Source organism: Methanolobus vulcani, assembly GCF_900100715.1.
GTDB lineage: Archaea > Halobacteriota > Methanosarcinia > Methanosarcinales > Methanosarcinaceae > Methanolobus > Methanolobus vulcani.
Genome location: NZ_FNCA01000006.1, coordinates 133,618 through 191,288, shown reverse-complemented (window position 1 = coordinate 191,288; position 57,671 = coordinate 133,618). Strand labels below are relative to the sequence as shown.

Below are 57,671 nucleotides of genomic sequence, written 5' to 3'. Positions count from 1 at the left end.
TTTCTTGTAATGGCAACACAGAACCCAATAGAATCCGAAGGAACCTATAAACTGCCTGAAGCGCAGGTTGACAGGTTCATGTCAAAACTGCTTATTGATTATCCCACAAAGGACGAAGAGATAGAGATAATCGAAAGGTTCACCCAGGGAGTCAAGACCAGCGTATCAAAGATACTTTCATCAAATGAGATCATCGAGATACAGGACTTTATCCCTCAGGTCTACGCCGACAGGAAAATCATGGACTATGTAGCCCGGATAGTAGATGCAACACGCCATCCGCAGAGTTATTCTGTGGACGTGGAAGACCACATAGAATACGGAGCCTCGCCCCGTGCATCCCTGTGGCTCATACTCGCTGCAAAGTCACATGCAGTTCTGAATGGCAGAGGATATGTAATTCCCGAGGATGTAAAATCAGTAGCATACCACGTACTCCGCCACCGTGTACTTCTCAACTATGAAGCTGAGGTCGAAGAGATAAGCAGCGACCATGTGATAACTGAGATACTTGAAAAAGTAAAAGTCCCCTAAGCCTCCGGTTTCATCCGAAGACGATAATAACCGGAGATATGTGCCATGCACCATACAAAAGAGATCATCAGACAGGTCAGAAAGATCGAGATCAGTACTAAACAGCAGGTTGACGGACTGATAGCCGGAAACTACCATTCAGTATTCAAAGGCCAGGGAATCGATTTTTCTGAAATACGTGAATATCGGGCAGGAGACGATGTCCGTGCCATAGACTGGAAAGTAACTGCAAGGTTCAATCGTCCGTTCATTAAAGAGTTCGTAGAGGAAAGGGACCTGCGTGTCTATTTTGCCATCGACGTTTCAGCTTCAGGAAGCTTCGGAAGCAACATTAGCAAGATGCAGAAAGCAACAGAGATCGCTGCAAGCCTGATGTTCTCGGCCATGAAGAACAACGATAACGTCGGCCTGTTCCTCTTTACCGAAGACGTCGAGAAATACATTCCTGCCAGAAAAGGCAGGAAACATGTCCTGAAACTGCTCGGTACAATGGTCTCATACGAGCCTCTTGAAAAACGGACTGACATCATGGAAAGCATGGAGTCCATAGCAAAAATGCTCAAAAGAAGGAGCATTGTTTTTGTAATCTCAGACTTCATTTCCGACGACTTCTCCAAACCTCTGAACATTATGAAAAGCAGACATGACATCGTGGCATTAAGGGTCATGGATGCACGTGAACAGGAACTTCCCGATGTCGGTCTAATAGAACTTGAAGACGAAGAGACCGGTGAGCAACTACTTGTGGACACCTCTGACGAGGAAATAAGAATGCACTACGCAGAACTTGTCAGGGAACATAACGAAACACTTCAGAAACTTTTCAGGAAAATGAAGATAGACATGGTCGATCTAGTCACAGACGAGCCTTATGAAGTTGCACTAAATAAATTCTTTAAAATCAGAAAATAAAGGAGATACGATAATGGCAGGTTTTGATTCTCCTTATATTCTGCTATTCTTGCTGATAATTCCCCTTATTTATTATCTTCAGAAAAAAGCAAGGATACAGAAAAAGAATGAAGCTATAAAATTCAGCAATCTTGCATTTATCAAATCCGCAATGGGCGATAGTAAGAAATCAAAAAGGGATATGCATCTCTTTTATCTCTCACTGCTTACTATCGGTCTTATGGTAATAGGTTTTGCAAATCCACACATTCCCCTTGAGCAAACAAAAGAAGGAGTGAACGTGGTGCTTGTGATGGATAATTCAGGAAGTATGCAGGCACAGGACTACCAGCCATCAAGACTGGAGGCTGCAAAATCATCTGCTGAAATCCTGATCAAATCACTTAAAAGCCAGGACTATGCAGGAGTGGTCGTCTTTGAATCAGGAGCCACCACCGCTGCTTATCTTAGTCCTGATAAGGACAAAGTAATAGAGAAATTACAGAACATCGCAGCAAAAGACGGAGCTACCGCCATAGGAGACGGTCTCAGTCTTGGAATTGACATGGCATCATCCATCCCTAACAAGAAAAAAGTTGTAATTTTACTCAGTGATGGAGTTAACAATGCGGGATACATCAGCCCTGATGAAGCTATCCAGTTCGCAAAAGCCAACGATATTCAGGTCTATACAATAGGAATGGGATCTACAGGTAAGGTTTTGCTGGGCTATGACTGGTACGGGAACCCACAATATGCGGAACTCGATGAGGCTACACTTCAGAAGATAGCACAGGAAACCGGTGGAAAGTATTTCAAATCCGTAGACGACAGTACTCTGAATGAAATATACAAGAACATTGGTGAGAACATAAAAAGAGAAACTGAAGAAACAAACATCAAGGACTGGTTCTTCTTTGCAGCATTTATGACCTTACTTGTCCAGCTCTATTACAGATACGGAAAGGGGAGGATACTCCAATGAACAGGAAAAATATAGCATTATCTCTCTTCGTTATGGTATCTTTCCTTATGCTGGTACCGGTGGTATCTGCAAAAGATATCACATTCACGCTACCGCAGGATGAATACTATTTCCTTACAGGAGAGCAAGCATACGTTCCTCTCTATATGAACAATTCCTACGGAACAGACATAAATGGAATATTACAGGCCACTTTCACCCAGGAGATGAACACAGGTTCCGTACACGTTTCCAGTTCCAATTCAAAATCAACAAGTTTCCAAGTGCCTGCCGGAGACTCGGCAACAAATCTCGGTTTTGGGACCAGCAATGATCCTGAGACCTTGAAGGTGTCGCTGACTTTCAATTACGATGAAAATGGAACTAAAGCTGTGACTCTGAACATACTGATACATTTTGTAGATAATGAATCAGAGATCCAGAACAATTCAAACCCAATCCAGAGTTCATCTCAGGATGCGTCCTCATCGCAGTCAACTGACCCTTTTGCACAACAGGAACAGCAAATGCAACAGGCAATGCAGCAGTTAGCCAACCAGCAATCCTCCACGCAGTCTTCTACACAAACCTCTCAGCAGGCTGCACAGAATAACCAGATGGATCAGGACACTTCTGCCCTGAAATCACAAATGGAGCAGCAGATACAGCAACAACAACAAATGAAGCAGGAGTTCCAGCAGAATCTTGCCTCAAATGAGGATTTCCAGAAGGCAAACCAGGAATTGACAGATATGGGTTACAACTTGACTGATGTCAGTGTTAATCCATCGACAAATAACACCGGAACCTTCACGGCAAATTATGAAAAACAAAATGGTGACACTGCGACTCTCCAGGGAGAAATGGATAATGGAACAATAACAAATCTTCAGAAAGATACTGCTGAGGAACGGCAGAACTTAAGAGATATACTTGCTCAGAACAAGGATTATCAGAAGTACCTGAAGGAACTGCAGAATTACGGTTTCACAGAAACAGATTCAACCTTCTCACGAAGTGGCAACGCAACTGACCTTCAGATACAATATGAGAATTCAGCGAACGAAACAGCCCAGATCAATGCCAGATTCGTAAACAATAGTGTGGATAGCGTGGAACTTGTCAGGGACAGGGAACGAAATAATTATCCACTGTATGCTATCGGAGCTTTGCTTATTCTTGCTCTTGCTTATCTGGCCTACAACAAATACAAACCAAAGAAAGCAGAGGAAACTCCCGTTGCAGTTGATGTTGCACCTGTGAAAGAGATCTTCGATTTCAGGAAAGAAGCAAGGGAACTTGTAGATAAATCAGCTAGCCTCTATGAAGATGGACAAACAGAAGATGCATATGGAACTGCTGCCCGGGCTCTGAGGCTATACCTGAGTCATTTCTATGGACTCAGAAAAGAAGTGACAAATGCAGAATTGATCCACCACCTGAAAATGACAGGTAAGGACTGGAAAGAAGTTGAAGAATGTCTGGAACTTTGCAGTCTTATTGAATTTGCAAAGCATGTGCCGGATGAGGATGAATTTGAGAAGGTGATATCAACGGTGAAAAAGGCTGTTAACTACTGACAATTACGTCTAAGAGAATATAAAGAATAATAGATGCTCTTAAGCATCTATATTCCAGATTTTTAAATTTTTTAACAATTAATGATCAACCACAATATTTTTTGTAATATCAAAACAATCTCATATTGAAGTGGGATTTAATGACAGAACAAAGCAAAACTTACAACATAACTCCCATTCACATGGGAAAATCCAATGCTTATCTTGTATCAAATCCTGATTTAGTTTTTCTTATCGATACCGGTTCTTCCAAAAACATTCACAATTTAGAACAAGCTCTAAAACAAAACAATCTTCAAATTACTGATATAGATTACATTATCGTTACCCATGCCCATTACGATCATGTAGGACATCTTGCTGAGATAAAAGAAAAAAGCGGTGCAAAGGTTTTAAGTCACCGAGATGAAGTAGTTTACCTGAGAAAAGGATATACACTTTTTCCTGAAGGTACAATGCTGCCTTTTAAGATCCTCAGTAAAGCCGGAAATAAATTATTTTCCAGGAGCGGCAGATTTACTCCTGTTGAACCGGACATTATAATTGAAGAAGAATATGACCTTTCTAAACCTGAACTATCTGTCAGTATAATTCACACACCGGGCCATACTTCCGGTTCCATTTGCGTGATAATCAATAATGAGTCCGCAATTGTTGGTGATACGCTTTTTAATCTGATTCCTGGAACTGTTTATCCGCCTTTTGCTAATGATGAAGAGGATCTTATCAAAAGCTGGGAGAAACTTCTTTCAACTGGCTGCAGCATTTTTTATCCGGGACATGGAAAGCCTTTTTCACTTGAGAAGTTCAGGAAATGCTTTGAGAAACGGAAAAGTAACTAAAATTTTTTCTTCCTGACAATATTCAATGAAATTACTTCAACCTTTCCAGCATCTCTGCTGATACCTTCTCCGGTGAAGCACAATCATATGGCGGCTGAGGATCATACTCAATTCCAAGCTATATCATCTTAGCAGCCATTTCTCCTGCAATCTTACTCACAAGATACAATGCCATATCAATTCCTGCAGAAACACCGGCTGATGTAATGTACTTGCCATCTTTAATATATCTCTCATCAACAACATTAACATTGTACTGACGCAATTGTTCCTTGCGTCTCCAGTGTGTAGTGCATTTTTTTCCGTCCAGTAATACTGCCTGCGCCAGCAGCAGGGAACCAGAGCACACCGATGTGATCCATTTTGTGGTACTGTCAACCTTGCGTATCCAGTCAAGTATTTCGCTATTATCCAGTAGTTTGTCTATACCAAATCCTCCCGGAATTAATAATACATCGGCCTGCGTCAGTTCATCTATTGAATATCCGGCTGAAAGCTTAAGTCCATAGGAATCTGCATATTCTCTCTTTTCGTGTCCGACAAAAGAGATTTCAGCTCCCGGCATTTTGGCCAGAACTTCATATGGACCTATTATATCAAGTGCAGTGAAATTATCAAAAAGGAGAATGGCTATTTTCATGAATTTATTGTATGATTATTAAAGCCCTTGTAAGTTTTGATTTTTATTTGAGAGTCTGTCAATATGCTTAAATACTCAACCTATCATTATTGTTGTCATGACAACAGTTGTATTGGCAACTGTCAATTATGAGGAGAAAAATATGGACGATATCCCTCTCGGAGCATTTATCTCAATGACCTATCGCAGTCATTTTGTGAGAATAAACCGCAAAATGAAAGAACTAGGTCTCTCAGCAGGTCAGTTCTTCGTACTCATGGTGCTCGCTGATAAGCAGGGTATCACGCAGGATCATCTTGCCGGAATACTGCTCATTGACAAAGGAAGTATTGCACGGGCGGTCAATGTACTTGAAGAGAAGGGCATTGTCAAGCGTATCACGGATGAAAACAACCGCAGGGCTGTAAAGCTTTACCTGACGGAAACAGGTAATAAACTCATTCCTGATGTCGTGAAAATAGACAGAGAATGGGAAGAAGCTGCATTCTCAGGACTCTCTGATGAAGAGAGAAAACAGGCAAAATTATTACTTTACAGAATATCGGAAAACAGTTACAAAGCTGCATATGAAAACGGTGATAAAAAATGGAAAGGATTTCCCGGAAAGGATCAGCAATGAATGATCAGTCCGACATAAAACAAAAAAATGAGACTTTAAAGCTCATAGTCATCCTAAGTGTATCCATGCTTACCATCATGGGTTCAGCTGCTGTTGCACCGGCACTGCCGGAGATGCTGAATTTTTTTGCTGACGTGCCTGATGCAGGTCTTCTGGTTTCCATGGTAGTCACACTTCCTGCACTTGGAATTATCATCAGTTCACCTTTCGTAGGAATACTTGCTGACAAATACAGCAGGAAGAACATGCTCATGATAGCACTTGCTATCTTTGCGCTTGTAGGAGCCACAGGTGCTTTTATTACTTCACTCTACCTCATACTTGCCTTCAGGATATTACTTGGAATCGGTATCGCAGGAATGACAATATGTGCCACCGCCCTTTTAGCAGACAACTATTCCGGTGCCGAGCTTAAGAAAAAGATAGGACTGCAATCTGCATGTATGGGTTTTGGAGCCGTGGTTCTTGAAGTAGCAGGCGGTGCTCTTGCAGATATCAGCTGGCATGCACCTTTTTATATCTACCTTATCGCACTACTGATAATTCCGGGAGCTATGCTCTCCCTTAGCGGCAAGAAGAAAAATGAGCAACATGCTTCACATAATAGAAACGAAAATGTTCAAAAAGACTTTAAAGAAAAGGAACTGCCACTCAAAAGTATTGCTCTTATCTATGTTGCTACATTCACACTAATGGTGCTGTTCTTCTCAGTACCAACAAAACTTCCATTCGTACTGGACGAAAAAGGAATAACATCAGCACTTCTAATTGGTGCCTTGATATCAATTCCAGGACTTTTCGGAACTGTTGGAGCGCTTGGACAGGTAAAAGTATCAGGATTCCTCACAGAAATGAAGATGAATCTTTTCTTCTTCATAATAATGGGTGCAGGCGTATTCATTCTCTCGATAGCACCTGATATGCTTACGCTTATAGCCGGACTGATAATAACAGGAATTGCTTTTGGTATCATAAACACCACAAACCTTAGCTGGCTTGGAAGGATTGCACCCGAGGATTCACGCGGAAAGATATTTTCCGGATTTACCACTGTGCTTTTCCTCGGACAACTGGCAAGTCCACTAGTGATCCAGCCAATTCTGAAAACAGGAACACTCTATGATGCCTATGCTTTCCTTGGAATTACAGGAATATGTCTTGGAATTGTATTTGGAATTGTCAATGTGATGGGAATCATTGAGAAAACGCCTATGATTTCTGAACATCCCGTGGAAGTGGAAACTGATTAACTTCTTCCAGGTTTGATAGATTTTTCCTAACCATTAAAAGTTTGATTGGTTTGGATATTATCTATCTTCCACCCACTCATCGCCGACCATAACCCCATCCTTGAAGGTTATCACCCTGTCAACATACTTCACATGCCACGGCTCATGCGTCACCATCACAATGGTCTGGCCGTAATTATCGTTCAGGTCCTTGAACACATCCAGCACCTGTTCCGAGTTCCTGGTGTCCAGGTTTGCACAGGGCTCATCGGCAAACATTATGTCAGGTTTTTTGGCTATTGCCCTTGCAATGGCCACCCTTTGCTTTTCTCCGCCTGATAGCTCATCTGGAATCCTGTCATGTTTGTCCTTAAGACCAACCTTTTCCAGTGCTTCAAGGGCAACCTTATAGGATTCCTTCTTAGATTTACCTTCCATCATGGAAAGAATGTACACATTCTCGGCGGCGGTCATCTCATTGATAAGGGCGTAGTCCTGGAACACATAACCAACCTGTGTCAGCCGGTAATAGCTTCTTTCCGCTTCAGGTAGGCTGGAGACTTTCAGGCCCCGGATAGTATATTCACCACTTGTTGCATCATCAAGCAGCGCAAGGATTCTCAGTATGGTGGTTTTACCGCTTCCCGAAGCACCCATGATAGCAACAAATTCCCCTTTATTGATCTCGAAAGAAACGCCATTTAGAGCCTTTACAGTCGTGCTGCCTGAACCATAATACCTTTTGAGGTTCTTCACCTTGATCATTTTCAGCGTCCCCATATGGCTTTCAGTATGCTCTCCTTTGACACACTCCATGCAGGCAACGTTCCGGCTATCACTGACAGAGTAAGCATGGTAACAATACTCTGGATGACCAGCATTACATCTATCTGTGGTCTTATTTCCATAGTCTCGTAGAATACTACAGGATTTGCCTGGAAGTAAAACATCAGTGACAGGTACAGTATCAGCCCGGCAAAGATTCCCAGGGAAACATAGAACATACTGAGGAACGCATAGGACAGCACTATCGATCTTGGGGTTATACCCACAGCCTTCAGTATTCCTATCTCTTTTTTTCTGTTCAGTATATTGATGTAGATTATAATAAGTATCAATGCTGCACCCACTATAAGCCCTACGAACTTTGACATGACATCAATGGCACCCAGACTTTGCAGTGCTTGCCTGATAAGTGTCTCCGATTTATCAGCCCATGTGAATACCTGCTCGTTCACTCCCGCTTCCCTTATCTTGGCCTTCATTTCATCTTCAGTGCCCGGCTCATCGATCCTTACAACCACACTGGTAGCTTTGCCCTTATCCAGACCATATACATCTTCTATCTCCTTGTAATGAACCATAGCATTCAGGTCTACAAGTTCGAAATTACCTTCCATGATACCTTTGACCTTATAGGTCCTTTTCACACCATTGCTATATGTTACATCAACAAGTGATCCCACTCTGGTTTCACCAAGATCATCATAAATTTCACCAAATGTTGTACTTGTACCTGAGATAATAGAGCCGATGATGATCTCATCCCGGGAAAGTTCTCCCAGAAAATCCCCTTCTTTGATAATGTACGGATATTGTGAGATCTCATATTCTTCTGTGGGAATTACACCTGTTATAGTCACTCCCACAACATTCTGTTTGTGTTCGATAGATGCTCCCACATCCAGTCTTTTGGTTGCAGCCCTTACTCCTTCAACAGCCCGAACCTTCTGCAAGACATTATCGGCATTGTTGATGTAAGTGTTATCACCCGTCGGTTCGATCACAATATCCCCGTAAGGGTAGTCCTGCATGATGCCGGTAAAGAGGACAGTCATTCCTCCTATCATTGATGGGAGGAATACAAGGTTCATAAAAATGAGGGAAAGAACAAAGACAATGAATAAAAGTGTCTTTTTATTTCCTCGCTTTATGCTGCTGCTTGCAATGAGGACTCCAACTCTGATATCATCTATCATCCCGGATACCTCTATTCTTCTGTATCTTCAGCGGGGCTGCTGCCGCCTTTCATTAGCTGCTTGATAATCTCATCCTTTGACTTTTTCGTTCTGTAATTATTGTAAGCCAGTCCACCAATTACAGCCAGAAGTAGCAATACAATAATAATTGTTCCTGCACCATCATCCTGTTTCATGATTATGACATTGACCTTCGTCTTGACCTGTTCCTCGCCAAAATCATCGATATACGTGATGGTCACCGGAATCTCGAACTCTCCTGACTGATCTGCCACAAAAGTGAACACAGCAGGTCCGTCCTCGTCAGGATCAAGAGTTCCGATAAATGATTCTTTTAGTCCCTGGAATGGATGATCTGCATAGACCCGTATCGAGTTGATGGTCCTGTCACCAGAGTTCTCGATCCTCATGGTAAGTTCCACGGTATCATCCTTTTGGGGAAGGACCGGATTGACCTTTACAGACGCAAGGTTCAGGCTGCCTTTCCTGTCAAGCACGGTTATCTTAATATCATATTCATCTTTCTGAATGCCGTAATCATCTTCATATTCTATGATAACAGGGATATCAAAGGTTCCTGAGTTATTTGCCTTGAACTTGAAAAGTGCGGTTTGCTTGTCCTCAGGTGCAATGGCACCAATTGTAGAACTTGTGATGCCTTTAAAGCCATGGTTCAAGTTAACCACTACTGATTTTGCTATGGATTCACCAAAATTCTCGATCTCAAGATCCAGGTCAACCGTATCTCCCTCATAGATATATTCAGGATCTGTGCTGATGGATGATATCCGTGGCTCTGCATGCTCACCTGTTATCACTACTTCAACTTCATAATATTCTGTCCTTTTTACACTATCAGTTCCGTATGTCAGCTTCATTTTAATGATGTGAGGACCAGGTGTGGCATCAGGAGTTGTTCTCATGTGGTATCTCAACTGCCTTTCACTATTCTGGTATACGAATTGAGGAATATAGGCTACAAGGTCCTCAATTACTATGATATCCGATGGGACGCTGATGATTTCAAACGTAATATTCTCAGGAACCTGGGTACCACAGTTCTCAAGGCTTATTCCTACCGTGAATTCCTCATCCCTGCCTACCGAACTCGGACTTATATCTTCCACCACCGCCCTCAGACATTCATCACCTGAAGACTCTGCCTGAACGGTGGGAACTCCTGCAGAGATAATTAACAGCGTTAACAAAAAAGAACATATGGACCTGGAATTTAGTTTCATACTTTGTTCAACTCCCTTTGAACCTTCTCTGTAAATTCAATAAGATTTTCGAAGATATTATCCAATTCAAATATTTGCTGAGAATGTTGCTCGATGATTTAGAGCGTTTTTATGGATTTCTCATCCTTACTGTTTTTACATTTTTTAATTCGTGCAGGAAGACCTTTTAGTGCAAAAAGAAAGCTCCTATACAATAGCATCTGATTTCCTGATATACAGGATTATCAAATTCTTTCCTGACAATTTCAATATTGAAACGTTATAATTCACAGTTATTACTAAAAGTTCTATTAATTATTGTATGTATACTTATCGTCCTAATGGAACAGAAAAAAGAGACTAAAACGAACAATTCAAACAAACACAAAATCCTTTTAAATACCTATGTTATTATATGCACAGAATCTTCCATGAAGTGTACTTAGACATGTTGATCAGGTGCTAAAATGAATAAGGAAATAAACATTCTTGGTGGTGGAATAAGCGGTCTTACATGTGCCATCATCCTTAGCAAGAATGGTTATAATGTCAATATATATGAGAAAAAGCAAGTCACTGGTAAAAGGTTTAACAGTGACTGGCAGGGAATAGAGAACTGGTCCGAAGAAACTGATGTGCTTGATGAACTAAAATCGTTCGGAATTGACCTGTCATTTGATTATGTCCCCGTGTCTGAACTTGACCTTCATTATTCTGATAAGATACGCACTCTCACAGGCGATAATGCCTGTTATTTAGTAAAACGTGGCACGGCTGATGATTGCCTTGATACATGTCTGTTTGAGCAGGCAAAGGATCTCGGTGTAAATATTCACTATGGAATTAAACCTGACGAGAATACACCAATTCATGTGATTGCAACTGGCCCGGAAAAAGGGAACATGTTTGCAAAAGGAATCAAATTCCAAACTAACAGTCCTGATAATTACCACATGGCTTTTGGTAATGATATCGCAAAAGGTTTCTACTCATATCTGCTCATCAAGAATGGAGAAGCTACCATTGCAACGGTTTTTGACAATAAGAACCTGCGGGATTCTGAGAGTTTTCTAAGTAACACCATTGACTATTTTTCAGACTATTACGACCCTGATGAAGTAAACTCCGGCAGGAAGTTCGGAGGCTATGGATACTTTGAGATCAGAAAAACTCTCCACGATGACAACGGTGCAATGCTCATAGGCGAGGCAGGCGGCCTTCAGGATTACCTCTGGGGATTTGGAATGAGATATGCTTTCCAGAGTGCAAACTTCGCTGCAAGAAGTATCATGACCGGAGAGTCCTATGATAATCTGATAAGAGAGAATCTCCACCAGAAATTGAAGCACTCACAAAGAAACCGGAAACTCTTTGAGATACTGGGCCCTCTGGCATATCCACTGGCATATCATTTGTTCAACAGAAGCAAGGATCCGCTGAAGCTTTTGAATATGGTGTACCGGTGAGATTTTTTTGAAGAGTAAGATAGATGAAAATGCAATTTCTACATGATTATGCTGTTTCTCACAATGCCTTTGCAGATTATGAAATAAAATCAACGTAGCTCTTTGGTTCGAATTATACCTATAGCAAATTAATTTTGGGTAATAGGTAACGTCAAAAAACCGAACTTCTATTACAAATTTTAACTATTATGCAAATTTGAGAAGAAAAACGGAACTTTTACTAAAAACAATACTGTTCATTTATCATGAACAATAAAAAATAGAATTGATATTTTGAATGTTTCTATTTTACTAAAATCTCTAAATATAAGTTTATTAAGAATGAATCCATGTTTACAGTTAAAAGTAAATTAATGAACTAATTTATCTTTACTAAAGTTATTAAATACGAGGCAATTTTATGTACGAGTTCATATATGATTATTTATTTAACGATGGAGAATTACGATCTTTTCTTAATGACAGACTTAGTTATGCAATAAATAAAATTAAGAGTGAAGATAAGAATTACATTTTAAATGTAAACATGCAAGACTATACTGAACATTTAGTTGATAGTTACTCATTTGAGTTGCCTGTTATAGATAAAGAAAATATACATATTCAACACGAAGAAGTTGAGATAGATGTAAGTCAGGATTCAAAAAGAGTTTTCTTAGATGGGAGTAAATCATATTATCTGACTGGAACAAAGTTTACATTTTATATTCCTTTTACAGGAGATTCAAGTTTATTTAAATATCAGCCTTCTATTTTAAATTATAATCCTCCAAAAGGTGAAGTTCGAAATCAAGAATTATTAGTAACTTTAGAAGGAGTCGATTTAGAAATAGGTAATATTAGGGTAGAATTTGATAAAATATTGTCTGATATCGAAAAATGGTTAACTTGGGTGGAAACAGATATTAAAAATTTCAATCAAAGGTTAGATAGAGAAATAGAATCCCAAATAAATACTAGAAGAGAAAAGCTGCTTAAGGATAGTAATCTTGCTTATGAACTTGGTTTTCCTTTAAGAGAAATACCTGGAACACCTAAGACTTATAGCGTTCCTTCAAAAAGAAAAACAATTATCTCTAAACCTTCAGCTTCTACTCAACCGTTTAAGCCAGAACCAGTATTAAGCATGGAAAATTATGAATATATACTAAATGTGGTTCAAAATATGACAATGGTCATGGAACGAAGTCCAAGCGAATTTAAGAATTTAGGTGAAGAAGCTATAAGGCAACATTTTCTTGTTCAATTAAACGGACATTATGAAGGTGCTGCAACGGGTGAGACGTTTAATTATGAGGGAAAAACGGATATATTAATTAGAGAAGGGGGAAAAAATATATTCATTGCAGAATGTAAATTTTGGGGAGGTGCTGCAATATTAAAGGATACAATTGACCAGATTCTTAATTACTTAAGTTGGAGGGATACAAAAACAGCTATTTTTATATTCAACCGGAACAAAAATTTCACAAATGTTCTTACCCAGATACCTAATATAGTAAAGGAACATCCCAACTTTGAAAAAGAAATTGCTTATGACACTGAAACTGGATTTAGGTTCATATTTAATCATCCTAATGATAAAAATAGAAAACTGTATTTAACGTTACTAGCTTTTGATATTCCAAAATAACCTTCATAATTTGACTCTCAAGATAAAAATTAACACTCTTCCCACATCTCCAACCTTTCCCTTACATGAGCGTTCATTGTAAATGGCTTATCAGCTTCAGCATTCTTTTTCATGTAATGGAGTGTACCTTTTGAGAATCCCATCTTCTTCCAATCAGAGTAAGAAATATTCAGTATTTTCTGCCGAATATCATCTGAATCCTGCCTTTCAACATTATAAGCAGGCTTAATGAAATCAATAGTCTTCCTTTTACCAACAAGATACTGAGCAAGCTCCCTAGTTTTCAATAATAAGGCATAGCTCCACATAACAGATTGTTTTTTGTAGGGTACTTTCTTGTTCATCAAATTATTAAACTCCTCAGTAACCTTCTTAGCTCCTGAAGGTTTGAGCCTGAGTGAATAGCTCTCAGTCCTGATAAAGTCGTTATTATCCATCTTATTGGACTCAATAAGGTTGATTACAGCCATATCAACAAGGAATCTGAAAGGCTCTTGGAGATCATAAGCAAGACTGTTCTTGCTTGGATTCATCTCATGTAAAAAACCTACATGAGCATCAAGACCTGCTGTATTAATGGCTCTCAGGCATTCAGCTTCAAGAAGAGCATAACCATAGTTAAGCATGACATTAACTTTATCTCCTGCTCCTGTTGCTCTCCTGTATTGGTCTATCCTTGAACAAAAATCATATTCACCTGGAATAGCTTTGTTGAACTCGTTCCAGTATTTCCAAGCAACTCCGCCTTCAATACCCATAATTTCCTTGATAGAATTAGCAGATTTCAATTTTTCAATATCCTCTGAGAAATCAAAATCAATTTCAGGATACCGTTGTTTAAGATAGTCCATAACTACAATGGATTTATCAAACTTGGCTTCAATGAACTTCCTTGCTATCGTTATTCTGCTTTCATCATCCTCAAAAGCATGATACTGAGCAAACTTAGTCTTTACATTGGTAGTTTCAGGAGGTTGTAAGGTGCTTAGAATTTTACCGTTCCAATCAAGGAAAGTGATCTGAACATTATGTTTAATCAACCATCTAACAGCATCAAGAATAAGATTTCCATTTCTGCCATAAACAATGATGTGGTCTATGTCTGTTTTCTGGGGGGAAAATACATACCTTTTCGGTTCTATATCTGTGGTATGTCTACCCTCCCGAATATGCAATTCAGACCCATTTACACGTGTGCCTATTCCGTGTTCATTGAGAATGGAGGAGTTTCATTTTAAAAGTCTTTCCATATCTTCTTCCACGGTCGTGTTCGGTGTGATATTGAACTTTTCCACAAGTACCTTAAGGACATTTGGTGAGACGAAGGCTGGAAGTGTCGGGCCAAGTGTAATATTCTGTATTTCAAGTCTCAGAAGGGTAAGCAATACAAGGACCGCCTTTTGTTCGTACCACGCGATATTGTATGAAATCGGTGCCTCGTTAACATCTGTAAATCCAAGTCTTGCCATAAGACCCTGTGCAATAACGATAAGTGAGAATGAATCATTACACTGTCCTGCATCCAATACCCTTGGAATTCCATCAATGTCACCAAGATTGAGTTTGTTGTAGCGATATTTTGCACATCCGGCAGTAAGAATAACTGTATCTTCAGGCAATGCCTCAGCGAAATCCGTGTAGTACTGCCTGTCCTTGTGACGTCCGTCACAGCCTGCCATGACAATGAATTTCTTTATCTTTCCGGTTTTGACAGCATCAACAATTTTGTCTGCATTGGATAACACGGAGTTGTAAGCAAAACCGCCCATGATGGTACCTTCTTCCAGTTGTACCGGAGCTTCGCAGGTCTTCGCCTGCTTGATAAGTGCAGAGAAATCTTTCTGGCCGTCTTTAGCTATTATATGTTTGGCACCATCATAGCCTACAGAGCCTGTTGTGTATAACCTGTCAATGTAGCTCTCCCTTGGAGGAACTATGCAGTTGCTTGTAAGTAATATCGGTCCGTTAAAACTCTCGAATTCCTGCTTCTGGTGCCACCATGAGCCGCCATAGTTGCCTACCAGATGTTCATATTTCTTAAATTCAGGATATGAGTTTGCAGGCAACATTTCACCATGAGTATAGACATCCACGCCTGTTCCTTCGGTCTGGTCCAATAGTTGTTTCAGGTCCTTCAGGTCATGACCGCTTACAAGGATTCCCGGATTATCTCTTGTTCCGATATTGACCTGTGTGGGTTCAGGGTTTCCAAAGGCTACTGTATTTACCCTGTCCAGGTCTGCCATTACATCAAAACCTTTTTCTCCGCATTTCAAGACCAATGAGATGAGGTCCTTATCATTCAGGCTGTCATCCGTAGTTGCTACAAGTCCTTCTTCTACAAATGAATTAATCTTCTTATTGTAATTACCAAGCATCATGGCATGATGCCCATATGCTGCAATTCCTTTGATGCCAAAGATCAACAGTTCCCTCAATGACCGTATATCTTCATCCTCGGTTGCAAGTATACCTGTATTCCTGTCACTGAGGTTCTCAGGGGTCAAAGTTGCGATTTCGGGCAGATCGTTCTCATCAAGTGCATTGTTTTCCAGAAGTTTTTGCCTGATCTCATTCTGTATATGAAATCCTCTGTCGATACGCTCCTGAATTCCACTGGCTCTGAAATCGGTATTAGTTATGGTTGAGAACAATGCATCAAGCATAAAATTATCAGTGCTGTTCTCAGAAATGTTTGCCTTTCTTGCTTTCTGATTGTAGAATGCAATGCTCTTAAGTACATAGATTAGATTATCCTGAAGATCTGCAACATCACCTTTCTTACCGCACATGCCGTTCTTTGTACAGCCTTCCCCGTTCATTGTTTCTTCACACTGATAGCAGAACATTTTGTCACCCTTAGTATGTATGTTTTGCAGTATATCTATATACTTCGCTTGCAGAGATTTTTGGAATTAATGAGAATCTGAATGTCTTAGGTTTATCAATTCTGTTGGTCTACTCATACAAAAATACTAATGGCTCTTGCTGTAGTTGCACCTAAACAATATGAAAGGTGTGCTGTTATGCAAATGCAGAGTGTGCTCAAGAGCAGTGCAACCAAGGAAGAAATCATGGAAACCATGGATATCATATTCATTACATCTGGTGCTCCTGCCGTTGCAGCCTGCAGAGATGCACTAAAAATATTGAAATGATAATAGGTGAACTACACCAGAGTTTTTAGACCAATGTAGTTCTTCAAGTCAGTTAACAGAACTGTGAAAGAGCCGATTTTCCAGTCTCAACCATCGTTTCCAATGGCATCTACAGGACACTCAGCCAGAGCATTCTCACAAGCTTGCTTCTCCTTTTCATTTTCCGGTTGCTTGAATACGTAAGCTGTGGAATCATCATCCTTCATCTTGAAGTTTTGAGGTGAATTGCTCACGCAAAGGTTGCAACCTATACAATCAGCATCAACATAATAAGCACCGTCAATATTCTCATCGAACTTATTTTCTTTCATTGCCATGGTAATTCCCCACACTTTAAATTTATGTTTGGCATGATATTTCAAGCTACGTGATTCATGTTGTTAGAGTATCTCAATTTTACCAGTCACCCAAACAAGACTGGCACTCAGAAGCAGCCCTCTCCTCCAGCACCTGAATATTCTTCAACACCTGCTTTTCAGAGAAATCCCTGTCACTTACAAGATAATCGAACAATGAATCTGAATCAGGTTTTTTCCACTTGAAACTGTAATCCTTTGTAACGGGAGGATTCATGAAGAATTCCCTTATTTCTTCAAGCGGAGCACATGCACGGATATCCCTGTCCTCTCCTTTGATAAGTGTCTCGATATCACCGTGTTTTTTGATAAGTTTCAGAGCTGTCTTTGCACCCACGCGGTGCATTCCTTCGTTAAAATCAGTACCGATGCAGATTGCAAGGTCTATCAACTGTTCACGGCTTAGTTCCAATTCTTCAAGACAAGACGCAAGTGAGATGTGTTCGGGTGTTTTTGTAATGTACTTCTTCTGTCCTGGTAACTTTCGCTTTCCCGTGCTTCCAAGATTGCGAATGACATTCTCGGCTCCGAACAGGAAAACATCATAATCCTGTGAACCTACATAATCCACATCTCCACATGAAACCATATAAGATGCCTGTGCCTCTGCTTCAGATTCTGCCTGCATCCAAGGGATTCCCATGAGTTCAAGCAACCTTTTAGAATCATCAAGAATCTGAGGAGTTATTCTGGACGTTGCCTGGGCATATTTTTTCATATCCTCAAGGTTGCCTTCATCCTTTGCAATCTCATAGTTGATGGCTGCATTTTCCTTGCATACCTTGCGTTTTTCAAGGGTATCTTTTTTCATCTCCGGTGGTTTGCCGTCAAAGATGAAAACAGGTTTGATATTCGCTTCTCTGAGTCTGCTGGTTCTTGAAAATAATCCTGTGATATGTGATACAGGATTACCTGAGGAATCTGTGAGCATTGAACCGTCACGCTGACGAATGGCACTCAGGAACTGATAGATAGTGTTGTATGCGTCGATTGCTATTATTTTTCCAGAAAGTTCCTCGTAGGTTATCGGGTTTTTGGTGAGTAGTGTGCCTATTTGTGTGCCCATGTTTTTCTCCTGAACTTGTTTTTAATTGATGGTGACCTGCCGTTCAATTGACACTCTGGTTTATAGTATTGTTGTACAAACATCCGATTTTACTCTTTATCTTCCATAAATAATAATAGCCTTCAAAGACAATACTACTTACACTTAAAGAAAATTAGGTGTAGTGTGGGAATATAATGACAGGCAACAAATATGTTAGCTGGTTTAAGGAAATTAGTATAGATGACGTACCTTTAGTGGGAGGCAAAAATGCATCCCTTGGAGAGATGTACAGGGAACTGACAGATAAGGATATTAAAATCCCAAATGGTTTTGCCATTACTGCGGACGCATACTGGCATGTTTTAAAATCTGCAGGTGTGCTTGAGGAACTTAAGAAGACACTTGAAGGTCTTGATATAGATGATGTTACAGACCTTGCAAAAAGAGGAAAGAAAGCAAGGAATCTTATACTTGATGCCGGAATCCCTGATGACTTGTGGGATGAGATAAAAACAGCTTATGATAAGCTTTGTGAGCAGTACGGGGAAGATACTGATGTGGCGGTTCGTAGTTCTGCAACTGCCGAGGATCTGCCCAATGCATCATTTGCAGGGCAGCAGGAAACATACCTGAATATTCATGGCTACCATTCACTAAAAGATGCATGCAGCCGGTGTTTTGCATCACTTTTCACTGACAGGGCCATTTCATACAGAGAGAATAACGGTTTTGATCACTTCAAAGTGGGTCTTTCCATTGGTGTTATGAAAATGGTTCGCTCAGACCTTGCTTCAAGTGGTGTTATATTCACAATTGATACTGAAAGCGGTTTTGAGAATGTTGTGTTTATCACCGGAGCCTACGGACTTGGGGAAAATGTGGTTCAGGGACTTGTAAATCCTGACGAGTTTTATGTTTTCAAACCAACACTAAAGGATAACTTCAAACCTATCATCAAAAAGCAGAAGGGAAGCAAAGAGATCAAGATGATCTACGGTCGCGGAGATTCCCGTGTGCTTACACGTAATGTTGATGTTCCTGAAGCTGAAAGGAAACAGTACTGTATTAATGATGAAGAGGTGCTGCAACTGGCAAAGTTTGCAATGACTATTGAAGACCATTACTCACAGAAGAGAGGAAAACATGTCCCGATGGACATTGAGTGGGCAAAGGATGGTGAGACTGGTGAGCTGTTCATAGTCCAGGCGAGACCAGAGACGGTACAGTCGTTGAAGAGAAAGGATGTTTTAGAGACCTATTATCTTGATGATAGCTCAGATGTCATTGTTACAGGAAGGAGTGTCGGTGCAAAGATTGCAACCGGAAAAGTACATGTTATTCCTGATGTTTCACAATTAAATGAATTTAATGCCGGGGAGATACTTGTAGCGGACACCACAACTCCTGACTGGGAACCTGTTATGAAGAAGGCGGCTGCCATTATTACAAACAAGGGCGGTAGGACATGTCATGCTGCTATTGTGAGCCGTGAACTTGGAATTCCTGCGGTCGTTGGTGCTGAGGATGCCACAGAAATACTGAAAAATGACATGGATGTTACGGTGAGTTGTGCAGAAGGGGATGCAGGCAGAGTGTATGAAGGAATACTGCCTTTCCATATCGAAACCGTTGAACTGGAAGGAATTGAGAAAACAAAGACCGAGATCATGATGAACCTTGGAAACCCCGAGGAAGCTTTTGCGCTGTCCATGATACCGAATGACGGTATCGGACTGGCAAGGCTGGAATTCATCATCACAAGCTACATCAAGGTGCATCCTATGGCACTTATCCATCCTGAGAAGATTGAGGATGAAGAAGTACTTGAGGAGATAGACAAACTGACCGGCAGGTATGAGAATAAAGCAGATTTCTTCGTGGAGAAGCTTGCTCAGGGAGTTGCAACAATCACAGCATCATTCCACCCGAAGCCTGTGGTTGTGCGTATGAGCGATTTCAAGTCCAATGAATATGAAACCCTGATCGGTGGAGAGTACTTTGAGCTTGAAGAGAACAACCCAATGCTGGGATTCAGAGGTGCTTCACGTTATTACGATGAACGCTACCGTGAGGGCTTTGCTCTTGAGTGTAAGGCCATGAAAAAAGTGAGAGATGAGATGGGACTTACAAACCTGATACTTATGATCCCGTTCTGTCGTCGCATTGAGGAAGCTGAAAAGGTGCTGGAGGAGATGAAAAAGAACGATCTTGTCAGGGGAGAGAACGGTCTTCAGGTATACATGATGACCGAGATCCCAAGCAATGTCCTGCTCATAGACGAGTTCAGCCAGTACTTCGATGGTTTTTCCATTGGTTCCAATGACCTCACACAACTGACCCTTGGCGTTGACCGTGATTCCGAGATCCTTGCGTCCACTTTCGATGAACGCGACGAGGCTGTAAAGAAGATAGTGTCAATGGCTGTTCAGGGCGCAAAACGAAACAATAAGCACAGTGGCCTCTGCGGCCAGGCTCCCAGCGATTTCCCGGAGTTCGCAGAGTTTCTGGTGAGGGAAGGGATTGATTCTATCTCGCTGAACCCGGATTCTGTGATGAAGATCGCGCTGAAGGTGCTTGAGGTTGAAAAGAAGATTGGAAGGTAAAAACCTTCTATTTTTTCTTAAGATTAATAATTCAAATTGATTCAATCTCACCGTTTCTGGGGGTAATAGGTAACGTCAAAAAACGGAACTTTTAAGTTTAAATTATGGAAAGTATAAATATAACCATTCAAAATTTGCTTTTAAATAAAAATGAAAAAAATGAGTATGATTCTTAATTAAAAACTGTCTTCTAGCAATTCAAAATGTCCTTTAACTTCCTGTGGAAAACATGATATAGCAAATAATTTATCCATGCCATATTACTTATTGTATTAACTATCAGATTCCATTTTTTCAACAACTAATTTAATTTTTGCTGTCAACTCATAAATATCATTTAAATTGTTAATCGGAGTTTTTATTTCTTTACGATCGTCGTCAAGTATGCCAACATATTTTTGAGCACTGTTAAATCGAAGCCTGCATATTGGCTTTCTGTTATTGTCATCCAAGAGAATGCCACAATAACTTTTTGTATCCCTCATAACTATTCTGTCTGGGGCAATTGTTTCACGAAGGATTGCTTTTACAATGTGATAGCCTTCAATTTCCTCTTCTGTAGTGACAATTCCATCATCAACAGGTTCAACAATATCTTCTTCAACATCAACCTCATCACTGTGATTCTTATTTGACATTGCTATTTTGAGTCTTTCATTTATTCTATCATTAATAAACTGATTGAAAGCCTTTTTTGTAATTGCAGTAAATTGGTCTCGCTTGTTAGGAGTTATCCTGCCATTATACACCAAATTAGCAAAAAACTTAACAAAATCCTCAGATGGTTTGTTCATCTCAGACAAAAGAATCTGCTTGATTTCTTTAGTGTACTTCAATTCATTTGCCACAGATTCAAGTTCACACACATCAAAACGTTCCTTTTTAAATCGTTTTAATTCTTCTACTTGTTCATCTTTCAGATTAAGGAGGTCTATCTCTAAGAATGGTTTGTCATCCATCTTATTTGCATCTTCTAAATCTGAAAAAAAGCGATATGTCGTACCGTTTGTGAGAATTCCTACCTTGGCACTTGTAACATTGAAGTATCTGAACAACTGCGATGCATGATTGGTATTCAAATCAGAACCAAGTGTTTTGCATTCTATTAACATAATAGGTTCTCCGGCTTTAATAATGGCATAATCTACTTTTTCGCCCTTCTTTGTGCCGTGATCTGCTGTGAACTCTGGAACAACTTCGGTTGGATCAAAGACATTGTACCCAAGTATGTTAATCATCGGCATAACCAATGCATTTTTTGTTGCTTCCTCTGTCATGATGCTGTCTTTAAGGTTTGGTATCCTTGCAGCCAAGGCTTTTACTTCATCAATAAAATCCATCATATGCACCCAATCGTTAATTTTGATTCCTTTTACTTATGTGGTAAAAATAATAGTACTATTTATAAACTTATTACATTTTAAGTTTTTTATTTGTATTTAGCTAATTCTATGAATTTTAAAATTATCATCTTAACCTCCTCACCATCGGAGTATTAAAATTGAGATTTCCATTACTCTAATTTTTTATTTGATTCCCTGAAACCTGCTCCTTGAAATTTCTATATCTTCAGCCTACCCTTTACATAAGTATTCATATCAAATGATTATCAGAATCACCATTCTGAAATGATATAATGCAAATCACTTTTAGAAAATCCCATCTCCTCCCAATCATAATTAAAATTAAGAGGGATGACATTGAGTTTTGAATTATTCTCATAAAATAATTCACAGTTATATGACCGCCAGTTGCTTATACCATTAAGTACATAATAAGAATTGGTCATAAGGGAGTAAGCTGTAAAATGGGGCAGCGTTTAGAACGGAATAATAACCGTTCAGTAACAAAACTTCATTTACGCGTGATTTGGTTGAAACAAAAGTCGGGAGGTGGCAAAACCAGATTCCTAAATCGGTTTCACCAACGCATAGCTGAAATGAAGCGAAATTCAGGACGGGATAAAACCCGATCCCGTAATAACCTTCAACACCTTGTGACCAACATTACCTGTTTTCTCTGTTTTTCTTGAATCTTTTTTCTGATATGATAAATTACTCTAAATCAATATCCATCATAACAAATATTTATTTATATATCGGGAAAGTTTATAATAAACATGGCATTTTCATTACGATATACATATCTTTTTCTTAGCATAGCATTGGCCGGTGCTCTGATCATGAGCGCTGGTTGTCTTTCGGATAACGGAGGCGGGTCTGCTGATCAAAGTGATTCAATAGGAATAACAGATCTGACATTTTACACTGAAGAGCTTCCACCCTACAATTATCAGGAAAATGGAACTGTTCAGGGAATGTCTGTGGACCTTCTGGAAGCAGTGACAGAAGAAATGGGAACTAAGGTTTCACGGGAAGATGTACAACTCGTGACCTGGACGGAAGGTTATCAGGCAGTTCTTAACGGAAATAACACCGTTCTATTCAGCATGGCAAGGACTCCTGAACGTGAGAATCTGTTCAAGTGGGCCGGGCCTATCTATACAAACAGGAAAGTCCTGTTCGCAAGAACTGAAAGCGGGATTACGATCAATAATCCTGAAGATCTGAATAACTATAGAATAGGAGTCATCACTGACGATATTGCAATTCAGTACCTGCTTGACCTTGGTGTGGACCAGAGTCAGATAGTGACAGAAAATGATGTGGAGATACTTATCGATAAGTTGAATAATGGCGACATCGACCTCTGGGCATATCCTGAAGCTTCAGGTAGATACTTTACCGAAAAAGTAACCGGCGACTCCAACAGTTATATAGTCGTTTATGAACTACAGAGTCAGGAAACTTACTATGCATTCAGTAAAGATGTACCTGATCCGGTAGTCCAGTCTTTCCAGCAGGCACTGGATATGGTTAAGGACCGGAAAAACAAGCAGGGGATCAGCGAATATGAACGAATTGCCTACAAGGATCTTGGAGTCAGTTGTACTCAGCAGACCTTTTCCGATGAAAAAGTAGTCGAACTTGTGAATAAAACTGTTTCTGCAATTGAAAACAACGCCTCCGATACGATCCAGCGCATCAACTCAGGTGAAGCACCTTACAAAGACCAGGAATATCCTGAACTCTACACATTCGTATATGATACAAATGTAACAATGGTTGCTCATGCTGACAACATTCAGCTTGTAGGAACAAACTTCAAAGGCAAGACAGATGTTACCGGAAAAGCCTTCCGTGATGAGATCGTTGCCGGAGCACTGCAAAATGGCAATGGATGGGTAGAGTACGTATATACCAATCCCGCACATGCTAATTTGTACTACAAGATAACTTACTATCAGTTAGCCACAGGAAACGATGGCAAATACTACATCGTATGCAGTGGCAATTACGAATCATGCAACGCATAATAAACAATCAAAATAATTAAAATATTTTTAGGTCATGTAGAAATAGTTGATAATATAAAGTCTTCAATCGCCTTTCTACAAGCCAATCTTTTTTTCCATCAAAATAATTATATAGCATATATAATTAAATTGTATTTAATAAGAGAGATATGGGAAGAGTTCTTAACTCCCAAATATAAAAAAAATAATATTTAAAATACCTTAAATACCATTAACACAAATATATAAGGAAGTGGGATGTGCCATATGGCTCAAATTTGAAATCAGGCGAGTAAAAGGGAATGGCTCGGCCTGTAATAGAAGTTACACTAACTGAGAGCGATGTGGCTCAAATTGTAAAATATATAGTAATAGGAAGATAAGGGAGTTATAAAAATGGGATCTTTAAAAATGTGTCCTGAATGCCATGGAGATTTTCATAAATTGTCAAGTGGATTACAGGTTTGTAAAACATGTGGTTACTGGACAAGGGAGAACACCGCAAGAATGGACTCAATGATGTTATACGAAGCACTAAGTGAAGGAGGACTCTGAATGGACAACCAACCGGGAAAATCCTGTAAGAAGTGTAATAACATGCTAAAGAGGCAGAAGCTTGGAATGAACATCGTTTATTATTGTTCCAACTGCGGATGCATGACAAGTGCGGATCTTCTGTACAATCATACAATTTAATAAAATTGATCGAATGATAGAAAATGAGTAATATATCTCATTTTTTATCTCATTTGAGCTCTGTTCTTACAAAAATACGAAAATCATTGCAAGCGTATTTCATATAAACTCAATTAATTCTAAAATAACATGGTGATGATTGTTCTATGACAACACAATATATCAACAAAGTTGGGGTAATCTCTCTTGGGAAGATCCTTGGTGCTGTATATGCAATACTGGGACTTATAATAGGAGCATTGATGAGCCTTTCATATATCATAATGGGTTCCATGTTCGGAAAAATTGGCTTTGCCGGAGGCGTATTGTTCGGCATGGGCTCAATAATAACAATGCCAATATTCTATGGTATCATCGGATTCATTGGTGGTATTATCGTAGCTCTTATCTTCAATGTCATCACCGGAATTGTCGGTGGACTTGAAGTAGAAATTGAGTGAGAAGTACTAAAATTTCATTTTTCTTTTTTTATGTTCGATTTGATTCATACTTTTTCAACCTGATATTGCTTTTAAAATCAGGAATTATGTTAAGTATCTTTGATTCAAAAAAAATATGATTTTTTAAAATCAATTCTATAATGAAAGTAATATTCCGGCCTGTAATTTATTTATTTATTTATTTATTTATTTATTTTTGAATAGCCGGAAAATGAAATTGAATAAAGGAGGAGTGGAAAAGAAATGCTTTTCATGGATATAATTACATGGGAACCTAAAGACACAGCTGAAATGCTGGACAGATTTGCAAAATGGGAATATCCGAAAGGACTGAAAGTTATCAGTGAATGGGAAGATCTGACTTCCTGCCGTCACATCTTGATCTATGATGCAGAAAATGCCGAAGCTTTTGCAGCAGGAACATTTCCCTGGAGAGATATTTGTTACTTTGACAGCTTCCCTGTTATGGAATCAGAAGCCTGCATGAAATTCATGACAGAGAACAAAATAAGTTTTAACAAAGATTGACGATTCCTTTTGATTTTAAGATGTTTGTGACCAGCATTATTCTGGTCATTCACTTTTTGAAAGTTAAAATGATCCAGAGATAAGATAAAGATTTAATAAGGGAAACTTAACTGCCTCAAGGTTCGATCCACACCTCAAGCACCCTGTCCCTGATCTCATAATCCTTAACAGTGGTTATTTTCATGTCCTTTGGATTCTCGATCCAGCCAAGGTCATAATCTTTCTTCTCCCTGCCACCGCAGCAGACTTTCCTCGTTATGCCAAGATTCAGCTTAACACGATCAACATCTGCCTCACTTATCTGCTCAACATCATCCTGATATCTTCTTTGAATAAGAATCATAGGAATTACCCGGTTTAAATATAGCATTGCTCAAAAGATAATCGTTTCCATCTACTGCAAATATGGCGGCTAATATGGTGACAATTATGGCAGAAATTATAGCAACAATAATAACAATAACGACCACTACAACAGTAGTTTTGCCAGCAGAGGAGCCAGGAACACAGTTACCAATCCTGCAATTCCGATCGCAAGCCCACTCATTGCACCTTCGGTCTCACCAATCTCAACAGCCTTTGTGGTTCCAAGAGCATGGGACGAAGTACCGATAGCCACACCAAGAGCCACTTTATCTTCAATTTTGAACAATTTACATACCATTGGTCCGAGCAACACACCTGCAATACCTGTGAAAACTATTGCAGCTACTGTTACGGAAGGCAACCCACCAAGCTGGTTGGATATTTCAATTCCAATCGGTGTTGTAACAGATTTTGGGATCATGGAAACACTGAGTATCTCATCAAGTCCGAACATCTTGCACATAACGATGATGCTGGCAATACCTGCTGCAGAACCAATGCTTATTCCGGCAATTATCGGAACCACATTCTCCTTCAGCAGGCTTATCTTCCGGTACAATGGAACAGCAAGAATAACAGTTGCAGGCCCAAGGAAGAATGATATGAACTGTCCGCCATTATTATAGTCATCAAAACTGATGTGAAAACTCAGAAGCAGAGCTATTATCATAAACATGCTGAGAACCAGCGGGTTCATCAGGGGTGAGCCTGTCTTTTTGTAGAGCTGGGCACCTGCGTAGAATGTCACCAGAGAAATTCCGATGCCAAATACAGGAGACTGCACAATCTGTGATATAAACTCACTCAACGGACTGCCTCCTTTTGATAAGTAGCTGTACCGTTGCACCTGTAACAACTGCAATGATAAATGTTGAGACAACGGAAATTATAAAAAGCGCAGTCCACTTTCCTTCAAGCACCGTGAAGCAGGTAATAAGCCCCACTGCTGCCGGGATGAAGAAAAATGACAGATGTTTCAGCAGAAAATTGCTCACATCCTCTATCATTGAGAGCTTGACAACACCTGAAAGCAAAAGTACCAGAAGCAAGACCATTCCCAGAACATTTCCGGGAACTGGGATGTGAAAGAAACTGTGGATCAGGTCGCCAAGATAGCAGATTGCAAGGATGATGGCAAACTGGAGAATATATTTCATTTAAGGTCACTTGCGTTTTTTAGTATTCATTGCAGGACTGCATTTATCACAGTCTGATGAGACAGTATAAAGTCAGTAGCAGATATTAGCGTTTTCGGTTCACAGAGATCATTATGAACTTCTTACCACTAAAAAAGAACAGGGATGTAATCTGTTCTAAGGTTATCTTCTGTTTCCAAATTTGGAAGGTGCACCGCTCTTTTTCTTTCCCGGACCTGAATCATTTCGGGTGGAAGAACTCTTGCTCCTTGAATTGTGGGATTGGATTGACTTTGCTTTCATGTTCCTTTTTGGCTTGCTACTACCTGCACCGGTCTTAGTAGATCTCTTTGCACCGGAATCATTACCTGAACTGGTCCCCTTATTTCCGCTGTTCCCATTACTTCGGGCACTACTACTGCTATTCCTGCCGCTTTTCCTGCCCTTGTCTTCTCCTTTTTTGCCTCTGCCCTGGCCTCTCTTATGACCTGAACTTCCTCTTGGCCTGCCCTGCTGCCTTGGTGCAGGTTTGGCATCGGCACCGGTGGCGTTCTTTGCCTTCTCAGAATGATAGTCATGTTCTGCAACTTCTATTTCCATTCTGATGAGTTTCTCTATCTCACGGAGGAAATCACGCTCATCAGCAGCACAAAATGAGAATGCTGTTCCATCGGCCCCTGCTCTTGCTGTACGGCCAATGCGGTGGACATAGCTTTCAGGAATGTTTGGCAGGTCGTAGTTGATAACGTGGGAAATGTCATCAATATCAATTCCACGGGCTGCTATATCTGTTGCCACCAGTACACGAAGCTGTCCTGACCTGAAGTCCTGGAGGGCTTTTGTCCTGTGTGTCTGGGACTTGTTTCCATGAATAGCATCAGCAGGGATCTTGTTCTTGTTAAGCATTTGAGCGACTTTGTTAGCCCTGTGTTTTGTTCTGGCGAAGATCAGGACACATTCCAGATGTTTGCTTCTGAGAAGCTGAAGTATCAACTCGTTCTTGTTCTCCGAGTCTACAAAGAATATGAACTGGTCTATTAGTTCTACAGTCGTTGCCTGAGGAGTGACTTCAACAGTTACTGGATTTGTCAGCATTTTCTTTGCAAGCTTTGAAACATCATGAGACATAGTTGCTGAGAAGAAAAGTGACTGTCTCTTGTATGGCAGCATTTCAACTATTTTATAGACATCTTTGACAAATCCCATATCAAGCATCCTGTCTGCTTCATCAAGCACGAAATACTCGACTCCAGAGAGATCTATATGTCCCTGATCCACCAGATCAAGTAAGCGGCCAGGTGTTGCTATAAGCGAATCTACACCCTTTGAGATCGCTCTGACCTGGGGGCTCTGACCTACACCACCAAAAATGACCGTGTGTTTGAACTGAGTGTATTTTCCGTATGTTGAGAAACTGTCCCCTATCTGGGCTGCAAGTTCTCTTGTTGGTGCCAGCACCAGTACACGTGGACTTCCCCGTCGTGTCTTTTTGTGAGCACCTGACATGTTGTGCAGGATTGGTAATATGAAAGAAGCGGTTTTGCCAGTACCTGTCTGGGCAATACCTATCATGTCCTTTCCACCAAGAAGATGTGGTATGGACTGCTGCTGTATGGGTGTAGGGGTTGTGTACCCTTCCTCTTTTAATGCGCGCTGTAGCGGGTAAATCAGATTAAGATCATCGAATGACATGTGAACCTCGAGTTACTATGTAAAACCCGGTGAATATGATATCAGAACAAAATTACAAAGAAAACAAATTGTCTTGTAAGTCGAATTGTGACATTTATTCCACAAGTAAAACCGTAAATTCTGTATTTATAATTGCTCGAATGATAGCATCATTATATAAACAGTTATCGTTCGTGAAAATGTATTAATTCTCCATTGCCACTGAAAATATCTGATATTTATATGTATATTTAGTTTTCTATGAATAAATAATTTGCAAGTGAAAAAAGATAAATATCTTTGAAACATATGTTTAGTCATTTGGGAAAAAACCAAATAAAAATTAGATATCAGGGGGTAAACAATGAAAAAACTAATAATTTTAGCGTTAGCTTTAGCAATTTGCACCGGACTGGCTGATGCGAGCTTGACCCATACAGGAAGAATATATGATGAAACAGCAAGTGGACTTGCACCAAATCCCATTAACCTGTTGCCAGGAAGTTCTGTTATTTTGAGTTATCATGCAGAAAAACTGACAAGTTCTGCAATGGGGTTAACAACTCCATATGGATATGATATACTGGACGTAACAGGTGGAGGATCAGTGAACGATATCAACATCACTTTTACTCACAATTTTACACCAACAACATATCCAGAATATGATGATGTCGGCGTTATCACACTAAAGCTTGATTCAAATGCTCCTGTTGGAGCTGTCTATGAAGTGAAGATCTATACAGGAACAAGTTCAGCAACCTGTTATGCTTCTGCATCAAGGGATGTCTGCGCAGTACCTGAATTTCCAACAATCGCACTACCAATTGCTGCAATACTTGGTTTAGCATTCATATTTACCAGAAGAGAATAAACAATTCTCTTATTAATTTTTTTAGCACTCTTCTTAAAACTAATTATGATATCATCACCTTGGTGATACACTATGTTACCAACATTATACAGATACCAAAAAAATAATAGAGAACTACATAACAATTGGAGATCATGATCATGTGCTTTAAGATTGTCCAGAATATCTTATATTTTGCATTATATGCAAAGTATCAGAATGGATAAATAATGATAACAAACCATGAAAGGCACATTGACAGAAATTGGACTTATTATTCTTTTTTGCATTATTTTAGATTAAATAAAGCATGAAAAACCAGAATAAGACAAATATTGGTTCATCGAACCATGAACTTATGGGGCAAACTTTGAAGAATTATTGGAAAAATTTGCCCCATAAGACATATCTCCCCACTTAATACCTCTTTAAGAAGATTTCTTTATCGTAGAGTTTTATGCATCTCTATTTAGATAAAATGATAGGAAACTCTATTTCGTAACACAAAAATAGATTGAATTTACCTTTAGAAAAGAAATTTATTTGATTTTAGTTAAGGACTCCAAGAAAAATTGTATGGTGCTCCGGCCGGGATTCGAACCCGAGTCTTCGGCTCGAAAGGCCGGAATGATTGGCCGGACTACACTACCGGAGCACGTTGATTTCGCTTTAGTGAAGCGACTCCAACATAGCAGATATTCTATATAAACCTTTCGCCGAGGTCAGCACATTTCACCTGTTTCCTCGTTATCATTGAGGTTTTCGACCCATGCAGTAAGCTTTCCACATATCTCAGGCTGGCATGCATCCCTGCATCCTGCACAAGGTGAGAACATTTCTCCTGATAACAGGAGATCGAAGCAGGGCTTCTCCTCTTCCTTAACTTTCAGAAGGTAAGTCCTGGCTCCATTCGAGACAGCCTGCTCACGGGTGATAAGATCCTCATCGAGAAGCTTAGAAACAACTCTGGAACATTTACGGCTATCAATTTCCAGCATCTTCCAGAGCTCATTCTGGAAAATACCTTCCTTGCTGTCACGAATTAGATTGTACGCAGTCTCTTCGATACTCATGCTAGTTTCCACTGAGAATTTATTCTTCCATTGGAACAACAAGAATGATATTGTTTCCACGCAATACGACTGAACCAAGGGAACGCAGACGCTCACCGTTTGCAACCTCTATAGTGTCGACCATATGGAGATTCATATAATCGTCTGCACTTTTCAGAGTTCCTTCGAGAAGGTGAAGGTCACCTTTCATCTCTACCTGGACCTTGGATCCAACTAATTTCTGGACTTTCTTACTTGGGAACAAAATTAATCCTCTCTTTCATTTAGAATTTCAGGAATATATCAGATGATTCTCATCTTAATATTATGTAATCGTGCCAGATTTTTGACTGACTTTTCCATATGAAATCTTTAAATATAAAAGATTGTTCCTATGACATATTATCAATATTTTATAAATATCAACGAATCTATAAAGGAAAGTAGAATATGAACCTGATTTATCTCTATTATTTATTTATTTATTTATTTATTTATTTATTTATCCCATTAAATCAAAAATAAGTTGGAGTTCCAGATCTCCAAAATTAAACAAACATTATCTTTCTCTTTGTATTCTTGCTGGAAACATCACTAAAGGAACCCATTCTTTTAAATTAAATGTTAAATGTGTCGAAACATAATGCTATTTATAACTATCTGTATACCATTTAGATTTTTAAAATGAATTATTCATTTATGACAAAAGTAGAATACCTGATTAAGAAGTTCAATATGTGTTATTTTTCATATAATAAGCCTTATAAGCAACCAAATATTCCATTTAAAATAGATTAAAGATTCTTATCTTGATAGTGGTACTTAGCAATGCAATGTTAACGCCGTTAACATTATATAATAATTTACTAGCAGAGTGTAAAAGATAAGATAATGAAAACGTCCACCACAAGACCAAATATGGACCAAAATTTTATACTAGCAGAGCAAAACAATAAAAGGGAAATTACAATGAAAGCCGAATTGATAAGTACTGTGTTCCTATCCGAAAAGAGAAAAAAAACCCTCCTGATGTTAATGGACAAACCAGCTACCGTCGATGAGATAAAAGATTCTCTTACAGGAACAACCAGTGCGATCATGGCTCAGGTAAAGATCCTTTATGAACAGGGGCTTATTGAGCAAAATGAGGATAAATACAGGTTGACCTCTATTGGAAAAATAGTAATGAAAAAAATAAAACCTCTTATAGAAACCCTGAATGTGCTGGAGGATAATAAGGATTACTGGGACAGCAGAAATATGAGCGCCATACCAGAATTCCTACTTGACAGAATAGGGGACCTCGGAGAAGTAATGATACACGAGCCGGACCTTAATCATCTTTTTGAGCCACCAAAAGCATTGCTCACAAGTCTCAAGCAGACAGAGAATGTCTGTACATTTTATTCATATTTCTGTCCGACCTGTCCCGACAATTATGCAGAACTGGCAAAAAAAGAAGTGAACTACAATCTTATTCTCACCAGGCCTGTTTATGAAAGACTTAGAGATGAATATAAAGAACAGCATGATGCAATGATGAACTCAAAGAACTCTCACATGTATATTTGCGATGACAATTCTCTGAAACTGGGAGCACTTTCCGTTACAGATGATATTATGCTCATCGCTTTTTTCAATAAGGATGGGATCTTTGACCATAAAAAAGTTCTCAGTTTTGAAGAAAGCGCACGCAGATGGGGAGTAGATCTCTTCCAATATTACAGGGAAAAATCGGAAAAAGTAAAATAATATCGAAGAAGCATAACTTTTTTATGATCCCGTATTCTTAATAATTCCAATAATACGGAAAAGTCTTTTTATTATCTATTTTCTGATAAATTCAACTCTTCCTGGCAGATGATTTAATTCATGGTCTTGATATTATCAAAGGCCTTCTTTTTTTCTTCATTACAGTTTTCCTGCATGGTATCATTCAGGATTACATCTTCTGTTATAACCATTCTTTGAACATTTGATGCTGCATTGATAATAATATTGGTGTTGATTAATTACCTTGAGTTATTATAAATATTTCCAGACTGCTATTTGTTTATGGTCGGGAATTACGACTGAAATCAGTCATCCCGGCCTGAAACAATTACTTACCACATAGATAGCAAGAACTGGAGAATATAACTTACTCCATTTCTGCTAGATAAAATAAGAACATAGGTGATCAAATCATGCCAGCAAAAGACTATGCACCAATAGATGAAAATTGGCTAGAAAATGCAGGAAGTTTATGGACAACACCTTGGGTTGACAAGCCATCTGAAAGAGTTATTGTTGACCCTATTATTTTGTCCCATGCTGCAAGTCTGTTTAGGAAAAATGCAGGATATTTTTACCAGAACCCAGATGAAGCGATAAGGATGGTGTGCCATGCCTGTGAACTCTATGACGTCACTCCGGTAGGACACTACCTGTATGCCGATTATTGGGGACAGGATTATGGAGCAGAGATAAAGATACAGACAAATTCCCCGCCAGGTATTACCAAGCGTCCGATAAAGACCGCTGAGGATGTTGACAACTTCGAAGTACTGGACAGTGATGAACTTGCTAAAGGCCCAACCCTTACAACACACTACAAGGCACTGGACACATGTAAAGAGGAATTCCCCAACATGTTCGCACCTATCACTCAGCTGGGAGGTACAATGGAAGTTGCAACCAACTGGGCTGCTATTGAAGATGTATTCATGTGGATGATAACAGAACCAGAGGTCGTCGACAAACTCTGTCAGAAAGCAGGAGACCACATGGTGAGTGCATGTAAAGCAACTGCTGAGAGATACGGTGCAAACGTAATGATTACCGGTTCAGTTATCGCCAGCGGTGATCTCATGGACACTGAACAGATCAAGAGGTTCAGTTTCCAGCCTGTTTCCCGTGCTGTCAGAAAGGTTCTGAATGCAGGAGCTGGACCAGGTATCTATTACCACCTTTGTGGAAACCATACTGATGACTTCCAGATGTGGAAGAACGCTCCAATGAGTCCTTTCACCATTGTACAGATAGGATACGACGGGCAGAACATCTTCCCGACATCCAAGCTTGTGGAACACTTCGGTGACAGATGTACCTGTTTCGGTACCGTTGACACAAAACTTGTAGACCGTGGAACACCTGCACAGGTCTATGAACAGGCAAAAGAGCAGGTTATTGCCGGAAAGGACAGTCCGAGAGGATTCATCCTGGGAACTGCCTGTGAATGTCCGACAAACGCACCACCTGTGAATGTCCACGCACTTGTAAAGGCTGCAAAAGACCACGGAAAGTATGAGAAGTTCTAAGGAAAGGAGAGACAACAACATAAATAAAATTCAAGGAGTGTTTCACATGGATATCAAAATAACTGAAGAACTTAACAACACACTGAAGGACAACGGCTTCAAAACGGAAGAGATCAAGGAACTGATAGCCAACGCAGAATCCAGTGGTCAGAAGCTCAAAGCCAGAGAGGGAGATATATCCATTGCAAAGGGAGGATCAGACAACCTGACCGTCTATGCCGTATATTCACCTTCCGAGCTTTTAGACGTGTATGCTCACAAGATGAACATTCTTGGTCTCACAGGAGGCGAACTCAACGAGATCGACTATGATGATGCAAGTGAATGGGCATGTGCAAAATGCGGTGAGATAGCACTTGAAAGGAACGTGGATATGACATATATGGGTGTTACAAGACCCGGACCAGGGCTTGTATGTCCCAAATGCAATGAATTCTATGTTTCTGATGGTGTTGCAAGGACCCTGAAGACAGCAGAAGCAATTCTGGAAGAGAAGAGAGCTTAAGCAAATCTCAGAATCCCTGAGATCTAAAATATACCACCTGGAGAGGGATATCATGGAACAAATAGGAACGGTCCGGAGTTTGTGTCCGCAGTGCCTTGCCAAAATTGAAGGCGTCAAATATGTAGAGGACGGCAAAGTCTACATAATGAAGAACTGTGCCGACCATGGCAATTTCATTAACCTTGTCTCTGAAGATGTGAACCATTATCTTCAGATGGAGGAATGTTTTGATGTGGATAGGGCAAAAGCCAGGTCACCTCTGACAGAAACACAGCGTGGCTGTCCTTTTGATTGTGGCCTGTGTCCCTCTCATAAACAGGATACGTGCCTGGCAGTTGTTGAGGTTACTGACAGGTGCAATATGAAGTGTACATATTGTTTTGCCAATTCATCAATGGACGAAAGTCTTGATCCTGATATGGATACCATCAGGCTGATGTTCGAGACGGTTAAGAAATGCCAGAACGAACCCACATGTATACAGATATCCGGAGGTGAACCTACCATAAGGAACGACCTTCCGGAAATAATCAGAATGGGTAAGGAGATTGGTATAAACCACATCGAACTGAACACCAACGGTATCAGAATAGCCAGCGACCAGAATTATTTTGATAGAATTGCAGCCGCAGGAGTGGATGCCATCTATCTGGGATTTGATGGTGTGTCGGATGATGTATACATGCAGAGAACAGGAAGGAAGATGCTCGACGTAAAGACCGAGGTTATAAACCGGTGTGAGAAAGCCGGTATCGGTGTTGTGTTAGTGCCTCTGGTTGCAAAGGGTTACAATCTGCACGAGGTTGGCAGTATCATAGATTTTGCTGCAAAAAGGGTTCCGGCTGTTAGAGGTGTGCATTTCCAGCCAGTTTTCCACTCAGGAAGATCACCTTCCGATATGAAGGATAAAGTCACCATACTGGAACTTTTGCAGGAGATAGAAAAGCAGACCAACAGACAGCTCAAGGTCAGCAATTTTACACCGGCTCTTATGCCGCATGCACATTGCGGTGCCACATGTCTCACATTGATAGACAACGGTGGATATCTGCCACTTACAAACGTATCCTTGGGTGCTGTTAAATCGGCATCGGATGTGGCAAGCAAGACCAAGAAGTCTATTATGGGCAGGTGGAAGGGTCTTGAAAAGGATTCAAATTCAGGATCATCCTGTGGTGACCTGCTGATAAAGAGCTCTTGCTGTGAAAAACCTCTCAGCAGCCTAACCGTGAAGGGTTCATGCTGCGAGAAGCCGCTAATCGATATCCTTCCGAAGAACTCTGGATCAGGTAAGGATAAGAGTGGAGGCTGGGCTGATTTCATCGAAATGAGCAAGAACAATTATCTTACCATTTCAACAATGGCATTCCAGGACGCCTGGTCATATGAACAGGACCGTGTGGAGAATTGTTGCATACATGTTGTCACACGTGACGGACGTTTTATTCCGTTCTGTAATTACAATATGACTGACTGCAACGGGAATTCTCTTTACAGGAATGCAACATAATTAAATTCTATTTTCAAATTTTCATTTTATCCAGTTATTTTAGTTCGGGCAAATGACCGCATGGTCTGAAATTGTACAGGAGGAAGAAGATGAGTATTCAGGCAAAGATTAAGACATCTGTTCGCATGAACGTGGCTAAAAGGAAGCTTGATTCCAGAAAAATAAAGGCTCAGCACGGAAACCCGCTTGAGCAGTGGGGTCTCACAAAAATAAGGAATGACATCAAAAATAACAAGGTACTGAGCAATCACTTCAGCGGCGTTGAACTTGATAGGGAAGCCATCAAAGAGTACAAGCTTATCAAGTTCAGGGAGGTTCTTGGCTACGTGCTGGAGAATAGTCCCTATTACCAGGATCTTTATGCAAATGCAGGCATCGATGTTTCAGCGTTTAGAAGTTATGAAGATCTGGAAAGACTGCCGCTTACGGAGCAGGAGGAACTTGCAAATAAACCCTATCACTTCCTTTGTGTCCCAAGAAAAGACATAATCCGTGAATTTACAAGCTCCGGTACGACAAATATGCTGAAAAGGATGGCGTATACCCAGGATGAGTTACTGGAAATTGTTGATTCTGTCATATCCGGTCTGAAGATGGCAGGTATGGATTCAAAGGATGATATTTTGCAGATAATGTATCCCACCATCACAGCAACATGGGACCCGGGACTCGTGCTGAGTAAGGCATGTACTCTTGGAGGTTTTAATTCCGTTATTGAGGATTCACTAGATGCCAGAGAGCAAATTAGGACTATGAAAGAATCCGGTACAACCTTCATAATCGGAACATCATCTTTCCTCTATAAGCTTTCATTACAGGCACACAGCCTTATTAGCCCGGGAGAACTAGGAATTAAGAAAATCATCTGTTCGTCAGAACCACTGACTGAGGCCATGCGGGAAGTGATCGAGAGCGTGTGGGGTTGTAAAACCCTGCGCCAGTGGGGAATGACAGAACTTGGTCTGGCAAATGCTATCGAGTGTGAACATCAGAATGGCTTTCACCTGAACAATCCGGATTTCCTTGTTGAGGTCATCGATCCGAAGACAGGGAAGGTTCTGCCGGCAGGTGAGAAAGGTGAGCTTGTGGTCACCACTCTGAGAAGAAAGTGCATGCCACTTATCCGATACAGGACTCGAGATATCACTTCAATTATCGATGAACCATGTATGTGTGGTGCCTGTCTGGACCAGAGGATCAGCGATATAGAAAGGATGGCGAAATAAGCATGAGTGATGTATCCGTTGATGGCAGAGAAGAGGGATTAATGAGTGAATTCTCATATACAAATCTTATTCTTACTGCAAAGGAAAAGGCACTGAATGGTGAAAAACTTGATAGGGAGAGTATCATAGCCTTGCTTGAGATCGACCCGGATTCCATTGATGCTGATATGCTCGGGATGGCCGCAAGGGAAGTTGCTGAAGAGGTCACCGGAAACCGGGCAAGCGTCTGGGCATCCATTGGAGTGGACTACAAAAAATGTGCCATGAATTGCGATTTCTGTTCGTTCGGCCAGAAATGGGGGCTTATAGCACAGGAAAGTGAAAGAAGCGCTGAAGAAATCATCGAACTGACAGACAGGTTCGTATCCCAGGGTGCAAGGTGGGTCACCTTACGCACGACCCAGTTCTATGGCTTCGACAGGCTCATTCAACTCATAAAAGACATCCGCCTGGCGGTTACCGGCAATTATGAAATAGTTGTGAACACCGGAGAGTTCGATGAAGAAAAAGCAAGAAAACTTGCAGAGGCCGGAGCACAGGTGGTTTATCACACTCTCCGCCTGCGTGAAGGTAAGGATACAAGGTTCAGACCCGAGGACAGAATTGACACCCTTAGGTCCGTCAGAGATTCACCGCTCAACCTTGCTTATCTTGTGGAACCCGTAGGTATCGAACACAGCAATGAGGAGATTGCTGATATCTTCCTGAAAGGTATGGAGTATGGTGCCATCCTTTCAGGAGCAATGGCAAGAGTACCACTTCCAGGCACTCCTTTTGCCGGCAGTGACCAGTTATCCGAGAGAAGACATGCACAGATAGTAGCTGTCACACGGCTGGCAGCCGGTCATCATACACCTGACATCTGCGTACATCCCCCTTCCCGCATTGCAATGGAATGGGGGGCCAATGTGGTGGTTGTTGAAACAGGCGCTGTTCCTCGGGATACCGGGAACTGCGATTGTGAATGGCATGGTTTTGATATGGTCACTGCAAGGGACTACTTTGAGAACGCAGGCTATGTCTTCTATTCTGGAGATGTGGATTAAATGAAAAAATTTCTCCCGTTTCTGGTGATAATCATTGTCCTTATTGCTCTGTCCATGTCGGGATGCACCGGCAGTGCCAATCAGGACAGCAAAGTTGCAACTGTAGGTACCTGGAAAACAGCACAGACCATACAGCCCTTCCTCTACCAGGACTTCGTTGAAGAAGATTACATTATAGATGTACTCCCCTTCACCAATCCTGGCGATCAGAAAGCTGCTCTGCTTGCTGGCGATCTTGATATGACAGGTACAACAATCGCCCTTGCGATAACCGCTGCCTCAAGAGGCGAGCCTGTTGTTGTTGTGAGCAGCCTGTGCAATAAATGTTCAGCAATCGTTGTCAGGAATGACTCGGATATCATGACAGCATCAGACCTGAAAGGCAAGACAATAGCCTATGTACCCGGAACCATGCATCATGTTCTGCTTCTGGAAACACTGAAACAGGCAGGCCTTGATCCTGAAAAGGAGGTAACACTACAGAGGATAGACTTCTTCGATATGGGACAGGCGCTTTGGCAGGGCACCGTTGATGCTTTCTGCAGCGGTGAACCTTATCCCTCCCTTGCCATAGCAGATGGTTACGGACGCGTGCTCAGCTATCCGTATTATGGGGAAGGAGTTGGCACAATCAATGCAGGCATGCTTACAACAAGGGATGAGATCGAGAATAACAGAGAAGGTATACAGAGACTCGTGACAGCCCATGCCAGGTCAACCGAGTACCTGAAAGCCAACCAAGAAGAATGGATCAACATTTCTTCTGATTTCGGAACTGATTCTGAGGTTCTGGAGATAGCTGCAAGTAATATGGAACTTGCGTGGGACATGGACGAGAACTATGTCCTGCAGGCTGAGAATCTCGCAGAGAGAATGAAGGATCTGGAAATGATAGAAGAAGTACCGGATATGGATACTTTATTTGACCTGAGTTTCGTGGAACAGGCACGTAAGGATCTTGATGACAGCGAGAATGCATGAAAATAACGAAAGATTAGGCTTTGCAGGTCTCATACTGCCTGTTGCATTATTCACCATCTGGTATATTGCAACACTTGATGGTGGTGTGCCTGCATACCTGCTTCCTTCACCATTGGACCTTGCACGCACTGCGATTGATTTTACCGCAGGCAGTGAGAGACTTAGCCCTTACTCAGGAACGCTACTTGTGCACACAATAGCCAGCTTACAGAGGGTTTTGACAGGGTTTGGGCTGGCTGCAGTTATAGGGCTGCCACTTGGTTTCCTTACAGGACGACTTGCCCTGGCAAAAAGTTCGCTAGACCCAACTGTACATTTGATACGTATAATTCCCGGAATAGGCTGGCTTCCCCTTGCAATGGTATGGTTCGGTGTTGGAGAAAAGACCACAGTATTTCTTATTTCCCTGGCAGCCTTTTTCCCCATATACGTAAATGCGGCCCAAGGAGCTGCATCCGTGTCGCCTATGCTGATCCGTGCCGGAAGGATGCTGGGCGCGAATGATCTGGCGATATTCACAACTGTTATCATACCCGCATCTATGCCGTCTACTGTAGCCGGACTACGTCTGGGTCTTGGACTTTCATGGGCATATCTTGTATTAGGTGAGCTGACAGGGGTCACGCATGGACTTGGTGCTGTTATGATGGATGCCCGTATGCTCGGGAATGTTGAGATGATTCTGGTGGCCATGATCTTCATAGGACTTTTTGGTCGTATCAGTGATCTGATACTGACAAGCTCTTTCAGAAAACTGAATTTACTCAAAAGGAGCTATGAAGAGTGAAAAGGACAGACCTTTCAGCAAATAATATCAGTAAGTGTTTTTCAGAACCCGGTGAAGACGGGCTTCTGTACGTACTGGAAGACATGGATTTCGAGATCAAGGAGGGTGAATTTGTAACTATCCTGGGGCCAAGCGGATGCGGGAAATCTACATTTCTAAACATCCTTGCAGGATTCGAGACTGCAAACCAGGGTCATGCAGTCTGCTGCGGCGAACCGGTAAGAGGACCTTCCCCTGAGAGAGCTGTGGTCTTCCAGTCACCGGTCCTTTTTCCATGGATGGACGTGAAGAACAATATCATGTACGGGCTGAAGCAGACAGGAAAAAAGAAGGACGATGCACAAAGAATAACTGCTGAATATATCAGGGCAGTTGGACTTGATGATTTTGATAACTACTACCCTTCCCAGCTATCAGGAGGTATGCAGCAAAGAGTCGCTCTAGCACGCTCACTGATACTGGATCCGAAAGTCCTCCTGATGGATGAACCTTTCGCAGCACTGGATGCACAGACCCGCTACAGCATGCAGCAGCTTTTGCTACAGCTTTGGGAAAGAAACAGGCAGACGATCGTTTTTATTACACATGATGTGGAAGAAGCACTTCTATTGTCCGATCGCATATGCATTATGGGTAAAAGACCTGGAAAGATCATCGAAGAGATAGCTGTACCTTTTGAAAGGCCTCGTCCAATATCGCTTACGGGCTCAGGCGATTTTACTCAGCTTAAAAGTCACATACTCAGCAGATTGCTGGTCTGATTCTCATTTTTAATTAATATCTATGATTTTTTGTTTTTTGAGTGAAAATCGGAAAGAATATAAGATACCTGAATTATGGGATAATATAGGGATTATTCCTACAATTGAGTGGTTGTAATTCGGAGTATTATGGCTGCAACTCGAAGTGATCTTCTTGAAAGAACTTAAGAGCAGGGTCAGGAATATTTTACTAATTGTATTGGCATGTTCAATTTGCATAACGGCTATACTAATTGCTCTAACTTATCCTGACTATCACAATACAATGACGGAGAAACAAAAGCAGCTGCTCACTAACAGTAATATTTTGCAAACAGAGTACGGAGATATTGAATATGCTGTAAAGGGAGAAGGTACACCTGTCTTAATGATACATGGTGCAGGCGGTGGTTATGATCAGGGTCTTTGGTTGGGCAAAGTCTTTTTCGGGGACAATCATAAGTTCATCTCGGTTTCACGATATGGATATCTTCGATCAAACATTCCGGACAATGCTTCGGTAAAGATGCAATCTGAAGCATATAAGCCTCTTCTGGACAGTTTAGGCGTAGACAAAGTAATTGTTGTTGGCGTTTCAGCAGGAGGGCCTTCAGCCACTCAGTTTGCCAACGACTATCCTGACAGATGCTCGGAATTGATATTGATATCTGCTGTAAGTATGGGTCCGGCACCAGATGATAAAGACCCGTTCTATGTTGGAATTATTCACACCATCCAGCAGTCAGATTATGGATATTGGCTTGTTACAAGATTTTTCCAGCCAACAATTCTGGAATTGATGGGAATTCCCACTGACGTATATGAAACGTTCGATCCTGAGCAGAAAGAGCTGGCACAGGAAATGTTAGATGTTATGCATCCAATGTCTCAAAGGTATGAAGGCACTATAAATGATGAAAGGATGATAAAATCATATACTGTGCCCGCAGAGAATGTAAGTTCACCAACATTAATCATCCATGCTAAAGATGATGTGCTGGTAAGTTACAAACATGCAGAAAATGCCCACAATAAAATGGCTCGATCACAATTGGTGCTATATGATACCGGTGGTCATGGAATGTTGTCTCAAATGGACAGTACAAGGCTGCTTGTAAAAGACTTCCTGAATGAATCCACTTCCAACAGCACTAATTATGTATCATGATCCTGAAGGCATGAAATCCAATGCAATGACAACGCTACTCTCCATTAAATGAAGAAGAATGCTGAAGCTGATAAACCATTTACTTTGCAATCTCATATTAGGGAAAGGTTTGATGTGTGAGAATACAAATAAAATATGAAATAAACTTAAATTCATTTCGGGAACTGCCAAAGCTAATTAATAAAAAGGAAAGCAAGGCAAATACTGGATGTCTTACTTTCTCTTCTTCATGGTCCACAAAGCTGCCAGCAAGCCGATCACAGCAAGGATCAATTCAAAACCTGGTTCTGAAATTGCTGCCTGACGTTCAACCACAGAATCAAAGAGTTCTCCGGAATTATCGAGATACTCACTGGCTCTTTCCGTATTATGTATACCATGGCTGCCGTCCGCCTTGACAGCTTCAAGATAGAATACGGCATTGTTGTAATCTGCAAGCGCAGCATCATATGTGTGAGTTCCGTTCAATTCTTCCAGTGACTCGCTGGCATTGATCCTGGTTGCTTCAAGGTCATTAATCCTTCTTGCTATGAGTTTCTGCTTTGCCTCCACCACCGGAATAAAGACTTCCTGATGGCAATCATAACAACCATTGGTAGCGTTAGGGCTGAACAGGATTTCAGATTTAAAATCAAAAGTATGCCCGGTTATAGCAGGTTCTTCTGTAGTATCATTGAATTCCTGCATGGCCATGTGGCAATCTGAACATCCTATATCTATAGGATGGATACCTGTATTATATATTGAACCATTATACATTTCCCACTGTGGGTGCAATATCCGGGTTGTCTGTCCGTCTGGTACTGCATGTTCTGAATTATGACAATTGCCACACAACAAAACATCATCCTCTATCCTGTAACTAGCTGAATGAGGTTCATGGCAGGCAACACATGTAATACGCCATTCTGATACTTCGGAGGGTTCAGGAACCTCATTTAGGTTTAGTCCGAAGATATCCGGGTCTTCTAGATTTGGGATTGCACCGTCTGTTGATTTGCAGGAAACACAGGACTTGTCCCTGTCAAGGATATACGGTTCCGCAATATCGGTTGGTTCTGAATGACTTTCCATGGTCGTTATATTGAAATCCGTATTATTGAACTCGTCCCATTCTTCGAATATCGGATGATGCTCATCTCTATGACAGTTTCCACACATTTCTGCAGAAAGGGTCACTTCAAGTGCATAGAAAGAAGGTTCATTTATATGTGCATCATAACCTTCAGCCGGTGGATTATGACAGACCTCACAGGTGACAGGTTCAACCATTGTTTCAACATCTTCTCTCCCCCATGTTTCTTTGATGGAAGATTCAAGATGGCATTTTGTACATTCTTCAATATTCAGAACCGAACCCCCGGCAGCTTTCAGTGATTCGGCATGTGCTGAAGCGTTCCATTTTTCATAGATTTCAAGATGACAACTTTTACATGTTTCAGGTTGCCATGCCGCTGATGTGGTACTGAATAAGATTAATATGACTAAAGCTGGAAAAATGTATTTCAGCAAATAACTCCCCCTTGATTTTACCCATATTAAATTCTGATATCATTCTATTTAACAGAATTGTTCTGTCCGATATTTGTTTACTGAAATAGTTCAATAATATCATCTTCATTGATAAGTCGATAAGAAAAGCATTCTTATGATGGGAAAAAGATTCAATAATTATTTATCAAAATTTATCTTAACTAATATTGTGTAGAACGGACATAATTCAACAGATCATTGAATCTGCGTGAATGGTTTTCTAATAAGCATATTAAGCCGTCTGGAAGGTATTCTATGAGTACTGCAATAAAATCAAAACATCCGAGAGACATATTCAATGAATTGAAATGGAAAGATGAGCTTGATATAAATGAATGCAGCATAGAGTATATTCACAGGGGTGCACCTGGTAACACAAAAAAGGTTTCAGGTGAGGATATAGAAGACATTGGACATTCATTTTTTACACTTATCCCAGATACTATGATACCATATCACAGAATACTTAAAATCAAGTACAAAGGGAAAATTATCTACGTAAAGAATTGACCATACATATTTGATATGTAATTTGATCCATGGAGAAGAATGCTGTAGCTGATAAGCCATTTACTCTTAATCCTCATGTCAGTGAAAGGTTGGAGATGTGAGGGATGTTGAGCAGAAAAGATAAGATTGACCTGAAGGCCGAGCACTCCAAAGGCGTTCAAATCAATCTTACGATGGACGGTTGTAGCAAAAAATTAAGTTGCAACCTTTTTTAGTTAATCATTTAGATACATTGCATAAAATCCGCCGTCAATTATGCCGCCGTCATGCACCGGAAGATTGCTATTTTCAACAGTTATTGAAAAATTCCCTGAGCTACTTCCTCCCTCGAATGTATCAATTAATTTCAATGCAATACGAGGGTTGTTTTCAGAATAAACTATATGTGTTTCGCCTTCATATATCTTGATTTCCTCAATTCTCTCTTCACCCTGATATACTGCAATGGTTGCATATTTTGTTCCCACAGAGACATAGTTAACATTAAATATAAGATCATTTACCAGATATCCGTCTCCCACCTGAATCGTACCATTAAATATCACGTTACCTTCTATGGTTTCCTGTGATTCGTTTTTTACACCCTCAGAAATATAACTTATGTTGTTTGACCTCAACTTTCCCGTCCAGAATTTATGAGTGGTATAGCTACTATCTGAAGGATAATACACAACAGCTATTGATTGATTGCCTTTTCTTAACTGTCCTTGCCAATGTCCTGCATCATCTACGTTTACCGTGTATGATTCCCCAGGCATGATCTCAATAAGTGAATCGTCCCTTATCGGTAGACACATCGGCATAGACTCATATTCAACGTCCCATCCATCAGCATACATAATTTTATAATTGCATTGGTGTCGGAATCTATCAACATTAATTGGGTATTCACCTTCATTTTTTAAACTGAGCTGCAAGTTTGAAAGTTCACTTACATGTACCGTTTCAGGCGCTAAAGTCAATGTAAGGTTTGCATACTTGTAGCTCAAAGCATGATTTGCTGTAATTTCGGTTGTTATTTCCGGGCCCGAACATCCAGATACCAAAAGACACATTGAAACAAAGGCCACATAAACAATTGATATTTTATAATCCATATCATTACCTCACACTATAGTAACTCTATAAGCATATGTATGCATCAATTATTAATTTTATTAATGTTGATAGAAACGGGTGAAAGTGACTCTGAATAAAATGTAGAATCTTCAGAGAAAAAGGTTCATACTCCATCATTTTTATTTTCTAAATGTATAAACTACAAAATCAAACTCTAGTATTAAATTGAACATTAAAAATAGGATTTAGTTAAAACCTAGTAAAATTATAATTAAAGTTCCGTTTTTTCTTGTTACTTATATCCCAAACTCACTATGCGAGAGATTTGATTCGCTCAAAAGAAAAATTCCTATTGACATTTTATCTCCAATCTCCTCACAATAAATCTCCCCTGCAAAAATTTGAAATCTGTGTGCATCAGATTTCACTTAACAGAGGTGTATCAGTGGATAAAGAGGTTAGACCTTCGATAAAGGTATTAAAAAATGGTCCGTACATTGCGAAAGACGTTAAAACGCTCAGGAATTCGAAGGGTGTTTTAATTGAGACAAAACCCGTAATGACACTTTGCAGGTGTGGAGGGTCGGATAATATGCCTTTCTGTGACGGGACACATGCAAAGATCGGTTTTTCCGGGGAAAAAGAAGAAGACCGTGTTCCAGACAAAATGGAAACTTACGTGGGGAAAAATATCAGCATCCATCGTAACAGAGGTGTTTGTTGCCATGTCGGTTACTGTGTTCACAATCTGCCTGCGGTTTTTGAAAGGGGCAGGGATCCCTGGGCAAAACCGGATGATGCTGATCCGGAAGAGATAGCAACTCTTATCAGGTCATGTCCTTCCGGTGCATTGAGTTATACTATCAACGGGGAATTGCATAAGGATTATTCGGAAGAACCGGAAATCTCCATACAGAAAGACGGACCTTACAATGTTACAGGGATAGAACTTAACGATCCCGACGGCTCAGTACCCGAGACCCTGGACCATTATTCTCTTTGCAGATGTGGAGCCTCCAAAAATAAACCATTCTGTGACGGCAGTCACTACAATATTGAATTCAGAGATGAGAAGAATTGAATCCACGAACCCACTTGATCATTTGACACGATTTCAGACGTTAGTTGTGAGAGTATAAACTGTTTGTTCTGTATTCTGAGTGCTCATTCATTACTATCGTCTATCTTTTTAATTGCAGGGTTGGGATACCATTAACTTTAAAGCGTATGGATAAAGACCTGCAAAGTCGGTATTAAGATTATTTACACCTATCAGGGAGTTATCATCATGAAAATACGCGAGCTTATCAGCCAGTATTGCAGCAGTACTGAGAAAAAAGGGAACGGCATCACCATCTATACGATAGATGCTCCTGAACCCATAGAGACACCCGAACTGTTCAGCTATCTGGATTTCCTGTCCGAGGAACCCTTCAGAAAGATCTGGGCCAGCGATGCTTACAGGATGATTGTAACAGAGATAGATGGTAATTTAACCGTTTACGAACATGTGAGGATGGCAAACTACAGGATACAGTTGAATGACCTTCAGGAAAAGTATGAGGTACGCAAGGAAGCAGACCTGACAGAACTTGCTGATGCGTTTGCATTTGCCGTTGGTGCACACAATAACGATATGAGGAAGTCTGGTACTCTATATATATCGCATCCAATGGATGTAGCGTCCACACTTCTCAAAGAGAATGCGCCTCTTGAACTTGTTATGGCAGGATTGCTCCATGACGTTGTTGAAGATACCGATGTTGATATTGAAACAATATCAAAGAAATATGGTCAACAAGTTGCTGATTACGTGAACGCTGTTACCGAACCAGAAGAACTCAGGCAGCCTGCCACCGGTGACAAGGCGCAGACCTGGAAGCAGCGGAAGGAACACACCATAAGAGAAATAAAGAATGCTGAGTGGGAGATCAAACTTCTCTCATGTGCTGACAAGCTTGCAAATATCAGGGACCTCATCAGCGAACTAAAAATGGAAGGAGAAGGCCTCTGGAACAGGTTCAACGCACCAAAAAAAGAACAGGAATGGTACTACCGCTCAATGCTGGAAGCTTTCACCACGGGTCCGCAGAACATAGCAGAAACCCGCGTCTACCGTGATTTTAAGGAATGTGTGGAAGAGTTGTTCTGAGTTGTGGTATGTCCATCATTTCGAGTATGGATTTCAGCAAACCTGCTTACTCAGTGGAGAGACGACTCAGATGATATAAGACAAAAGATTCTAAGCATCTCTTATTCAGACTGGAAGAAGATGGGATTCTCAAAAGGAAAGTTGCACTACATGAAAAAGAATGCTGAAGCTTATAAGCCTTTTACTATGAATGCTCATGTTAGGGGAAGGTTGGAGATGTGGGAAGGATGTTGTAACTCTAATTTCGAAAAAATTAGGAAATCTATTCATTAAATTCTCTAATGGGAAGGGTAAAGGTGAAAGTACTCCCTTTTCCTTCTTCACTTTCAACCCATATGGTTCCCTTATGAAGTTCAACTAACTGTTTTACTATTGCAAGTCCCAACCCCGTCCCACCATATTTTCTCGTATCAGACGAATCAACTTGTGTAAACGGATCGAATATATACTTCAACCGGTCTTTAGGGATTCCAATTCCTGTATCTGAGACTGAGACCTCTATAGTTGTGTCTTTCTTGTCTGCAATGACTGAAATCACGCTGTTTTCATGTGAAAATTTTATAGCGTTGCTGAGAAGATTGAACATGATCTGCTTGAACTTCACTTTATCAGCGAAGATTGATTCAAATGGGATTTTGTTATTAATTCTAATATCTATATTTTTCTTTGATGCTTTTAGGGTCTTAATTGTAAGTATCTCGTCAAAAACCTCTTTAACAAAGACTTTTTCACATTCAAGTTCGATTTTTCCTGAATCTACTAGTGACAAATCGAGGATATCGTTTATAATATCCAAAAGATGTTTGCCACTGTTATTTATATTATCAATATACACCTGCTCTTTTTCAGTTAGCTTGTCACTGGCATTAGTACTTAGAATATCTGAAAAACCAATTACTGATGTAAGAGGAGTGCGTAACTCGTGGCTCATAGTTGCAATAAATTGCGATTTTGCCCTGTTGGCAGATTCAGCTTCCAGTTTAGCTCTCAGCAGCTCTTTCTCTGCCTGTTTGCGTTCTGTGATATCTCTGCATACACAAAAAATTAGTTTCTGTTCTCCGAACATGGCTGCATTTGAACTGATTTCAACATCAAAGAGAGTGCCATCCTTGCGATGATGTGTAGTCTCAAAATGGTCACCTTTCTCATCAATCCGACTACGCATATCATTTAATTCATCAGGTGTGAACTTTGCATCCCAGTCACATTGATGCAAAGAAAGAACCTCTTCCGGCGAGTAACCAAGCATCTCGGCAAACTTCAGATTTGCCTCGAAAACGTATCCATCCTTGTCGAGGACAACGATTCCGTCACTGGATTGCTCGATAAGGATACGTCTTCTTACAGTTCCTTCGGCAATTTTAATTTCTGCATTTTTACGTTCAGTAATATCTGTGATAGAACCTGCCATCCTATATGCGGTGCCATTTTCACTTCTTAAGGCTGCACCTCTCACCTGTATCCATACGTTATTCCCATTCCTGTCAATGACACGGAACTCAATGTTGAACCCCGGGATCTCTCCGTTCAGATATTTTTCCAGATCACCCCTTACCCTGAGTTTATCATCGGGGTGAATTTTTTCTTCTATTAGTGAAAATACATCAGTGGGTATGTGACCATCATACTCGAACATCTCTTTACATTGGGTGGATAGGTACAGGCTGTTATCACGTATATTCCAGTCCCATATGCCGTCCTGTGAACCATTCACCGCCAACATGAACTGTTCTCTACTTTTTTCCAGTTCTAATTCTGCAAGTTTGCTCTTGGTGATATCATGGATAAAACCATCTATTATGAACGAATCTGCTTTTAAGTCCCCGCTAGTTCTTGCATTGATCAAGACCCAAATATGCCTACCTTCAGCACGTAAAACCTCACATTCAAAATCCTTAATATATCCTTGCTTTTGAAGAGTGGTCGCGATTTCTACGGGATCTTTGGGATTGACATAAATTTGTTCACCCATATCCCGGAAGTAACTGATGGCCTGCTCGGGGGTATTCAGGCCTAAGATATGAGCCATTTCTGGATTTGTCTGAATGATCTTTCTTTCGGAACTCATACGGAACATTCCAACGGGAACATTATCAATAAAGTTCCGAAGCATTGTCTCATTCTCTTTCAAAGCATCCTGAGTTTCTTTCCCTGAAAGCTGGTTCTTTAGAAGACTTCCAAGTAAAAAAGTTCCAAGTGGAAATACCAGCATTATTGGTAAAGCTACATGATTTAGAATTTCAGATGCAAGTGACCAAGGGAGTAGCATTAGCAAAACGAGTAATGGTATATGTACTATAAGACCAAAAACGTATAAGTCAAAGATACCTAATTTTTTTTCAATTTCTCATGATATTTTCTCCAGCTTAATCCAATTGCAATAAAAGCTATCATGGCAATTATATTTAACAATGAACCGATACCACCTACATATAGACGATATACGATCATAATAATCGCCCCAATAACTGCAGGGATAAATCCGAAGAAAAGAGATACCACGCTTAATAGAATAGAACGTGAATCATAGAATAAACCAGGAAAAACTTCCCATGGATTGAGCATCAAGGCGATGCCTACAAGACCAACAACAAATCCTAGAACTGTACCTCTTAGATGTTTATTGATTTTATTATTCGATAAAAGAACATCGTAAAAAACGCCTAATAAAATTAATAAAGCGGCATTATTTATGAGAGTTATAAGCATTTCAATATTCATGTAGCACCTTTTAATTATGAAGAAGTTCATTCAAACTCTTTATCAGTTTAAAGCAAACGACATTTATCCATTTGAATTTCAGCAGGGAATTTTTCTATAATCTTGTTACCTGTGATTCTATATTGGGCAACTGTTACCCTACAATGCATATTGATATTATAAAAAGAATGGCATTTTGTGTCATATAATTTTTATTAAGATCATATAAATCTAATAAATAAATTATAGTAAGTTATATTGTTACTTAAAAATTAACCATATCTATATTCATAAATAATCAGAGAGGCATATTTGCTTTTTTATGAATTTCTGTTTTTTGGCGTTACCTATTACCCAAACCGCCTTTGCTACATGGTAAATTAGAACCACAAAACTACCATTATATTTTCGAAATTTCTAAAAAACAAAATCATAAAGATTAACTAAGATTTCTAGAGAAAAGAAATCAGGAATCGCTCCTGTACCTGCAATTTTTGTCACATTCCTTGTTGTACTGCGTATATTCGCACTTAATGTTGAAATCTGCTTTTTCATGCCAGCTGAGGTCGAACATATCGGACAGGTACTTCATTCCCTCTTCCAGTGAGATACGGGTTGACTTTTTACAGCATCGGGGTCCTCCGGCATCAGCTATGCATTTCAGGGTACAGGCAGTAGCCCAATTGGCATGTGCTCTTTCCTCTGGTGTGAGGGGGGTGGCTTCCAGCAATATACACATTGCAATACCTACTCCTACTCCTGCACCACATGCTCCGTGAATGCCACAAAAACCACCGGGAATCATGCTTCCACGGTTGATAGCTTCAATAATTTGTTTCTTATCCGTATTGCCAACGTAGTTCTGGTAAGCAGCAACAAGGGCCGCAGGGATAAGAGAATGGTGTTCCGGTCCATGCATATGGATGCCGGGGTGTTCCATAATGATTTCTGCAATTGCAAGCGGGTCAGCAAGTTTCGTTGTAGTGCATATGTTCTCGATCACAGCAAGGGCATCCCTGGAATGGCATCTGTTGCAGACATAATGTCCATCCTTGCACACGAAGTATGTCTTCTCCTCAACTCCGCAGTAATGACATGTTGCATTCACCGGTTCGCTCAGATAATCTACCTCAGTACCACAGACAAGACAATCTGTCTTGCAGGAGTTCCTGGTACCTGTACTTAAAACCGGGATCAAAGAACTATGATCATCCCTCATTCCACAAACATCATTCTTTGTATTTTCTTTATATCCAATCTCCATTTAAATCACCTCGAACACATCATTGATCAGTTCCCTTGTCGTGGGAACAGATGAACGTCTCTTTTAAGCGGATACCACTGCTTTCCTTCAGTTCGCAGCGTGATATCCTCATCAACCACTTAACCGGCAGAAAGCTGACTACACGATGCAGCAAACCTAAACCTCTGCCTGGTATGACCACATCCCTGTCTGATCCAAGCGCATTGTACGTGTCACGTGCTACAACATCAGCATTCACGGACATCCATGAACTGAACGCTTTTGTGTGTTCCATCTTGGCTGCTCTCTTAAATCCCGTATCTTTCACAGCAGTGGGACACACAGCCAGCACCTTCACATTCAGTCCCTTCTCCTTCAGTTCATAATTCAATGCCCTGCTAAAGTTAAGCACAAAACCTTTGCTGGCTCCATAAGTAGCAAAAAAAGGACTCGGCTGGAAAGCCGATATCGATGAAATATTTATGATCCTTCCTTCATTACGCTTCACCATTTCCTTCAGGTAGAAACGTGTCAGTTTATAGAGCGTGATAATATGCAATTGAAGCATATCCAGTTCTTTTTCTTCGTCAACCTCATTGACAAAACCGTAGCTTCCAAAACCTGCACAGTTCACCAGCACATCAATATGCAAACAATGCTTACGTGTAAATTCGGATACTTTCCTGACTGCATCAGGTTCTGTAAGATCCTGTGCCAACATCCATACACGCATATTCAGGTTTATGACCTGCAACGTATCTTTTGCCTGCTTTAGCTCTTCAATCGCCCTGTCCACAAGCAGCAGATCATAACCATCCCGGGCAAACAGCTTTGCAAGTTCCTTACCAATACCACCTGCTCCACCAGTAATCAGAACAGTCTTTCTGCGATCACCAATATTAGAATCCATCATATCGTTTGCCTGCATCATGATCACATCCACCTGTACAGGGTTTTTACCATCCACAGCACACGATCATTATAGGGAGGATAGATCATGTCCAATGACCCCCACTTGCGATGTATAACACTTCGCTTGTTAGAGAATTCCATAAAACAATGGAAACCAAGTGACTTACCGATACCACTATTGCTAACCCCTCCAAAAGGAAGATTGGGATTACTATAACCGAGCATGTAGTCATTGATCACTGTGCCACCTGCCGGATTTCCGTCCATAAAATATCGTATATTCTTCTTTTCCCGGCTGGCAATGTAGAGCATCAGCGGATTTGGATGTCTGCCGATAATCTCCCGGACATCCGACCTGTCATTATAAGAGATAACAGGAAGCAGAGGGCCGAATATTTCCTCATGCATGATGTGCATATCTTCTGAAATATTCTCAAGCAATGTTGGGGAAATGAAAAAGTCCTCCTCCTCAAAATTCCCTCCTATCAGCAGTTTTGCACCCTTACCAACTGCATCCTGATAAAGTGAATGAAGCCTTCTAAAATGATACCTGCTAATGATCCTGCAATAGTCCGGTGATTTTTCAGTACCACTGCCAGACCTGTTATACAGTTCTATGATAGCTGACCTGAATTCCTCAATGAACTCTCTTTTTTTCGATTCATGAATTATAACATAGTCCGGGGTCACACATGTCTGGCCGCAGTTGACCGATTTAGCCCATGCCAGTCGTCTTGCTATCTGCGGAATATTTGCAGTTTCATCAATGATAGCAGGTGATTTGCCCCCAAGTTCCAGGGTCACACTGCTAAGGTGCTCAGCGGCTTTTCCCATGACAATCTTTCCGACACGGGGACTACCTGTGAAAAATATATGATCGAATGGCATCTCCAGTAGTCTGGTTGCAACCGAGGCATCACCTTCGACAACAGCCACCTCGTCCAATCTGAAAAGCTCGCTTATCATCTTTTTTAGATAGGCAGATGTGTGGGATGATATCTCACTTGGTTTTAGTATGACAGTGTTGCCTGCAGCGATTGCATAGACCAGAGGTACAAGGGAGAGGTTCAGAGGGAAGTTCCAGGGTGATAGAATGAGAACCACTCCCCTGGGTTCATAGCGAATGTATGACCGGGTACCAAGCAATGGCAGCGGAGTGGGAACTCTATGGTCCCGGTCCCATTTATGCAGATTCTTTTTTAGGTGGCTGATCTGGGTCTGAACAACGCCCACTTCCGTTGCTATGACCTCAACCTCTGGCTTTCGCAGATCATTGTAAAGTGCTTCATATAAACTTGATAGATTCTTATCGCTCTTGAGGTAATTATCGATGCGCATCACACGTTCCATTCTGTCCTTTACACTCATTTGTGCAACTTTGGATGAATTTTCCTTCTGTGATTTGAATATCGTTTGAATATCCCGTTCCATCGATCATATCACTTCGTTTGATTTATTTTTTTATACATTTTATACAGATACTATTCCTGACAATGATAATACGTAAAATGCAGTCAGAACAACTGCGGCAACGGATTCTGTTCTTCTTCGGTTCTTAAGATACGTTCCTTTTGAAAAACTGTTCAGTGCAAGACACAGCCACAGCATGAACACATATCCTGCCATCAGAGAGATCAATGAAAAATCTGGATGATACCATGTGCCTAGCATCTCACCTGTAAATTCCGTGAGCACTGTGAAGAATGCCACAAAATATGCAAGCCTCATACCTTGTATCGTGTTGAAAAGCATGAATGCAAGAACAAATTTAACCAGTATTCCTATCATATTCTCAGAGAGATCGAACAAAATATAATCAGCAGTTGCCAGCACAGCAAAACTAAGGACAACAAAAACTCCACTAAAACCGAACCATTTCCTGTCTGAATATTTATTCTCAAATATCTTCCACAGGTTGTGGGATGACCAGAATATGGTTCCATAACCCGGTATCAGCCAGATAGGGGAGCCGCCTATGAATCCTCCCAGGTAAGTGAAATATCCGTATCTGACACCAAGAATCTCATGTATGTATCCGAATACGGATGCAATGATAAGGAATATCCTTCCCTGACTGTCACTGTTCTTCCAGAAAAGTACCCACAGGACTGAGAGCACTATCGTTGGTACTATCTCGTCAACAGTATTTGTGTAGTAAACGAGAACTCCGAATATCACAGAAAGCATGAAAATGAAGAAATAATGTGGGGTGCTGAGAAGAACACTGCTTTTTTCATTCAGTCTATTTTTCAGTGTAAGTCTCATTTCATTCAATGAAAGAGTATCCTGATGACTCCGCTTGCTAATAAATGCACTTAATTGGGATATCATTTTCATCACTATTTTTACATTTGATGCAGATTTTTGTATTGTTTTGTATGGGGAACATTCCCGGAAAAATAAAAGGTGCCAGCGAATAAACACTGGCAAGGGAAGTTTTGGAGGTAGGTTAACGGATAAAACCCAATCTATTTTCTTCATACCCAGGTTTCACCGTAACAAAGGAATAATTTCTCCGGATGGAAGGTCAGACGAACATGAAAGACGGGAGCCGGAGAAATTATCTTTGATCTTAATATTTGTGGTTCTTTGCCGCCTCGACCATTGCCTGAAGGTTTGCGTTCGGTGTCTTACTCACAATACCACATCCGGGTGCAAGCAGACCAACGCCTGCATCCAGCACATCTTTTGAGATTTTCCGGATCTCTTCAGGTGTCTTTTTCCACAGGGCACTTACGGGGTCAAGATTTCCTATGATCACTGCATTATCAACCATTCCACAAGCTGTCGCAGCATCCACATTCTGGTCAACACTGATGGCATCCACTCCTGAAGATTCCATTAATGGAAGGCTTGGTGTGGTATCACCACAGATGTGCAGTACGGTTGCAACATTCAATTCACGCATTGCATCAGCGATCTTCTTGTGAGCAGGCACCACAAATTTCTGGTAGAATTCGTCACCGATAAGCATAGCACTTGCAGTTGGGTCAATGATAACCATTGTGTCTGCTCCGTTCTCTACCATCTTTTTTGCATAAGCGATGTTGAACTCTGTTGTGAGTTCCATAAGTGCATGACCAAATTCCTCATCGGTCATGATCGCCATGAACCAGTCATCACCATTCATATGCTGCGCCAGTGAAAAAGGACCAAGCATGCTGCCCATTATTGGCAGTTCATCACCATATTTCTCTGAAAGTATCCTGATAGCTTCACAGACAACACCAATACGTCCTTTGCTGATATCATAATCTTTGAGCTTGTCAATATCATCTATTGATCTTACAATATGTCCTACAACAGATGGTTGCTGCTCCTTTGTACCTGCCTTGATGTCACAGCCAAAGAACTCAGCTTCTGCCGTGATATCGAAAGGAACACGCACAGCCTCAAATCCAATTACCTTGTGACCAGCTTCTGCAAGAGCAGCCATTTTTTCTGAATCCTCGTTAGCTTCAGGCCAGAATGAACCACAGGCTTCCATTTGCTCTACAGTTCCTGTTTGTGTAACGGATATAGCTGGCATCCTGTCAACTGTTTCTCCTCTTAATGCACGGGCCAGTCTCTCTTTAGGTGTATACTCATCCATTGTAATGATCTCCTGTAATTAACTATAATTGTGAAAGGGAATTATTATGATATAAATAATGCTTGTTGTTAGTGTTTTTAAATGAAATATTGGGGATCACAGACATATCTTATATCCTCCTATGTATGCTGTGAACCCCTTCATAACCTGCAAAAGCCGATATTCTGTTCGTATTCTGACTGTCAGGCGAGTCATCTGATAGATTTATTTTTAACAGCCACGGGTAGATGGTAGGTTACTTGGTGCGGACCATCTGGATTTTGAACCTGGTCGGTGGTATTGTTCCCGTATATTTCGAACAGTCGTGCGCTTTGGCTTTTTGCAGTCATTTAATCTTTAAGCCCATCTTTCAGGTGCAAGCGTTGCAGCTGCTTCCTGTGCCCACCTTGCAGCTTCCATGGCATCAGTCTTTGTAGCATCTGCTCCGATCTCTTCAGCAAAGTCTGAAGTTATTGGTGCACCGCCAATAATCACCTTGAGGTTGTTTCTGATACCCTTGCTCTGGAGACTGTCCATGACCCTCTGCATGTTGTCCATTGTTGAGGTCATGAGTGTGCTCATTGATACGACATCTGCCTTGTGTTCAGCAGCAGCCTCTGCAAATTGTTCAACAGGTACATCTTTTCCAAGGTCAATTGCTTCAAAGCCTACGGCACTCATCATTGTTTTAACAAGGTTCTTTCCAATATCGTGGACATCTCCTTCCACACTACCGATTACAAGAACCTTCCTTGCACCATCTCCTTCGGCCTTGATGTGTGGTACGAGTAGATCCATACCTCCGTACATTGCGTTTGAGGCCATGAGTAGATGTGGCATAAATGCCTGCTTTTTCTCGTACTTTTCACTCATTATTTCCATACCCTTTGCAAGACCATCGATAACTGCAATGTATGGATCAATACCCTGGTCCAGTGCCTTCTGTGCTAATTCGACTGCCTGATCTTTCTTTCCTGTAACAACGGCATCTGTAAGTCCGCTAATAATCTCATTTTCTTCCATAGGATACCTCCTGATCTTAGTAAATTCCAGGAACGAGATCTTTTTCTTCATTCCTGATTATTTTCCACGATTAATTTCTGATAACAGCAAAACAGGCCAGAACCTGCAATTGCTGACAATTTACCATATCCAATAATAGATATAAATAATAACTTGCAGTAATTAATCAACGAAATAATTATTATCAATACAGCATTCTATATTCAAAATATGGATTTTGCAAATGCGGTATTGCGGATTTACAGCTTTCTGGAAAACAGCAATGCGAAAAAAAAGAATGACTTTGATTATATCAATAGCATGAATATAATCACTTAGCAAATAGAAAATTCCTGCATGATTCACGGAAGCTCAGATGTTCCTGGCTATTTCATTTGCACCGTTGATTGCTTCCCAGACCCTTCCCGGCTTTGTAGAATCACCTGCTGAGTAGACTTCTATGCCTGTTTTTCTTTTCAGCAGTTCATAGTAAAGACTATCATCAGCCATCCCTCCGGTGGCAAAAATAACCATATCAGTATCAATGACTATTTCTTCCACATTATCAAGGTCAAGTTTCTTTTCAAAGGGGTTTCTGACATTCTCAGGTATCAAAGGTTTCCATGGGGTGTAAGGGTCCTTTCTGCCTCTGTTAGCTTTAACATAGGCTTTGCCATTTGAGAATCGGACCACTTCAGAAGCATTATAGACTTTAACAGGCTTTTTTAAGCTGTCCTCTTTCTTCCCAGAGGGTGAACCATTTCCCATCATCATCCACAACATCTGAGCCCGGTTAGCCTGTACTGTTTCAGGCATTAATTCCTTATTTCTGCCTACAAGAATCACATTCATTTCTTTTTCATAGGCA

The 57,671-nt window shown here is 40.6% G+C and carries 55 protein-coding genes, 1 tRNA gene and 2 pseudogenes (2 of these 58 only partly in view); 30 read left to right on the top strand and 28 right to left on the bottom strand.

All coding sequences use genetic code 11. The features are described from left to right. The 5 genes from BLP52_RS10135 to BLP52_RS10115 all read left to right on the top strand — a co-directional run. A protein-coding gene (locus BLP52_RS10135) for an AAA family ATPase (RefSeq protein ID WP_091710350.1) crosses the window boundary here: on the top strand, nucleotides 1-534 show its 3' portion. 453 nt of this gene lie to the left of the window's left edge; only the last 534 of its 987 coding nucleotides appear in the window; the start codon falls outside the window, past its left edge; its stop codon occupies nucleotides 532-534. Between the two features lie 45 nt (nucleotides 535-579). Continuing rightward, the gene (locus BLP52_RS10130; protein ID WP_091710349.1) at nucleotides 580-1,446 is read left to right on the top strand and encodes a DUF58 domain-containing protein; all 867 of its coding nucleotides are present in this window, start codon (nucleotides 580-582) and stop codon (nucleotides 1,444-1,446) included. Between the two features lie 13 nt (nucleotides 1,447-1,459). Beyond that, nucleotides 1,460-2,410 (top strand): vWA domain-containing protein, encoded by a 951-nt coding sequence (locus BLP52_RS10125; RefSeq protein ID WP_091710348.1) that lies wholly within the window; start codon nucleotides 1,460-1,462, stop codon nucleotides 2,408-2,410. Beyond that, nucleotides 2,407-3,969: a hypothetical protein gene (locus BLP52_RS10120; RefSeq protein WP_091710347.1), complete on the top strand. Its 1,563-nt coding sequence runs from the start codon at nucleotides 2,407-2,409 to the stop codon at nucleotides 3,967-3,969. The genes BLP52_RS10125 and BLP52_RS10120 overlap by 4 nt, the downstream gene beginning before the upstream one ends. A 140-nt stretch (nucleotides 3,970-4,109) precedes the next feature. Then, nucleotides 4,110-4,811, top strand: coding sequence for an MBL fold metallo-hydrolase (locus BLP52_RS10115; protein ID WP_238380795.1), 702 nt, complete (start codon nucleotides 4,110-4,112; stop codon nucleotides 4,809-4,811). A gap of 118 nt (nucleotides 4,812-4,929) precedes the next feature. Here BLP52_RS10115 and BLP52_RS10110 read toward each other — a convergent pair whose 3' ends face one another. Beyond that, entirely contained in the window at nucleotides 4,930-5,451 is a 522-nt protein-coding gene (locus tag BLP52_RS10110) for a DJ-1/PfpI family protein (protein WP_202905772.1), read from the bottom strand. 97 nt (nucleotides 5,452-5,548) lie between these two features. On the opposite strand from BLP52_RS10110, the gene BLP52_RS10105 reads away from it, so the two are divergent. Both BLP52_RS10105 and BLP52_RS10100 read left to right on the top strand, forming a co-directional pair. After that, the gene (locus BLP52_RS10105) at nucleotides 5,549-6,070 is read left to right on the top strand and encodes a MarR family winged helix-turn-helix transcriptional regulator (protein ID WP_091710346.1); all 522 of its coding nucleotides are present in this window, start codon (nucleotides 5,549-5,551) and stop codon (nucleotides 6,068-6,070) included. Then, nucleotides 6,037-7,320 (top strand): MFS transporter, encoded by a 1,284-nt coding sequence (locus BLP52_RS10100; protein WP_091710345.1) that lies wholly within the window; start codon nucleotides 6,037-6,039, stop codon nucleotides 7,318-7,320. The genes BLP52_RS10105 and BLP52_RS10100 overlap by 34 nt, the downstream gene beginning before the upstream one ends. Before the next feature lie 57 nt (nucleotides 7,321-7,377). Here BLP52_RS10100 and BLP52_RS10095 read toward each other — a convergent pair whose 3' ends face one another. Genes BLP52_RS10095 through BLP52_RS10085 form a run of 3 tightly spaced genes read right to left on the bottom strand, consistent with a single transcriptional unit; the run spans nucleotide 7,378 to nucleotide 10,519 of the window. Further along, on the bottom strand, nucleotides 7,378-8,064 hold the full coding sequence (locus tag BLP52_RS10095) for an ABC transporter ATP-binding protein (RefSeq protein ID WP_091710344.1): 687 nt from the start codon (nucleotides 8,062-8,064) through the stop codon (nucleotides 7,378-7,380). A gap of 2 nt (nucleotides 8,065-8,066) precedes the next feature. After that, the gene (locus tag BLP52_RS10090) at nucleotides 8,067-9,278 is read right to left on the bottom strand and encodes an ABC transporter permease (protein ID WP_091710343.1); all 1,212 of its coding nucleotides are present in this window, start codon (nucleotides 9,276-9,278) and stop codon (nucleotides 8,067-8,069) included. 11 nt (nucleotides 9,279-9,289) lie between these two features. Continuing rightward, the gene (locus tag BLP52_RS10085) at nucleotides 9,290-10,519 is read right to left on the bottom strand and encodes a COG1361 S-layer family protein (RefSeq protein WP_091710342.1); all 1,230 of its coding nucleotides are present in this window, start codon (nucleotides 10,517-10,519) and stop codon (nucleotides 9,290-9,292) included. A 446-nt stretch (nucleotides 10,520-10,965) separates the two neighbouring features. On the opposite strand from BLP52_RS10085, the gene BLP52_RS10080 reads away from it, so the two are divergent. Together BLP52_RS10080 and BLP52_RS10075 are read left to right on the top strand one after the other, a co-directional pair. Continuing rightward, the gene (locus BLP52_RS10080) at nucleotides 10,966-11,964 is read left to right on the top strand and encodes an NAD(P)/FAD-dependent oxidoreductase (RefSeq protein WP_091710341.1); all 999 of its coding nucleotides are present in this window, start codon (nucleotides 10,966-10,968) and stop codon (nucleotides 11,962-11,964) included. Between the two features lie 400 nt (nucleotides 11,965-12,364). Continuing rightward, nucleotides 12,365-13,597 carry a hypothetical protein gene (locus BLP52_RS10075; protein WP_091710340.1) on the top strand — a complete coding sequence of 411 codons (1,233 nt, stop codon included), beginning with the start codon at nucleotides 12,365-12,367 and terminating at the stop codon, nucleotides 13,595-13,597. A 29-nt stretch (nucleotides 13,598-13,626) separates the two neighbouring features. Here BLP52_RS10075 and cas1 read toward each other — a convergent pair whose 3' ends face one another. After that, a complete protein-coding gene (gene cas1, locus BLP52_RS10070) occupies nucleotides 13,627-14,772 on the bottom strand; it encodes a CRISPR-associated endonuclease Cas1 (protein WP_238380794.1) in 1,146 nt (381 codons plus the stop codon). Between the two features lie 54 nt (nucleotides 14,773-14,826). Next, nucleotides 14,827-16,446: a hydroxylamine reductase gene (gene hcp / locus BLP52_RS10065; protein WP_091710338.1), complete on the bottom strand. Its 1,620-nt coding sequence runs from the start codon at nucleotides 16,444-16,446 to the stop codon at nucleotides 14,827-14,829. A 120-nt stretch (nucleotides 16,447-16,566) separates the two neighbouring features. Between hcp and BLP52_RS10060 the strand changes: the two are divergent. Then, nucleotides 16,567-16,755, top strand: a pseudogene (locus BLP52_RS10060) (carboxymuconolactone decarboxylase family protein); the annotation flags it as partial. Nucleotides 16,756-16,841: 86 nt separating this feature from the next. On the opposite strand, the gene BLP52_RS10055 reads toward BLP52_RS10060, so the two are convergent. Then, nucleotides 16,842-17,072 (bottom strand): ferredoxin, encoded by a 231-nt coding sequence (locus tag BLP52_RS10055; RefSeq protein ID WP_091710336.1) that lies wholly within the window; start codon nucleotides 17,070-17,072, stop codon nucleotides 16,842-16,844. A 79-nt stretch (nucleotides 17,073-17,151) separates the two neighbouring features. Beyond that, complete coding sequence (fen, locus tag BLP52_RS10050; RefSeq protein WP_091710335.1) at nucleotides 17,152-18,177, bottom strand: flap endonuclease-1; 1,026 nt, start codon at nucleotides 18,175-18,177, stop codon at nucleotides 17,152-17,154. A gap of 176 nt (nucleotides 18,178-18,353) precedes the next feature. Between fen and ppsA the strand changes: the two genes are divergently transcribed. Beyond that, nucleotides 18,354-20,762 (top strand): phosphoenolpyruvate synthase, encoded by a 2,409-nt coding sequence (gene ppsA / locus BLP52_RS10045; protein WP_091710334.1) that lies wholly within the window; start codon nucleotides 18,354-18,356, stop codon nucleotides 20,760-20,762. A gap of 272 nt (nucleotides 20,763-21,034) precedes the next feature. On the opposite strand, the gene BLP52_RS10040 is transcribed toward ppsA, so the two are convergent. Then, nucleotides 21,035-22,105, bottom strand: coding sequence for a type I restriction endonuclease (locus tag BLP52_RS10040; RefSeq protein ID WP_238380793.1), 1,071 nt, complete (start codon nucleotides 22,103-22,105; stop codon nucleotides 21,035-21,037). 776 nt (nucleotides 22,106-22,881) lie between these two features. On the opposite strand from BLP52_RS10040, the gene BLP52_RS10035 reads away from it, so the two are divergent. The 5 genes from BLP52_RS10035 to BLP52_RS10025 all read left to right on the top strand — a co-directional run bounded on the left by BLP52_RS10035 (nucleotide 22,882) and on the right by BLP52_RS10025 (nucleotide 25,781). Continuing rightward, entirely contained in the window at nucleotides 22,882-24,138 is a 1,257-nt protein-coding gene (locus BLP52_RS10035; RefSeq protein ID WP_091710332.1) for a transporter substrate-binding domain-containing protein, read from the top strand. Nucleotides 24,139-24,513: 375 nt separating this feature from the next. Continuing rightward, nucleotides 24,514-24,672, top strand: a complete 159-nt coding sequence (locus BLP52_RS14595) for a hypothetical protein (RefSeq protein WP_202905770.1) — start codon at nucleotides 24,514-24,516, stop codon at nucleotides 24,670-24,672. Beyond that, nucleotides 24,673-24,813, top strand: a complete 141-nt coding sequence (locus BLP52_RS14425) for a hypothetical protein (protein ID WP_154717846.1) — start codon at nucleotides 24,673-24,675, stop codon at nucleotides 24,811-24,813. Nucleotides 24,814-24,959: 146 nt separating this feature from the next. Then, nucleotides 24,960-25,253 (top strand): hypothetical protein, encoded by a 294-nt coding sequence (locus BLP52_RS10030; protein ID WP_091710331.1) that lies wholly within the window; start codon nucleotides 24,960-24,962, stop codon nucleotides 25,251-25,253. Between the two features lie 243 nt (nucleotides 25,254-25,496). Then, entirely contained in the window at nucleotides 25,497-25,781 is a 285-nt protein-coding gene (locus tag BLP52_RS10025) for a DUF3303 domain-containing protein (protein WP_091710330.1), read from the top strand. A gap of 115 nt (nucleotides 25,782-25,896) precedes the next feature. On the opposite strand, the gene BLP52_RS10020 is transcribed toward BLP52_RS10025, so the two are convergent. The 4 genes from BLP52_RS10020 to BLP52_RS10005 form a co-directional block, all read right to left on the bottom strand. Next, a complete protein-coding gene (locus BLP52_RS10020; protein WP_091710329.1) occupies nucleotides 25,897-26,124 on the bottom strand; it encodes a hypothetical protein in 228 nt (75 codons plus the stop codon). Nucleotides 26,125-26,250: 126 nt separating this feature from the next. Beyond that, a complete protein-coding gene (locus BLP52_RS10015) occupies nucleotides 26,251-26,955 on the bottom strand; it encodes an LrgB family protein (RefSeq protein ID WP_202905769.1) in 705 nt (234 codons plus the stop codon). After that, nucleotides 26,948-27,304 carry a CidA/LrgA family protein gene (locus tag BLP52_RS10010; protein ID WP_091710328.1) on the bottom strand — a complete coding sequence of 119 codons (357 nt, stop codon included), beginning with the start codon at nucleotides 27,302-27,304 and terminating at the stop codon, nucleotides 26,948-26,950. Before BLP52_RS10010 ends, BLP52_RS10015 begins: the two co-directional genes overlap by 8 nt. Nucleotides 27,305-27,466: 162 nt before the next feature. After that, on the bottom strand, nucleotides 27,467-28,975 hold the full coding sequence (locus BLP52_RS10005) for a DEAD/DEAH box helicase (protein ID WP_091710327.1): 1,509 nt from the start codon (nucleotides 28,973-28,975) through the stop codon (nucleotides 27,467-27,469). Between the two features lie 343 nt (nucleotides 28,976-29,318). On the opposite strand from BLP52_RS10005, the gene BLP52_RS10000 reads away from it, so the two are divergent. After that, nucleotides 29,319-29,828 carry a PEF-CTERM sorting domain-containing protein gene (locus BLP52_RS10000; RefSeq protein ID WP_091710326.1) on the top strand — a complete coding sequence of 170 codons (510 nt, stop codon included), beginning with the start codon at nucleotides 29,319-29,321 and terminating at the stop codon, nucleotides 29,826-29,828. A gap of 556 nt (nucleotides 29,829-30,384) precedes the next feature. On the opposite strand, the gene BLP52_RS09995 is transcribed toward BLP52_RS10000, so the two are convergent. The 3 genes from BLP52_RS09995 to BLP52_RS09985 all read right to left on the bottom strand — a co-directional run bounded on the left by BLP52_RS09995 (nucleotide 30,385) and on the right by BLP52_RS09985 (nucleotide 31,124). Continuing rightward, nucleotides 30,385-30,462: transfer RNA gene (locus BLP52_RS09995), tRNA-Glu, on the bottom strand. Between the two features lie 67 nt (nucleotides 30,463-30,529). Next, nucleotides 30,530-30,880, bottom strand: a complete 351-nt coding sequence (locus BLP52_RS09990) for a helix-turn-helix transcriptional regulator (protein ID WP_202905768.1) — start codon at nucleotides 30,878-30,880, stop codon at nucleotides 30,530-30,532. Between the two features lie 19 nt (nucleotides 30,881-30,899). After that, nucleotides 30,900-31,124: an LSM domain-containing protein gene (locus BLP52_RS09985; protein ID WP_091710324.1), complete on the bottom strand. Its 225-nt coding sequence runs from the start codon at nucleotides 31,122-31,124 to the stop codon at nucleotides 30,900-30,902. 704 nt (nucleotides 31,125-31,828) lie between these two features. Between BLP52_RS09985 and BLP52_RS09980 the strand changes: the two genes are divergently transcribed. The 10 genes from BLP52_RS09980 (at nucleotide 31,829) to BLP52_RS09935 (ending at nucleotide 42,121) form a co-directional block, all read left to right on the top strand. After that, nucleotides 31,829-32,611, top strand: coding sequence for a helix-turn-helix transcriptional regulator (locus BLP52_RS09980; protein WP_091710323.1), 783 nt, complete (start codon nucleotides 31,829-31,831; stop codon nucleotides 32,609-32,611). A 434-nt stretch (nucleotides 32,612-33,045) separates the two neighbouring features. Continuing rightward, nucleotides 33,046-34,158 (top strand): uroporphyrinogen decarboxylase family protein, encoded by a 1,113-nt coding sequence (locus BLP52_RS09975; RefSeq protein WP_202905767.1) that lies wholly within the window; start codon nucleotides 33,046-33,048, stop codon nucleotides 34,156-34,158. 46 nt (nucleotides 34,159-34,204) lie between these two features. Then, the gene (locus tag BLP52_RS09970; protein WP_091710406.1) at nucleotides 34,205-34,663 is read left to right on the top strand and encodes a DUF7479 domain-containing protein; all 459 of its coding nucleotides are present in this window, start codon (nucleotides 34,205-34,207) and stop codon (nucleotides 34,661-34,663) included. 52 nt (nucleotides 34,664-34,715) lie between these two features. Then, nucleotides 34,716-36,173, top strand: a complete 1,458-nt coding sequence (locus tag BLP52_RS09965; protein WP_091710321.1) for a radical SAM protein — start codon at nucleotides 34,716-34,718, stop codon at nucleotides 36,171-36,173. An 89-nt stretch (nucleotides 36,174-36,262) separates the two neighbouring features. Further along, nucleotides 36,263-37,399, top strand: a complete 1,137-nt coding sequence (locus BLP52_RS09960) for a phenylacetate--CoA ligase family protein (protein ID WP_091710320.1) — start codon at nucleotides 36,263-36,265, stop codon at nucleotides 37,397-37,399. 2 nt (nucleotides 37,400-37,401) lie between these two features. Beyond that, a complete protein-coding gene (locus BLP52_RS09955) occupies nucleotides 37,402-38,445 on the top strand; it encodes a radical SAM protein (RefSeq protein ID WP_238380792.1) in 1,044 nt (347 codons plus the stop codon). Then, on the top strand, nucleotides 38,446-39,426 hold the full coding sequence (locus tag BLP52_RS09950) for an ABC transporter substrate-binding protein (protein WP_091710319.1): 981 nt from the start codon (nucleotides 38,446-38,448) through the stop codon (nucleotides 39,424-39,426). Next, a complete protein-coding gene (locus BLP52_RS09945) occupies nucleotides 39,407-40,213 on the top strand; it encodes an ABC transporter permease (protein WP_238380791.1) in 807 nt (268 codons plus the stop codon). The genes BLP52_RS09950 and BLP52_RS09945 overlap by 20 nt, the downstream gene beginning before the upstream one ends. After that, nucleotides 40,210-40,974, top strand: a complete 765-nt coding sequence (locus tag BLP52_RS09940) for an ABC transporter ATP-binding protein (RefSeq protein ID WP_091710317.1) — start codon at nucleotides 40,210-40,212, stop codon at nucleotides 40,972-40,974. Before BLP52_RS09945 ends, BLP52_RS09940 begins: the two co-directional genes overlap by 4 nt. A gap of 307 nt (nucleotides 40,975-41,281) precedes the next feature. Then, on the top strand, nucleotides 41,282-42,121 hold the full coding sequence (locus BLP52_RS09935) for an alpha/beta fold hydrolase (RefSeq protein ID WP_238380790.1): 840 nt from the start codon (nucleotides 41,282-41,284) through the stop codon (nucleotides 42,119-42,121). 213 nt (nucleotides 42,122-42,334) lie between these two features. Here the strand turns inward: BLP52_RS09935 and BLP52_RS09930 are convergent, their stop codons facing one another. Beyond that, the gene (locus BLP52_RS09930) at nucleotides 42,335-43,633 is read right to left on the bottom strand and encodes an ammonia-forming cytochrome c nitrite reductase subunit c552 (RefSeq protein WP_091710316.1); all 1,299 of its coding nucleotides are present in this window, start codon (nucleotides 43,631-43,633) and stop codon (nucleotides 42,335-42,337) included. A 276-nt stretch (nucleotides 43,634-43,909) separates the two neighbouring features. Here BLP52_RS09930 and BLP52_RS09925 point away from each other — a divergent pair, with 276 nt between their 5' ends. After that, entirely contained in the window at nucleotides 43,910-44,164 is a 255-nt protein-coding gene (locus BLP52_RS09925; RefSeq protein WP_091710315.1) for a DUF504 domain-containing protein, read from the top strand. A gap of 215 nt (nucleotides 44,165-44,379) precedes the next feature. Here BLP52_RS09925 and BLP52_RS09920 read toward each other — a convergent pair whose 3' ends face one another. Then, nucleotides 44,380-45,261, bottom strand: coding sequence for a hypothetical protein (locus BLP52_RS09920; protein ID WP_091710314.1), 882 nt, complete (start codon nucleotides 45,259-45,261; stop codon nucleotides 44,380-44,382). Between the two features lie 407 nt (nucleotides 45,262-45,668). Here BLP52_RS09920 and BLP52_RS09915 point away from each other — a divergent pair, with 407 nt between their 5' ends. Both BLP52_RS09915 and BLP52_RS09910 read left to right on the top strand, forming a co-directional pair. After that, complete coding sequence (locus tag BLP52_RS09915) at nucleotides 45,669-46,304, top strand: CDGSH iron-sulfur domain-containing protein (protein ID WP_091710313.1); 636 nt, start codon at nucleotides 45,669-45,671, stop codon at nucleotides 46,302-46,304. A gap of 207 nt (nucleotides 46,305-46,511) precedes the next feature. After that, nucleotides 46,512-47,375 carry an HD domain-containing protein gene (locus BLP52_RS09910; protein WP_091710312.1) on the top strand — a complete coding sequence of 288 codons (864 nt, stop codon included), beginning with the start codon at nucleotides 46,512-46,514 and terminating at the stop codon, nucleotides 47,373-47,375. Nucleotides 47,376-47,637: 262 nt separating this feature from the next. Here BLP52_RS09910 and BLP52_RS09900 read toward each other — a convergent pair whose 3' ends face one another. From BLP52_RS09900 to BLP52_RS09860, 10 genes and pseudogenes are all read right to left on the bottom strand, one after another. After that, nucleotides 47,638-49,587 (bottom strand): PAS domain S-box protein, encoded by a 1,950-nt coding sequence (locus tag BLP52_RS09900; protein WP_162272971.1) that lies wholly within the window; start codon nucleotides 49,585-49,587, stop codon nucleotides 47,638-47,640. Nucleotides 49,588-49,596: 9 nt separating this feature from the next. After that, a pseudogene (locus tag BLP52_RS14835) lies at nucleotides 49,597-49,650 on the bottom strand (hypothetical protein); the annotation flags it as partial. Between the two features lie 53 nt (nucleotides 49,651-49,703). Continuing rightward, a complete protein-coding gene (locus BLP52_RS09895) occupies nucleotides 49,704-50,096 on the bottom strand; it encodes a LytS/YhcK type 5TM receptor domain-containing protein (protein WP_162272970.1) in 393 nt (130 codons plus the stop codon). A gap of 445 nt (nucleotides 50,097-50,541) precedes the next feature. Further along, the gene (locus BLP52_RS09890) at nucleotides 50,542-51,339 is read right to left on the bottom strand and encodes a DUF5714 domain-containing protein (protein WP_238380789.1); all 798 of its coding nucleotides are present in this window, start codon (nucleotides 51,337-51,339) and stop codon (nucleotides 50,542-50,544) included. A 19-nt stretch (nucleotides 51,340-51,358) separates the two neighbouring features. Then, nucleotides 51,359-52,249 (bottom strand): SDR family NAD(P)-dependent oxidoreductase, encoded by an 891-nt coding sequence (locus BLP52_RS09885; protein WP_238380788.1) that lies wholly within the window; start codon nucleotides 52,247-52,249, stop codon nucleotides 51,359-51,361. Between the two features lie 2 nt (nucleotides 52,250-52,251). Beyond that, nucleotides 52,252-53,661: an aldehyde dehydrogenase family protein gene (locus tag BLP52_RS09880; RefSeq protein ID WP_091710309.1), complete on the bottom strand. Its 1,410-nt coding sequence runs from the start codon at nucleotides 53,659-53,661 to the stop codon at nucleotides 52,252-52,254. Nucleotides 53,662-53,700: 39 nt separating this feature from the next. Next, nucleotides 53,701-54,561: a hypothetical protein gene (locus BLP52_RS09875; RefSeq protein WP_238380787.1), complete on the bottom strand. Its 861-nt coding sequence runs from the start codon at nucleotides 54,559-54,561 to the stop codon at nucleotides 53,701-53,703. 241 nt (nucleotides 54,562-54,802) lie between these two features. Further along, nucleotides 54,803-55,822 carry a methylcobamide:CoM methyltransferase MtbA gene (mtbA, locus tag BLP52_RS09870; protein WP_091710308.1) on the bottom strand — a complete coding sequence of 340 codons (1,020 nt, stop codon included), beginning with the start codon at nucleotides 55,820-55,822 and terminating at the stop codon, nucleotides 54,803-54,805. 336 nt (nucleotides 55,823-56,158) lie between these two features. Continuing rightward, the gene (locus tag BLP52_RS09865; RefSeq protein ID WP_091710307.1) at nucleotides 56,159-56,824 is read right to left on the bottom strand and encodes a corrinoid protein; all 666 of its coding nucleotides are present in this window, start codon (nucleotides 56,822-56,824) and stop codon (nucleotides 56,159-56,161) included. A 351-nt stretch (nucleotides 56,825-57,175) separates the two neighbouring features. Then, nucleotides 57,176-57,671, bottom strand: partial view of an oxidoreductase gene (locus tag BLP52_RS09860; RefSeq protein WP_091710306.1) — the 3' portion only. Its footprint extends 1,673 nt past the window's final position; the window shows 496 of its 2,169 coding nt (coding positions 1,674-2,169); its start codon lies beyond the right edge, outside the window — the gene reads right to left on this strand; it ends in the stop codon at nucleotides 57,176-57,178.

Bases quoted from the DNA above. Each gene is read 5' to 3' on its own strand.
- BLP52_RS09955 (WP_238380792.1), top strand. From the start codon at position 37,402: ATGAGTGATGTATCCGTTGATGGCAGAGAAGAGGGATTAATGAGTGAA.
- BLP52_RS10110 (WP_202905772.1), bottom strand. From the start codon at position 5,451: ATGAAAATAGCCATTCTCCTTTTTGATAATTTCACTGCACTTGATATA.
- ppsA (WP_091710334.1), top strand. From the start codon at position 18,354: ATGACAGGCAACAAATATGTTAGCTGGTTTAAGGAAATTAGTATAGAT.
- BLP52_RS09875 (WP_238380787.1), bottom strand. From the start codon at position 54,561: ATGATATCCCAATTAAGTGCATTTATTAGCAAGCGGAGTCATCAGGAT.
- hcp (WP_091710338.1), bottom strand. From the start codon at position 16,446: ATGTTCTGCTATCAGTGTGAAGAAACAATGAACGGGGAAGGCTGTACA.
- BLP52_RS09975 (WP_202905767.1), top strand. From the start codon at position 33,046: ATGCCAGCAAAAGACTATGCACCAATAGATGAAAATTGGCTAGAAAAT.
- BLP52_RS10095 (WP_091710344.1), bottom strand. From the start codon at position 8,064: ATGATCAAGGTGAAGAACCTCAAAAGGTATTATGGTTCAGGCAGCACG.
- fen (WP_091710335.1), bottom strand. From the start codon at position 18,177: ATGGGCACACAAATAGGCACACTACTCACCAAAAACCCGATAACCTAC.
- BLP52_RS09920 (WP_091710314.1), bottom strand. From the start codon at position 45,261: ATGGATTATAAAATATCAATTGTTTATGTGGCCTTTGTTTCAATGTGT.
- BLP52_RS09880 (WP_091710309.1), bottom strand. From the start codon at position 53,661: ATGGAACGGGATATTCAAACGATATTCAAATCACAGAAGGAAAATTCA.
- BLP52_RS09945 (WP_238380791.1), top strand. From the start codon at position 39,407: ATGACAGCGAGAATGCATGAAAATAACGAAAGATTAGGCTTTGCAGGT.
- BLP52_RS10030 (WP_091710331.1), top strand. From the start codon at position 24,960: ATGACAACACAATATATCAACAAAGTTGGGGTAATCTCTCTTGGGAAG.
- BLP52_RS10005 (WP_091710327.1), bottom strand. From the start codon at position 28,975: ATGTCATTCGATGATCTTAATCTGATTTACCCGCTACAGCGCGCATTA.
- BLP52_RS09895 (WP_162272970.1), bottom strand. From the start codon at position 50,096: ATGAATATTGAAATGCTTATAACTCTCATAAATAATGCCGCTTTATTA.
- BLP52_RS10100 (WP_091710345.1), top strand. From the start codon at position 6,037: ATGGAAAGGATTTCCCGGAAAGGATCAGCAATGAATGATCAGTCCGAC.
- BLP52_RS09910 (WP_091710312.1), top strand. From the start codon at position 46,512: ATGAAAATACGCGAGCTTATCAGCCAGTATTGCAGCAGTACTGAGAAA.
- BLP52_RS09865 (WP_091710307.1), bottom strand. From the start codon at position 56,824: ATGGAAGAAAATGAGATTATTAGCGGACTTACAGATGCCGTTGTTACA.
- BLP52_RS09885 (WP_238380788.1), bottom strand. From the start codon at position 52,249: ATGATGCAGGCAAACGATATGATGGATTCTAATATTGGTGATCGCAGA.
- BLP52_RS10090 (WP_091710343.1), bottom strand. From the start codon at position 9,278: ATGATAGATGATATCAGAGTTGGAGTCCTCATTGCAAGCAGCAGCATA.
- mtbA (WP_091710308.1), bottom strand. From the start codon at position 55,822: ATGGATGAGTATACACCTAAAGAGAGACTGGCCCGTGCATTAAGAGGA.
- BLP52_RS09980 (WP_091710323.1), top strand. From the start codon at position 31,829: ATGAAAGCCGAATTGATAAGTACTGTGTTCCTATCCGAAAAGAGAAAA.
- BLP52_RS09925 (WP_091710315.1), top strand. From the start codon at position 43,910: ATGAGTACTGCAATAAAATCAAAACATCCGAGAGACATATTCAATGAA.
- BLP52_RS14595 (WP_202905770.1), top strand. From the start codon at position 24,514: ATGGGATCTTTAAAAATGTGTCCTGAATGCCATGGAGATTTTCATAAA.
- BLP52_RS10115 (WP_238380795.1), top strand. From the start codon at position 4,110: ATGACAGAACAAAGCAAAACTTACAACATAACTCCCATTCACATGGGA.
- BLP52_RS09970 (WP_091710406.1), top strand. From the start codon at position 34,205: ATGGATATCAAAATAACTGAAGAACTTAACAACACACTGAAGGACAAC.
- BLP52_RS09950 (WP_091710319.1), top strand. From the start codon at position 38,446: ATGAAAAAATTTCTCCCGTTTCTGGTGATAATCATTGTCCTTATTGCT.
- BLP52_RS10035 (WP_091710332.1), top strand. From the start codon at position 22,882: ATGGCATTTTCATTACGATATACATATCTTTTTCTTAGCATAGCATTG.
- BLP52_RS09990 (WP_202905768.1), bottom strand. From the start codon at position 30,880: ATGAGTATCGAAGAGACTGCGTACAATCTAATTCGTGACAGCAAGGAA.
- BLP52_RS10080 (WP_091710341.1), top strand. From the start codon at position 10,966: ATGAATAAGGAAATAAACATTCTTGGTGGTGGAATAAGCGGTCTTACA.
- BLP52_RS09960 (WP_091710320.1), top strand. From the start codon at position 36,263: ATGAGTATTCAGGCAAAGATTAAGACATCTGTTCGCATGAACGTGGCT.
- BLP52_RS10010 (WP_091710328.1), bottom strand. From the start codon at position 27,304: ATGAAATATATTCTCCAGTTTGCCATCATCCTTGCAATCTGCTATCTT.
- BLP52_RS10040 (WP_238380793.1), bottom strand. From the start codon at position 22,105: ATGATGGATTTTATTGATGAAGTAAAAGCCTTGGCTGCAAGGATACCA.
- BLP52_RS10125 (WP_091710348.1), top strand. From the start codon at position 1,460: ATGGCAGGTTTTGATTCTCCTTATATTCTGCTATTCTTGCTGATAATT.
- BLP52_RS09965 (WP_091710321.1), top strand. From the start codon at position 34,716: ATGGAACAAATAGGAACGGTCCGGAGTTTGTGTCCGCAGTGCCTTGCC.
- BLP52_RS10120 (WP_091710347.1), top strand. From the start codon at position 2,407: ATGAACAGGAAAAATATAGCATTATCTCTCTTCGTTATGGTATCTTTC.
- BLP52_RS14425 (WP_154717846.1), top strand. From the start codon at position 24,673: ATGGACAACCAACCGGGAAAATCCTGTAAGAAGTGTAATAACATGCTA.
- BLP52_RS10105 (WP_091710346.1), top strand. From the start codon at position 5,549: ATGACAACAGTTGTATTGGCAACTGTCAATTATGAGGAGAAAAATATG.
- BLP52_RS09900 (WP_162272971.1), bottom strand. From the start codon at position 49,587: ATGCTGGTATTTCCACTTGGAACTTTTTTACTTGGAAGTCTTCTAAAG.
- BLP52_RS10025 (WP_091710330.1), top strand. From the start codon at position 25,497: ATGCTTTTCATGGATATAATTACATGGGAACCTAAAGACACAGCTGAA.
- BLP52_RS10075 (WP_091710340.1), top strand. From the start codon at position 12,365: ATGTACGAGTTCATATATGATTATTTATTTAACGATGGAGAATTACGA.
- BLP52_RS10130 (WP_091710349.1), top strand. From the start codon at position 580: ATGCACCATACAAAAGAGATCATCAGACAGGTCAGAAAGATCGAGATC.
- BLP52_RS10085 (WP_091710342.1), bottom strand. From the start codon at position 10,519: ATGAAACTAAATTCCAGGTCCATATGTTCTTTTTTGTTAACGCTGTTA.
- BLP52_RS10020 (WP_091710329.1), bottom strand. From the start codon at position 26,124: ATGATTCTTATTCAAAGAAGATATCAGGATGATGTTGAGCAGATAAGT.
- BLP52_RS10000 (WP_091710326.1), top strand. From the start codon at position 29,319: ATGAAAAAACTAATAATTTTAGCGTTAGCTTTAGCAATTTGCACCGGA.
- BLP52_RS10055 (WP_091710336.1), bottom strand. From the start codon at position 17,072: ATGGCAATGAAAGAAAATAAGTTCGATGAGAATATTGACGGTGCTTAT.
- BLP52_RS09890 (WP_238380789.1), bottom strand. From the start codon at position 51,339: ATGGAGATTGGATATAAAGAAAATACAAAGAATGATGTTTGTGGAATG.